This is a genomic window from Halomonas sp. AOP27-A1-41 (assembly GCF_052378605.1).
Classification (GTDB): domain Bacteria; phylum Pseudomonadota; class Gammaproteobacteria; order Pseudomonadales; family Halomonadaceae; genus Vreelandella; species Vreelandella citrativorans.
Genome location: NZ_JBQSXT010000003.1, coordinates 1 through 56,899 on the forward strand (window position 1 = coordinate 1; position 56,899 = coordinate 56,899).

Genomic DNA, 56,899 nt, shown 5'->3' on the forward strand with positions numbered 1-56,899 from the left:
TTGAATCCGCTGCGTCTACCAATTCCGCCACACCGGCAATGGATGCGCATTATACGGAGATAACCACACAGGTCAATCACATTGACTGACTTTATCTAGCGAAGGGGGTATCCTATGCCGCCTGTTTGACCACCGTTAAGAGCCAACCCATGCAGCGCGCGGACTTTTATTTCGAGCTACCCGATGAGCTGATTGCTCGCTACCCTTCTGAGCAGCGCAGCGACTGCCGTTTGCTGTGCGTGGATGGCCAGAGCGGCGCGCTTGAGCATCGCCAGTTTACGGACCTTCTTGAACGTTTAAACCCCGGTGATTTGCTGGTATTTAATGACACACGAGTGATTCCTGCCCGCCTGCACGGCCATAAAGCCAGCGGCGGCAAAGTGGAGATGCTGCTTGAGCGTCCGCTGGACAGCCACCGGGGCCTGGCACATATCCGCTCAAGCAAGTCGCCCAAGCCCGGCACCGAGCTGATCTTTGAAGGTGATATTCACGCCGTGGTGGAAGGCCGCCGCGACGCGTTGTTTGAGCTTCGCTTTTTAGGCGAGACGCCAATGATCGCGCTGCTGGAGCAGCACGGCCATATGCCACTGCCGCCTTATATCACTCGGGAAGATGAACTCAGCGACCGCGAGCGCTATCAAACCGTTTATGCCCGCCGAGATGGCGCCGTGGCCGCTCCCACGGCGGGCCTACATTTCGACCAACCGCTGCTGGATGCCCTGGCTGAAAAAGGGGTCAACAGCGCGTTTGTCACCCTGCATGTGGGCGCGGGTACTTTTCAGCCGGTGCGGGTGGACAATATTCTTGAACACCATATGCACAGCGAGTGGATCGAGGTGTCAGAAGCCACCTGCCAGCAGGTACGCAAGGCGCAAGCCGCAGGCAACCAGGTCATTGCCGTCGGCACCACCAGCGTGCGCTGTTTGGAAAGCGCCTGCCAGAAAAGCAGCGATGGGCAGATAGCGCCCTACAGCGGGGATACGGATATTTTCATCTACCCCGGCTACGAGTGGCGCTGTGTGGATGCGTTGATTACCAACTTCCACCTGCCGGAATCGACACTTTTGATGCTGGTATCGGCGTTTGCCGGTTATGACACGATGATGAACGCCTACCGTGAAGCCGTTGCCGAACGCTACGCTTTCTTTAGTTATGGCGATGCGATGCTGCTCACCCGCTAAGCGCCTTTACGCTGCCCTTAGCGTTTTACCGATGATTTTTTGACGAGTTACCACAATGCGAAACGAATGCTTTATGCGCTTTGAGCGCTTGGCCGACGACGGCCGCGCTCGTCGCGGTCGCCTCCACTTCCCCCGTGGCACGGTCGAAACCCCTGCGTTTATGCCGGTGGGCACTTACGGCACGGTAAAAGGTATGACGCCGGACTCCATCAAGGAGATCGGCGCTGAAATCATTCTGGGCAACACCTTCCACCTGTGGCTGCGCCCCGGCACCGAGGTCATTGAAGCCCACGGCGACCTGCACGACTTCGCCCAGTGGGACAAGCCGATCCTCACCGACTCCGGCGGCTTTCAGGTGTTCTCATTAGGCGAGACGCGCAAGATCACCGAGCAGGGCGTGCACTTCCGCTCGCCGGTAGATGGCAGCAAGGTCTTTATGGGGCCGGAAGAGTCCATGGCCGTGCAGCGCTCGCTGGGTTCTGATGTGGTCATGATTTTTGACGAGTGCACGCCCTACCCGGCCACTTACGAGGAAGCCGAGAAATCCATGGAGCTGTCGCTACGTTGGGCCAAACGCTCACGCGATGCCCATGGTGACTCGCCTTCAGCGCTTTTCGGCATCATCCAGGGCGGTATGCACCCGGAGCTTCGCGAGCGCTCGCTCAAAGGCCTCTTGGAGATCGGCTTTGACGGCCTGGCGATTGGCGGGCTTTCCGTTGGCGAGCCCAAAGAAGAGATGATCAAGGTGCTGGATTACCTGCCCACCTGGATGCCAGACGATAAACCACGCTACCTGATGGGCGTAGGTAAACCGGAGGATCTGGTGGAAGGCGTGCGCCGGGGCGTCGACATGTTCGACTGCGTCATGCCGACCCGCAACGCACGTAATGGCCACCTGTTTACCGCTGACGGTACAGTCAAGATTCGTAATGCCAAGCATCGCCATGACACCAGCCCCCTTGAAGAGGGTTGTGACTGCTATACCTGCAAGAATTTCTCGCGCGGCTATTTGCATCACCTGGACCGCTGCAATGAAATGCTGGGCTCGATGCTCAATACCATCCATAACTTACGCTACTACCAGCGTGTAATGGCTGATTTGCGCGCGGCAATCGAAGCGGGTACATTGACGACCTTTGTGGAAGGCTTTTATGCTCGGCGCGGCCTGCCGGTGCCTCCCCTGGCCGAATAGTCATCACCCGCTCTGGCGGGTGAATCAAGGGCCGCTTATCAACATAATTGTTAATTAGCGCCCCCTCTAACCCTTTCACCCATTAAGGGTCTTAACCCAGGAGTTCTCTGCAATGCTGGATTTCTTCATCTCATCAGCCCATGCCCAGGAAGGGGCAGCTGGCGGTGGCATCGCACAAATCGTTATGTTGGTCGGCTTTGTGCTGATTTTCTATTTCCTGCTGTGGCGCCCCCAAGCTAAACGTGCCAAGCAGCACAAACAGCTGGTCACCAGCCTGGACAAAGGCGATGAAGTCGTGATCGGCGGTGGCCTGGTTGGCCGCGTCACCAAAGTCAGTGATGAGTTCCTGACCTTGGAAGTATCTGAAGGCACCGAAGTCAACGTACAGAAAAACGCCGTTGCTGCCGTGCTGCCGAAGGGCACCATTAAGTCCATCTAACGCTTAAAACACCCCTGCCGATTCAGTGCCAGCCACCCCGGCAGGGGTGCCATGGTAGATACGATGGTAAATTTTGCTGTGCGTGGGACTCCCCGCACAGCAATTCCGTTTGTAATTGAAGGCAGGGCTTGCATGCTCAACCGTTACCCCCTGTGGAAGTATCTGCTGATACTGGTCGTCCTGGTGGTTGGCCTTATCTATTCGCTTCCCAACTTATTCCCCGAAGATCCCGCTATTCAGCTCAGTAGCGCCCAAGGCGAAACGCTGAATGAGCGCCAAATTGAACGCGTTGAGAACGCACTCGGCGAAAACGGCATCGCTGTTAAAGGCGTCGAAGAAGTTAACGGCCTGTGGCTGATTCGCCTGCGTAACGACAACGACCAGCTCAATGCTCGCGATATTGCCGCCGACCTTTTAGGCAATGACGCGACGGTCGCACTAAACCTGGCAGAAGCCACGCCGGCCTGGCTGCAAGCATTTTCCGCCTCCCCCATGACACTGGGGCTTGACCTGCGCGGTGGCGTTCACTTCCTGTTGGAAGTAGATATGGAAGCGGCACTCACCCAGCGCCTGGAAGTGAATGCCAGCGCCATGCGCGAGCTGTTGCGTAGCGAGCGTATTCGTTACCGCAATACCGATGTTGAAGGCCGCTCCCTCTCCATCGACTTTGCAAGCACTGAAGACCGCGACAATGCACGCCGTTTGATCAGCCGTGACTTCCCCAACTTTGACTATACCAATGAAGGCAGCGGCCGCTCCTCCAGGCTGGTGATGGCGCTGAGCGATCAGACCATTAACGAAATTCAGGACTACGCCATCAACCAAAACTTGACCACCCTGCGTAACCGGGTGAACGAGCTGGGTGTTGCCGAGCCGATGGTGCAGCGTCAAGGTCCTAACCAGATCGTGGTTGAACTCCCCGGCGTACAGGACACAGTGGCCGCCAAACGGATCGTGGGCGCGACCGCCAACCTTGAGTTCCGCCTGGAAGCTCGTAACGACACGCCGAGTATGGAAACGGAAACTCACGTATTCCGTAATGATGCATCACGCTCTGCTGAGCTAATGCGCGATGTGATCATTACCGGCGACAGCGTTTCCAGCGCCAGTAACAGTTTTGATGAAAACGGTCGTCCGCAGGTAAATATCAACCTGGATGGCACTGGCGGCACGCTGATGAACCGCGCCACGCGCACCAATATTGGTCGCAATATGGCGGTGCTATTTATCGAGCACAAGAGCGAAGATACGGTCGTCATTGACCCTGAGACCGGCGAAGAGACGATTGAGCGTGAGCCTTATGTAGAGCGCGGCCTGATAAGCCTCGCCACCATTCAAAGCGCGCTGGGCAACAGCTTCCGGATCACCGGGCTCGACTCTCCCACTGAAGCTGCCGAGCTGTCGCTTCTGCTGCGTTCAGGTGCGCTGGCGGCGCCGATCTACTTTGTACAGGAGCGCACTATCGGCCCAAGCCTGGGTGCGGAAAACATCCAACGCGGCCTGCTCTCTGTTCAGGTGGGTCTACTGCTGCTCGTGCTGTTTATGCTGGCGCGCTATAAAGTGTTTGGCATTTTTGCCAACATTGCGCTCGCCCTTAACCTGACAATTCTGGTCGCGGTCATGTCGATGCTGGGCGCCACGCTCACCTTGCCAGGCATTGCGGGCATCGTGCTGACGCTGGGCATGGCGGTGGATGCCAACGTACTGATCTTTGAGCGAATACGTGAAGAGTTGCGTAACGGGCTGTCGATTCAGCAGGCCATTCATGCAGGCTACGAGCGCGCCTTTACCTCGATTGTCGATGCCAATATTACCACGCTGTTAGTGGCGATCATTCTGTTCTCGATTGGCACCGGCCCGGTCAAAGGCTTTGCGGTCACACTGTCTATCGGCATCTTGACGTCCATGTTCACCGCGCTAATGGTGACACGTGCCTTGGTCAACCTGACCTATGGCAGCAGGCCCGTCAAAAAGCTATGGATCTGAACAATATGGATCTGAAGAACCTAGACTTAAAAAGCATGGATCTGAACCACGTGCTCAGCCCCGAATGCAAGAGGTGGCAATGAAACCCCTATCACAACTGCAAATCGACTTTATGGGGCGGCGCAATATTGCGTTTATCGCCTCTGCCGTGATGCTCATCGTGTCGATTGGCGCCCTGCTCTCCCAACAGCTCAACCTGGGGCTCGACTTCACTGGCGGCACACTGATCGAAGTTCGCTACGGCGCCGCACCCTCGCTGGATGCCATTCGCCTTCTGCTGGTAGAAAGCGGCTTCCAGGATGTTTCTGTACAAACGTTCGGCGCATCAACCGAGGTGCTTATTCGCCTGCAACAGGCCTTTGATCCTGACGTTGGCAGCGACGTTGTCAACCTGCTAAGTGCCAGCGGCGACAGCGTTACTCTGGTGCGCGCTGAATTTGTTGGCGCCCAGGTGGGCGATCAGCTACGCGATCAAAGTGGCCTTGGCCTACTGGTCGCGCTCGGTGTGGTCATGCTGTATGTCGCTTTCCGCTTCCAGTACAAGTTTGCCATCGGTGCGCTGTTGGCGCTGCTTCACGATGTGATTATCGTCGTGGGCGTGTTCGCACTCTTTCATCTTGAGTTCGACCTGACCGTGCTGGCGGCGATTCTGGCGGTTATCGGCTACTCATTGAACGACACGATCGTCGTCTATGACCGTATTCGTGAGAATATCCGTACGTCACGTATCGACGATATGACGCAGATCATCAACGAAGCCATCAACGCCACACTATCGCGCACGCTGGCAACCTCCGGCACGACCATGCTGGTACTGTTTGCCCTGTTAATCCTCGGTGGCGATATGATCGAGAACTTCGCTATCGCCTTGCTGATCGGTATTGGCGTCGGCACGTTCTCCTCCATCTACATCTCTGGCGCGCTGCTTCTGCCACTCAAGCTTTCGCGTGAGGACTTGATCCCCACCAAAAAAGAGCTTGATGAAGAGGAAGAAGAGCTGCCGTAACAAACCGTTCTTGTATAACGACAAAAGGCTCTGCCGGGATAACCCGGCAGAGCCTTTTTAGTGGTTGGCTGGCAACCTGGAACGTCTACCACTCAACATTCACAGCGTGCTATTAACTACCAGCCATTCATTTCCAACTATTCATTTACTACCAGCCCATCAAAAATGCGGCGCCAGTTGTTTGATCAGCGCCTTGTAAAGACGTGGACCAGCGGCCATCAGTTGGCCTTCCACCTTAACGCTCGGCTGACCATCGGGCGTGCCCATTAGCGCACCGGCTTCTTTCAAAAACAGCGTACCCACCTGCATATCCTGCTCTTCCATACCCAGCACAAAGGCGCTGTCCACTCGGCCGCTGGCCAGCTCACACATGTCCAGCAGGCCACAGCCCGTCGCGACAAGAGTTTCTACCTGAGGTGCAAGTTGTTGGGTAACGGTAAGAAATGCCGGCAAGTTGCCAGGACGCAGCCACGCTTCGGGCAGGCTCATGGCTAAACGCGTACCGGTAATCGCGGTGGGTTTGCTAACCCGCATACGCTTGCCATTGTGTTGAGCGCCACGACCACGGCTGGCGATATATTCATCATCGCCAAACGGTGAGATAACCACCGCGTGTTCCGGGCGGCCTTTAACCAGACACACCACTGAGAGAGCAAAGCCTTTACCCGCTACCGCTAAATTAGAGTAGCCATGAATGGGTTCGATCTTCCAAACGGTCTCACTACCTTCGTCTTCACCCGCTTTATGCGAGGTGTAGCGACCCACATAGCCGTGCTGGGGGTAGCCACGCTCCAACTGATGGACAATGGTCGCCTCGGCCTTGCGCGCCGTGTCTTCAAGCAGACGGTCAAGATTGGATTCTTCATGAGCGTTTTCGATACGCTCACGAACACGTTGAAACTGTTCAACTGCGCTGCGCGCTGCGCGCAACGTAAATTGGACCATCGGATTCATGATCGGGCCTTGTCACAGTGATGTTAAAGAACGTTAGGCGAAGGAATAATTGCCTATGGCGCGCAATTCTAGCAGACCCCTCTCGGGCACGCTATCGACTCGTGCTAAACTGCTCGTTTTCCGCGTTTGTTCGCTATGTTCAGTATCAAGCCCTGTTCTTCATCAAGCCCTGTTCACATTTATCGAGCCCTATCATTATGCTTGAGCGCATTCGTATCGTTTTAATCGGCACCAGCCATCCAGGCAACATCGGCGGCGTTGCTCGCGCCATGCACAATATGGGTCTGGCCGATTTGGCGCTGGTAGCTCCGCGCTGCGAGATCATTACTCAGGACAGCATTTCGCGCGCTTCCGGCGCGGATCATCTACTCCATCAGGCCAGCGTACATCCAACGCTTGAAGACGCCGTTGCCGACTGCACGCTGGCCGTTGGCGCGAGTGCGCGCTCACGCACCCTGCCCTGGCCCATGCTGTCACCGCGCGAACTGGCAGACCGCCTACCCAGCGAATGTCAGGCATCAACATCACGCGTCGCACTGGTGTTTGGCCGGGAGGATAGCGGCCTGACCAACGCCGAGCTGCAGCGTTGCCATGCCCATGTCCATATCCCCACCAATGCTGACTTTAGCTCGCTAAATTTGGCCGCCGCCGTACAGGTGCTTGCCTACGAGAGCCGCATGGCCTGGTTAAGCCAGCAGGACGCAGCGCCCACTCCTGATGCTGATGATGAGCTAGTGCCCCACGAAGAACTGGAGCGTTATTTCGAGCATCTGGAGCGCACACTGATTACCATTGAATTTCATGACCCGGCCCAACCTCGTCAGCTGATGGCGCGGCTACGCAGGCTCTATTTGCGCGCCCGCCCCGAAAAAATGGAGATGAACATTTTACGCGGCATTTTAACCGCAACGGAAAAATCAGCAGACAAACAATAACCGGCATCCGCAAACCTGGGGTGAGGCATAACTTGAAGTTACGCACCCGCGCCCCAACCTCGCTATCCTGCTAACGATGAACGATGCGTTACGTCATCCGCGATGCCTTAAATGACCGCGTGCCAGCCCTGACCAAGGATCACTCATGTTCCAACGCCTACGTGAAGACATTAACAGCGTATTTGACCGCGACCCGGCGGCCCGCAATTTTTTAGAGGTACTGACCAACTACCCCGGCCTTCACGCGCTGTTAATTCATCGTTGCGGTCACTGGCTATGGAAAAAAAACCTGAAATGGCTGGCCCGTACGCTGTCGACGTTTTCCCGCTGGCTGACCGGCATCGAAATTCATCCAGGGGCCACTATCGGCCGGCGCTTTTTTATCGACCATGGTATGGGGGTCGTTATTGGAGAAACCGCGCAGGTTGGTGACAACGTAACACTGTACCAGGGTGTAACTCTCGGCGGCACCAGTTGGAACAAGGGCAAGCGCCACCCCACCCTTGAGGATGGCGTTATTGTCGGCGCGGGGGCTAAAATTCTCGGTCCCTTTACCGTGGGTGCTGGCGCAAAGGTTGGCTCGAACGCGGTGGTCACCAAGGAAGTACCGCCTGGCGCAACGGTGGTGGGCATTCCCGGCAAGATTGTTAAACGCACCGACCCCGATGTTGAAGAAGCGCTAGAGGTAGACCCGGTTCGTCGCGAGGCCATCTGCCAAAAATTTGGTTTTGACGCCTACGGTGTCAGCCAGGACATGCCCGACCCGGTGGCGCGCTCCATGCAGGCAATGTTGGATCACATGCACGCGGTGGATGAGCGCATTGAACGAATGTGTTCAACGCTGCGTAAGCTTGATGGCAGTTACCATGAAGGAAGCCTGCCCGCGCTGCGCGATGAAGACTTCGCCGATATTCTGGATGAAAACGATACCGGTTGCGCTCCCAAAAGCTCAGATGACAATACGCCGCCTCCGGCTAAAGGTTGACCAAACTACTCAGGCTTTCCCATAATGGCAGCACATTTGCCGGGAGCACGCTGAACGTTCAGCGCCGAGGTGCCTGTCATGCGTTTAACTACCAAAGGCCGTTACGCCGTTACCGCCATGCTCGACTTGGCGCTGAACGGCGAGCTCAGCCCGACCAGTCTGGGGGATATTTCGCAGCGTCAGGAGATTTCCCTCTCCTATCTTGAGCAGCTGTTTGCGCGCCTGCGCCGCTCAGGGCTTGTCCGCAGCGTTCGCGGCCCGGGCGGCGGCTATTTGCTGGCCAAACCGGCGGCCGATATTAGCGTTTCAGCAGTCATTGATGCCGTTGATGAAACGGTAGATGCCACCCGCTGCCAAGGATTATCCGACTGTCAGCAGGGAAGCACCTGCCTGACCCACCACTTGTGGTGCGAACTATCCGGCCAGATTCGACATTTTCTTGATGACATCACCCTTGCCCAATTGATGCAGCGCCCCGATGTTCTACGTATCGCCTCGCGGCAAAAAAATCGCGTTGAAGCGGGTATTCTCGCCTCATCACCGTAATGGCCAAGGGCGTTATTACCGCTGCCCTGGCGCTATTAAATTAAGCGGGTCTTCATGACAACGACAACCACACCTTCACTGCCTATTTATCTGGATTACGCCGCCACTACGCCGGTGGATACCCGCGTGGCCGAGGTTATGCAGCGCTACCTGACCGCTGACCAGCTATTTGCCAACCCTGCCTCGCGCAGCCATATGCTGGGCTGGCAGGCTGAACAGGTGGTGGAGCAGGCGCGTCGCCAGGTAGCCGATACCATTGGCGCCGACCCGCGTGAGATTGTCTGGACCAGCGGTGCTACGGAAGCTGACAACCTGGCGCTGATTGGCTACCTGCGTGCCAACCGTGAACGCGGCATGCACCTGGTTACCTCTACCATTGAGCATAAGGCAATCATTGATACAGCGGTTGCGCTTGAGCGCGAAGGCTTTGACGTTACCTGGCTTACACCCGCGCACGACGGCACCATTTCGCCGGAGATGCTACGTGCTGCCATGCGTGATGACACCGCACTGGTTTCGTTAATGGCGGTCAACAACGAGCTAGGCAGTATTAACGATATTGCCGCGCTTGCCGAGGTCGCTCATGAATTTGGCGCGGTTTTCCATACCGATGCAGCTCAGGCCGTTGGCCGAATCCCGTTGGACGTGGTGGCGCAAAAGATCGATTTAATGTCCCTTTCCGGGCATAAAACCTATGGCCCCAAAGGCGTGGGCGCGCTGTATGTAAAACGCCACCCGGACATTCGCCTTGAGGCATTGATTCACGGTGGCGGGCATGAGCGCGGCATGCGCTCCGGCACCCTCCCAACGCATCAAATTGCCGGGATGGGTGAAGCATTTTTGTTAATACAAAAAGAGCATGCTAACGATCAGGCACATATCACGCACCTACAACAGCACTTTTTAAAGGGGCTTGAAACGCTGGATGGCGTGGTGGCCAATACTCCGCTTGACCGCGCAGTACCCAATATCTTGAACCTCGCGTTTGAAGGCATCGACGGTGAGTCGCTGTTGATGGCCCTGCGCGATGTGGCCGTTTCTACCGGCTCCGCTTGCAACTCGGCAAGCGTTGACCCCTCTTACGTCTTACTTGGGGTAGGCGTTCCGCGCACGCTAGCACTTTCATCGCTACGCTTTAGTTTTGGACGCTTCACCACGCAAGACGATATTGATCACGCGCTAACCCTCATTCGCCATGCGGTGAGCGGTTTACGAACACTGCCACGCTAAGCGGCTAGCGCTTTTACAAGGAGCACGCCTTATGTCAACACTCAACATTACCCCAGCTGCCGCACAACAGATCCGCCATGTGCTTGATGAACGTGGCCAAGGCCTGGGTCTGCGTGTGTCGGTCAAGCCCAGCGGCTGCTCGGGCTACAGCTATGTGCTGGACTTTGCCGATGAAGTCGGTAGTGACGAAGTTCTCTTTGAAGATCACGGCGCCAGCGTTTATGTGTCACCTGATGCACTTGAGATGCTGGATGGTAGCGAAGTGGACTATGTCAGCGAAGGGCTGAACCGCTTTTTCAAGTTCAACAACCCAAATGTTAAAGATGAATGCGGCTGCGGTGAAAGCTTTACTGTGTAAACCGTAGGCGCCAATGTCATCATCGGTATTCAACCCCCGCTTGAGGCGCTATAATCGCGCCCACTCGGTAATCGGTGGACACTACCGTCATTTTGCCGAAACGATTTTCCTTCGCCGCCCCGGTTTGCCGAGGCGGCAATTTCTGCTTTATCCCTTTCTCTAAAGGCCTCAAGGAGATATTTACATGGCTACTGAACGCACTCTGTCTATCATCAAGCCCGATGCCGTTGCCAAAAACGCCATTGGCGACATCATCGCTCGCTTTGAAAAAGCCGGCCTGCAGGTTGTTGCCGCTAAAATGACCCACCTTTCTGAAGAGAAAGCGGGCGGTTTCTACGCCGAGCACAAAGAGCGTCCGTTCTTTAAAGACCTGGTGGGCTTCATGACGTCCGGCCCGGTGGTTGTTCAAGTACTTGAAGGTGAAGGCGCGATTGCCAAAAACCGTGACCTGATGGGTGCTACCAACCCTAAAGAAGCGGCTCCGGGCACTATTCGTGCTGACTTCGCGGAAACAATCGACGCTAACGCTGTCCATGGTTCCGATTCTGCAGAAAGCGCTGCGCGCGAAATTAGCTACTTCTTCGGTAATGACGAAATCTGCCCGCGCTAATTTTTAGCGGCGCCGTTTCAACATTCGTTGCCGGCCATTTTCGCGGGGGCCTGGCCCCCGCCCTTTCTAGAACGCTGACCACCATGACCACCACCGTAGCCCAACATACGCCCGCTCCCCAATCTGCGCCTGACAGTGAAACGCCAGCGGCAAAAGCGCCTGAGCGCCAGAACCTGCTTGGCATGTCGCGCGAACAGATGGAAGCGTTCTTTTTGTCGATTGGCGAGAAGAAATTCCGCGCCGCTCAGTTGATGAAGTGGATCCACCAGGAAGGTAGCGATGACTTCACCGCGATGACCAACCTGTCCAAACCGTTGCGCGAAAAGCTGGCAAAAGTGGCCGAAATTCGTGGTCCCAGCGTTATTTACGAAGGCACCTCAGCCGACGGTACCCGTAAGTGGGTATTAGAAGTAGAGGATGGCAGCTACGTTGAAACCGTGCTGATTCCCGCTGAGAACGGCAAGCGGCGTACGCTGTGCGTCTCTTCTCAAGTGGGCTGCTCGCTGGACTGTAGTTTCTGCTCCACCGGCAAACAGGGCTTTCAGCGTAACCTTACCGCCGCCGAAATCATTGGCCAGGTATGGGTTGCACAGCGCAGCGTCGGGCCGCGCCGTGACACCGCTAACCGCCCGGTTACCAACGTGGTCATGATGGGCATGGGCGAACCCCTGCTCAACTTTGACAACGTAGTGCCGGCCATGAAGTTAATGCTGGATGACAACGGCTACGGGCTCTCCAAGCGCCGCGTTACGCTGTCGACCTCAGGCGTTGTGCCGATGATCGACAAACTCGGCGACGAGATGGACGTTAGCCTGGCTATTTCGCTGCATGCCTCGACAGACGAGCTGCGCAATGAACTGGTGCCGATCAACCGCAAATACAACATCCAAATGTTGCTGGATGCGTGTCATCGCTACCTGTCCAAGTGCCCGGACAATCGCCAGGTCACTATTGAATACACGCTGATCAAGGATGTTAACGACCAGCAAGAGCATGCCGAACAGCTCGCCGCGCTGCTTAAAGAGTTGCCCTGTAAGATTAATTTGATACCGTTTAACCCGTTTCCTAATTCAGGATATGAAAAACCATCACGCAACCAGGTCATGCGCTTTCAACAGTGGCTGTATGATTTGGAGTATAACGCGACGGTTCGTATGACTCGGGGTGAGGATATCGACGCAGCCTGCGGTCAGTTAGTGGGACGCGTGAAAGACCGGACGAAGCGCAGCGCTCGCTATATCCAATCGGTACAGATTGACGCTGACTAAACGGTGCTTATCTTGACTTCCGACGAGCACAGCGCTTTGATGGACACAGTTTATTCGTTGTGCTGGCGGTTAGTTAGCTATTTACACCATGAGGATCAACATGATCTGTCACTACAGGCGTTTTAACCCGTTTAGGGTGCCCATGTTCGCTGTACTGTTGAGCAGCGTATGGCTCGCCGGTTGTGCCACATCAAACACGTTACCCTCTCAGGCAAGCAATGACGCCAAGGATGCCTATACGCAGCTCGGCGTTGCCTACCTGGAGCGCAACAATCTCCCACGGGCGCGCGCCGCCCTGGGTCACGCGCTGGAGATCGACCCGCACCATGCCAAAGCATTGCAGGCCTTAGCCATGGTCTATCAACAGCAGGGCGACATCGAACTTGCCGACCAATATTTTAAACAAGCGATCGACGCCGACCCGACATTTACCCGTGCCCGCAATAATTACGCGGCATTTTTGTATCAGCAGGGGCATATTGCTGCCGCTTGCGATCAGTTGGAAAACGCATCTAACGATGCCCAGTACGCCAACCGTGCCCAGCTTTTTACCAACCTGGGCCAATGTTATTTGGCGCTGGAAGAATTTGATAAAGCGCGTGGGCGTTTAGCCCGCGCGCAGCGTATCGACCCGCGGCAGTCGCGGGGGTACTTGACGTTAGCCGAACTGGAAGTTTCACAGGGAAATTACCATGAGGCCTGGTCACCGTTGCACACCTATTTGCAGTTGGCCGGGCCAGACCGGGCAGCGCTGGAAATGGCAATTGATATCGCTCATGCCCAAGGCGACCATGCCACGGCAGCCGATTACCAGCGCCAGCTTGGCCTTATGAACTGACGCCCTGACCACTTAATTTTTAAGGATGCTCAGCCATGAGCGACACACAGTTACAAGATAGCGTTACTTCCTCCCGTACCACCTCCTCTCCCGGCGAGATGCTCTTGCGCCAACGAGAAGAGCTCGGCGTGCCCATTGGAGAGGCAGCGCGCGCGCTTAATTTACGCCCGGCCGTCGTTGATGGCCTTGAGCATGATCATTATGACGAAATTCCGGTTATTGCTTACCGTCGTGGCTACCTGCGCTCCTACGCCAAATACCTGGGTCTGAGCGAGCATATGATCCTGGACGCTTACCAGGAGCGCTATGGCGCCGCGGATGCCGAGCGAAAAGTTATTCCGGTGGCGGTTAGTCGGCCCCCCTCAAAGCTGGGCGCCTGGCTATTTAAGCTGGTGACCTTGCTGGTGATTGCTGGCCTGATCGGCGTAACCGTCATGTGGTGGCAGAGCCGTGGTGGCAGCGAGCCGCCTGGCTTTAATGAGACGTCCAGCGTTGAAGAAGGTAGCGAAGTACCGCCGGTATCGGATACCGGCGCTGAGCCCACGCCGCCTCAGCAGCCCACCATCACCTCACCCGCCCAGCCGGAAAACGATACGGCCACGGGTGATACCGCTGGTAATAGTGAAACGCTGCCTACCGATAACGCGGAGCAGACCGCGACAGTCGACGAGTCTGCCGCGCTTGATATTGCGGCAGATACGGATGCGGCCAACACTGATGCAGCAGATGCTGATGAAGGTGCCACCGAGGAAGCGGCAACGGCCCCGGCAGGCAACCCAGGCCAGATGGAGCTCACGTTTAACGAGCAGTCCTGGACTGAAATTTTCGATGCCAACAATCAACGTGTATTTGTTGGCTTACAAACGCCCGGCACCAATGTAACCGTTGAAGGTGTGCCACCGTTTCGTTTAACCGTAGGAAACGCCACTGGCGTCGTACTGCGTTACCAAGGTGAGCAGATCAACCTTGCAGAACGCGCAGGCGCCAACAATGTCGCCCGATTCACCCTGGGAGAGTGACCCGTCTTATGCACGCCCCTTCTCCGATAAAACGCCGCCAGTCCCGCCAGATTCACGTCGGCAATGTGGCGGTAGGCGGAAATGCGCCTATTTCCGTACAGAGCATGACCAACACCAACACGCTGGACGTGGCGGCTACCGTTGGGCAGATTCAGCAGTTGGAAAAAGCCGGTGCTGACATCGTACGCGTCTCCGTACCGGACATGGACGCCGCCGAAGCCTTTGGCAAAATCAAGCAGCAGGTGGGTGTGCCGTTGGTGGCCGACATTCACTTTGACTACAAGATCGCCCTGCGCGTCGCGGAGCTAGGCGTTGACTGCCTGCGCATCAACCCCGGCAATATTGGCCGTGAAGACCGCGTACGCGCGGTGGTGAGTGCCGCACGTGATAACGGCATTCCTATCCGCATTGGCGTTAACGCCGGTTCGTTGGAAAAAGACCTTCAGAAAAAGTATGGCGAGCCCACGCCTGCCGCGCTGGTGGAATCCGCCATGCGCCATATCGACCACCTGGATCGGCTCGATTTTCAAGAGTACAAGGTCAGCGTAAAAGCCTCTGATGTGTTTATGGCCGTTGCGGCTTACCGTGACCTTGCCATGCGCATTGAGCAGCCGCTGCACTTGGGTATTACCGAAGCAGGCGGGCTGCGCTCGGGCACCGTTAAGTCGTCTATTGGCCTGGGTATGCTGCTGATGGATGGTATCGGCGACACGATTCGTGTGTCACTTGCCGCCGACCCGATAGAAGAGATTAAAGTCGGCTTTGATATGCTCAAAAGCCTGCGCCTGCGCGCCAAGGGCATCAACTTTATTGCCTGCCCCAGCTGCTCACGCCAAAACTTTGACGTTATCAGCACCATGAATCAGCTTGAAGAGCGTCTGGAAGACATCATGACGCCGCTGGATGTTTCGGTGATTGGCTGCGTCGTTAACGGCCCGGGTGAAGCAAAAGAGACCGATATTGGCCTGACCGGCGGCAGCCCCGCCAACCTGGTGTATATCGACGGCAAACCGGCCAGCAAACTGCGTAACGACCACCTGGTGGATGATCTTGAGCGGATGATCCGCGAAAAAGTGCGCCAAAAACAGCAGCAAGAAGATGACATGATCGCCCGCAGCGTTTAATGCCGGGGCCATGCATCAGCCAGGATGCAGAACGAGGAGTTTTCATTGAGCAAGTCCGCTGTTAAAAAGATTCAAGCCATCCGTGGTATGAACGACCTGTTGCCCAGCGATAGTCCTCGCTGGCAATTTTTTGAGACCAAAGTACGTCAGTTAATGCATCGCTACGGCTTCGATGAAATTCGCACGCCGATTGTCGAGCAAACAGCGCTGTTCGCCCGCTCGATTGGTGAAGTGACCGATATCGTCGAAAAAGAGATGTACACTTTCGACGACCGCAACGGCGATAGCCTGACACTGCGTCCTGAAGGCACCGCCAGTTGCGTGCGTGCAGCGATGGAACACGGCTTGCTCTACAACCAGACCCAACGGCTTTGGTACCAGGGTCCGATGTTTCGTCACGAGCGCCCTCAAAAAGGCCGCTATCGTCAGTTTCATCAGGTAGGTGTTGAGACATACGGCTTTGAAGGGCCGGATATCGATGCCGAAGTGATTCTGCTCTCGGCGCGCCTGTGGAAAGAGCTAGGCCTGTTTGAGCATGTCACGCTTGAGCTTAACTCGCTGGGCTCGTCAGAGGCGCGCGCCGCCTACCGCGATAAGTTGGTGACCTACTTTGAGCAGCACCGCGAGATTCTCGACGAGGACTCCCAGCGCCGTTTGATCAGCAACCCGCTGCGCATTCTGGACTCTAAAAACCCGGCCATGGCGGACATGCTCAACGGCGCCCCGCAGCTCATGGATCATCTTGATGATGCGTCGCGCGAACACTTCGAGCAGCTGAAAGCCATGCTGGATGCGGCGGGCATCCCCTTTGTGATCAACCCTCGCCTGGTGCGCGGGCTCGACTACTACTGCCGTACGGTGTTCGAATGGACCACCAGTGCGCTGGGTAGCCAAGGCACGGTATGTGCTGGCGGTCGTTACGATGGCATGGTGGAACAGCTGGGCGGCAAACCGACCCCGGCGGTTGGGTTCGCCATGGGTATTGAGCGGTTAATCCTGTTGCTGGAGACGCTAAACCTGGTACCGGACGAAGCCCTGGGCGGCTGCGATGTCTATCTCCTGCCTATGGACGATAACGCAACGATTGCCGCGCTCACGCTTGCCGAACAGCTGCGTAGTGAGCTTCCCGACTTGCGCCTTCAACTGCACTGCGGCGGTGGTAGCTTTAAGAGCCGCATGAAAAAGGCCGATAAAAGCGCTGCGCCCATCGCCATCCTGCTGGGCGAGGACGAACTGGCCGAACACGCCGCCACGCTTAAGTTCTTGCGCGATGACCGCGAACAGCAGCGCGTGAGCCAAGCGGCACTTTCTGCCACGCTAGGCGACCTGCTGGCCCACTAAGCCAACCGAACAGGCGCTGTGCGCTTACAAATAACTAATCGCCGCTGTGCTGCGGCGATTTTATGCAATAGGAGGCCGCCCGTGGCGGATCGAAGCGAAGAAGAGCAGCTGGACATCGTTAAGCGCTGGTGGAAAGAGAATGGAACCTCTCTGATTGCAGGTGCCGCTCTTGCTGCTGCGGGCGTCTTTGGCTGGAATGCATGGCAAAACTATCAGCAAGGTCAGTCGGAAGCCGCCTCGGTGCGCTACCAGCAATTGATCAACGTTGCCATGGCCAACGAGCTGGATGAGCAGCAAACGGCCAGCGCCCGCGAGCTCATTAGCGAGCTTACCGACGATTATGGCAAAACGCTCTATGCTGAATTGGCGCTGCTTATGGACGCTCGGTTAGCCGTACAGCAGGGCGATATCGATGCGGCAAAGGTCTCTCTTGAACAGGTAGCCGATAACTCATCGCGTCGCTATGTGCAAAGCCTGGCCTGGCTGCGTCTGGCACGCATTGAGGTCGCCAACGGCAATCCTGACGCGGCACTTGCTTTACTGGATGAGCCGATCAGCGAAGCCCTGGCGGCGCAGCAAGCCAACGTCCGCGGTGACGCCTACGCAGCTCTTGGGCAAACCGACCAGGCGCGGAGCGCTTGGCAAAACGCGCAGGAACTTGCAGAGAACCTCGACCAAACGCTTTACGGCGTACCATTCAAGCTTGACGATCTTGGCGCCGAGGAGGCGACACAATAATGAATCTGCGTCTTTCCAAACAGATCATGCGCGTGACGCTAGGTGCGGTAGCCATTGCTCTGCTGGCAGGTTGCGCCAATAAAGGCGAACCCGCGTATACGCCCAAAGAGCTGCGTAGCTTTGATGAAACATCAAATCTGACCACCCAGTGGCGCCAGAATATCGGCAGCGGCTTGGGCCGTGCGCGTTACCCTATCGCCCCTTCCCGTGAAGGCAGCACGATCTTTGCCGCCGATGCACAAGGCCTGGTCATGGCGTTAAACGCTAATACCGGTAATCGTGAGTGGCGCGTAGAGCTTGATACACCGATCTCCAGCGCGCTGACCGCGATTGCAGGCCAGGTCTACCTGGGCACTCGCAACGGTGAAGTAATTGCACTGGATCAACGCGATGGCAGCGTCAGCTGGCGCTCCAGAGTATCCAGCGAAGTGCTGGCCGCGCCTCAAGCCAACCAGCAATTGCTGGTCGTGCAAAGCGTTGATGGTCAGATAACGGCGCTAGACCGCACCAACGGCCAGGAGCGCTGGGTTTATACCAGTTCTCAGCCTGCCCTTACCCTTCGCGGTACCGGGACGCCGATGGTCATTGACCCGGTCACTTTCGTCGGCCTCGCAAACGGACGCCTGGCCACGCTTGATAACCGTAGCGGCCAGCCGCTGTGGGATATGCAAATCGCCACCCCCAGTGGCCGTAGCGAAGTTGAGCGACTGGTCGATATTGCCGGCCAGCCGCTGATTACGCCTGACGGCCGCCTGTTTGTCACCAGTTACAACGGTCGCGTGGTGGCACTGGAAGCCACACGCGGCAGCGTACTCTGGGAAAGTAATCTCTCTAGCCGCCATTCACCGCTGATGGTGGGTAACTATCTTTATGTGGTTACCGACGACAGCCACCTCGTCGCGCTTGATGCCGAAAATGGCCAAGAAATATGGCGTAACAATGAACTTGAAGATCGCTGGCTTACCGCCCCAGCCTTTGCTGATGGCCGTATCGTGGCTGGCGATTTTGAAGGTTATGTCCATTTGATCGACGCGCGTGAAGGTAACATCGTGGGCCGCACCCGGGTGCATAAATCCGGCATTAGCGTGTCCCCCATTACTGATGGCAGCACCATTCATGTCCAGGCCGACAATGGTCGTCTGGAAACCCTGGAAGTCACTCCATGACACCCGTCATTGCTTTGGTCGGTCGCCCCAATGTGGGCAAATCGACACTGTTTAACCGCCTAACGCGTTCGCGTGATGCACTCGTGGCCGACTTTCCCGGCCTCACCCGCGACCGCAAGTATGGCAACGGCATGCTGGGCGGCAAAGCCTATACGGTGATTGATACCGGCGGTATCAGTGGTGATGAGGAAGGCATTGATGCGGCGATGGCAGAACAGTCGCTTGCCGCGATTGATGAAGCCGATATTGTCCTGTTCCTGGTCGATGCCCGTGCCGGGCTTAACGTAGCGGATGAAGCGATTGCCAACCACCTACGCGTTAACCAGAAAAAAACCTGGTTGGTGGTGAACAAGACCGATGGTCTGGAAGAGCACTCGGCCATGGCCGACTTCTGGAAGCTGGGCCTTGGCGACCCTTGGGCCATTGCTGCCGCGCACGGACGTAACGTTTCAACGCTGATTGATACCGTACTTGAGCCGTTTCCCGAGCGCGACCCCAGCATTCCAGCGGATATCGGCTCCAAAGGCATCCGCATTGGGGTCATTGGTCGCCCCAACGTGGGCAAATCCACGCTGGTCAACCGCCTACTGGGTGAAGATCGTGTCGTGGTGTTCGATGAAGCCGGTACCACGCGTGATGCTATCGAGATTCCTTTCGAGCGCCGCGGCAAGCCGTATGTGTTGATCGACACCGCCGGTATTCGCCGCCGCAAGAACGTTAGCGAGATTGCCGAGAAGTTTTCTATTATCAAAACCCTTGACGCGATTAAAGAGTGTCATGTGGCGGTGATGGTACTGGATGCCCGCAGCGGCCTGGTTGAGCAGGATCTTCACCTGTTGGATTACGTGCTAACAACAGGGCGTGCGCTGGTACTGGCGATCAACAAGTGGGATGGTCTGGAGAGCGAAGCAAAAGACAAGATGCGTGCCGATATCAAGCGCCGCCTGGGCTTTGCCGACTACGCTGAAATGCACTTTATTTCAGCTCTGCACGGTACCGCAGTGGGTGATTTATACCCCTCCATTGAGCGGGCATTTAATGCGGCCAACGCACACTGGTCGACCAACCGGTTGACGACCCTGTTACAGGATGCGGTCAGCCAGCACCAGCCCCCGATGGTTAACGGGCGGCGTATTAAGCTGCGTATGGCCCACCAGGGCGGCAGTAATCCGCCGATTATCGTTGTGCACGGTAATCAGACCGCGTCGGTTCCTGAAGCGTATCGCCGCTATCTGATCAATACTTTCCGTAAAGTGCTGAAGGTGCGCGGCACGCCCATGCGGTTTGAGTTCCGCTCAGGCGATAACCCGTTTGACTCTATGGCCGGGGCCAGTGATAAAGAGAAAGCTAAAAAGCGCGAGCTTACCCGCACCAAAGATGCGCGGAAAAGCCGTCGCTAACCGCGCCATACGCTATCCCACAGTAATAACGCCTGCTTGTTTAAGCAGGCGTTTTTTGTTTTAAGCTAACGTGTACAAAGCTGCTTGACAGAAACCAGCGCGGCCCCTCAAATAGCCGCGCTTCTCGCTCATGCTCCCCGGCGCTTGCCGCCACCACCCTTCTCAGGAGGGAACCTTATGTTATATGCCGTTCGTTACTGGCGCTGGCTTGTGATGCTGAGCTTGGCAAGCCTGCTTACCGGCTGCCTTGCACTCCCCCAAACGGGGCTATTTGCCTTTCGCCTGGCCATTACCTCACTCGGCGTGGAGGATGTGCGTATTGGCCCCTACTCCGTTGACGCAGGCCTGGATACCAGCGACTTGACCAGCCTGCTGGCTTCAAGCCTGGGCATGGGTAGCCTGCCGGTTCAGGCAACACTCGCAATGGGCCTTGGGCTGCCTGCGGGAATGCCGGCAGTAGCCATGTCAGGCTTTAACTGGACGCTGGACATGCCAGGTGTTGACCCCGTGGAAGGGGAGTATACCCAGGATGTTTCATTAACCTCGGGCGACGGCGCCAATCTACGCCTGCCGGTGGCATTTGACATCCTGGGCACCGATGCCCAAAAAATGGCGCCAATGCTGAACCTGGTCCAGCAGCTTGCCTCTCAAGGCTCACTACCCGCAGGCAGTGAGCTTGCGATCACGCCGGGCGATTTACGCGGCCTAGGCATGACGCTACCGGCGGGGCTACTCACACCGACCATTCGCCTTAATGTGGGTGAAGATGGTCAGCTACTCCCTCAGCGTTAAGCTGTTTCTGCCCGGCATGGCAACAGAGGCTAGCCAATGCTCCACGTGGTCAAGTCATCTGGTTAAATGTCGGCTCAGTTCAGCGTTTATCCCTAGCCTCAATCCCTGTCCTCAAGTGCATTAAGTGACAACAAGGGGATTGATTTACCCTGCACAGTGGTTATCTTGTGTGCATGGAATTCAATCATCTTTAAGGAAATCATCTCATGCGTTGGCTTCGTCCCTTTGCTGTTACTGCGCTATGCGCTTCTTTAGCGGCCTGTTCAACGTCCCCTACCGGACGCTCGCAATTATTGCTGCTTTCTGATGACCAGCTTAACGAGATGGGCCAACAGGCATTCGCCCAGTACCAGCAGGATATTCCTACCGCAGGCCAGGCAAGCCACCGCTATGTGCAGTGCATCACCAGCGCCATCGTGGATGTATTACCGGCTGAACAGCGTAACCTTGACTGGCAAATCCGGGTATTTGAAGCCGAACAGCCCAACGCCTTCGCACTGCCTGGCGGTTATATGGGGGTCAATACCGGCATGCTGAATGTTGCCACCAACCAGGATCAACTAGCCTCCGTGGTAGGCCATGAAATTGGTCACGTACTTGCCCGCCACGCCAATGAGCGGGCATCGACCGAAAACGCCACGTCGCTAGGGCTTTCGGTTATTTCCAGCGCATCGGGCATGCAAACCCCTGGCGGACAACAGCTGATGGGCGTGCTGGGCATGGGCGCGCAATACGGCATTGCCTTGCCGTTCTCACGTAGCCATGAAAGCGAAGCGGATGTGATTGGCCTGGACCTGATGGCACAGGCAGGCTTTGACCCGCGTCAAAGCGTTACGCTCTGGGAAAACATGCAGGCCGCCTCGGGCGGTGGCGCGCCACCGGCATGGATGTCGACGCACCCAAGCCAGGGACAGCGTATTGAGGGCCTACAAGCCAATATGGACACAGCGCTTGCCACCTACGAGCAGGCGCGCAACAGCGGGCACACGCCTAACTGCCAGCGCCCGTAACTCTTTGCTTTTATTTTTAACGATAAAGGGCCGAGCCATCTCGGCCCTTTTTTTGATGAATACATGCAAGCGGCTAACCCGCGTTGAGCATTCTGCGCAGCATCTGGCGTACCTGAGTCGTCTCGGGGCGTACATTTCGCCATAGATAAAATGCTTCGGCGGCCTGCTCTACCAGCATTCCCAGGCCATCCAAGCGCTGGGCACCATGCGTTCCTGCCCACTTCAAGAAGACCGTTTGCGTAGCGCCATACATCATGTCGTAGGCCCAGGCATCGTTTGCAAACAGATGACCCGGCAGAGGAGGTAAATCGCCTGTCAGACTGGCACTGGTTCCGTTGATCACGACACTAAAAGGGCCTTTAGCTGCCTTAAACCCTCCACCGTGGATCTCGCCCAAATCAGCAAAATCGTCGGCCAACTGTTGAGCTTTTTCAGCCGTTCGGTTAACGACCACCACCTCGCCAGGCTTTTCTGCGAGTAACGGCTCTAAAATTCCCCGCACGGCCCCACCAGCGCCCACCACCAGGATGCGCTTATCGGCAAGCGCTACACGGTTATATGCAAGGTCGCGTAACAAGCCAACGCCATCGGTATTATCGCCGTAAGTAAGGCCATTACCTCCGACTATCAGCGTATTCACCGCGCCAGCCCGCTGGGCACGCCTGCTCAGGGTATCGCAGAGCGCAAACGCCTCCTCCTTAAAGGGTACGGTAACGTTGGCCCCTCGCCCGCCGTTATCAACAAACGTTCGCCAGGCATCGGTAAAGCTATCCAACGGCGCCAATTGTGCTGTGTATTCAATTTTTTGCTGTGTTTGCAGGGCAAATTCGTTATGAATGAGGGGTGATTTTGAGTGCTCAATGGGATTACCCAATACGCAGTAAAGGTCACTCATCAACTCGTTCCTGTACGCTGTTTTATATTTCTGTGGATCACGATGTTTAAGCCCTATCCGACACGTTGAGCCAGTCTCTTGGCACCAGGTAATCATTTAGCGTGGCTTCAGCACTCCCAGGGGCAGGCGTATAGGCATACTCCCAACGCGCCAGTGGTGGCATCGACATTAAAATTGACTCGGTGCGCCCGCCGCTTTGTAAGCCAAACAGCGTTCCTCGGTCCCATACGAGGTTAAATTCTACATAGCGGCCGCGACGGTAAAGCTGAAACGCTCGCTCACGCTCGCCCCAATCATCCTGTTGGCGGCGCTTAACAATGGGCACGTAAGCCTCTAAAAAGCTATCGCCCACGGCGCGTTGAAAGGCGAAACACTCCTCGAAACTGCCAGCATTCAAATCATCGAAAAACAGCCCGCCCACCCCACGGGTCTCATCGCGGTGCTTTAAATAAAAGTACTCATCGCACCACGCTTTATAGCGGTCATAAACATCATCGCCAAAAGGGTCGCAGGCGGCTTTGGCCACTTGGTGCCAGTGCACCACGTCCTCAAGCACCGGGTAATAGGGCGTTAAGTCAAAGCCTCCACCAAACCACCAGACGGGCGTTTCGCCCTCTTTCTCAGCAATAAAAAAGCGTACATTGCCGTGGCTGGTAGGGACATGCGGGTTTTCAGGATGCAGCACCCAGGAAACTCCAACCGCATGAAAGCTGCGACCGGCAAGCTCCGGCCGGGCTGCCGTTGCCGAGGGCGGTAGTTGAGCACCATAAACATGGGAAAAGTTGACGCCGCCTTTTTCAAAGACACCGCCCTGCTCAATCACGCGTGAGCGTCCGCCACCACCCTCCTCACGCTGCCAGCTGTCCTCCTTAAACGCAGCTTTACCGTCAGCCGCGGCCAGCCCCTCACAAAGCCGGTCTTGAAGGCCGAGCAGGTACTGCTTAACGTCGTCTAAATGCTCGTGCGCCACGATGACTCCCGTTCAAAATTCTTACTACACAGTAATCTTCACCATAGCGCGTTTAAGCACTTGGTACTTAAGCCGTTTACTTATCTATTTAAGCGCGCATTACCTGGCCACTGGCTAAATCACGGATGGTGCTGGGTCGTGGATTCCCACCCAGCTCGCCCGCTACTATCGCGGCGACCTCCTGCCCAAAAATAGTGGCGACTTCTTCATCACTCATGGCAGGCGCCTCACCCGCACGATTGGCCGATGTCGACACCAGTGGCCCGCCAAACGCTTCGCATAACGCTTTCATTAAGGGGTGGTCGGTCACGCGTAAGGCCACGCGTTGATGAGCACCGCGAACCAGCGCATGGCTGCGACCGTTATCCGGCACCAGCCAGGTGTTAGGGCCAGGCCAACTGGCCGCAAGGGGAGCATGCAGTTCAAGCGGCAATTGGTTTAGCCAGGGCTGAAACTGCTGGATACTGGCCGCCACCAAAATAATGCCTTTGGAAGGATCGCGCTCTTTCATGCGCATTAACCGGGTAAGCGCTTCGTCATTATCAGGGTCACAGCTAAGCCCCCACACGGCTTCGGTGGGGCACGCAATAACACCGCCAGCATGCAGCGCATGAATGGCAACTTCGAGGTCGACAGCCGGTTTCATTGACTCTCCTGCTCTACAAGCAATTAGCGATAAGAGAATGCCCACATCCTATCATGGCCTGGGTAAGCGTACCCAACCACCCACCTGCTGAGCGACCCATCCATCAAGCTCCAGCATCAATAACCGCTGCTGGCAGCTGCTGACAGACTCCCCGGTATGCTGAACCAGTGAATCAAGCGGCACCGGCGTTGCCGATAAAACGTTAAGCAGCTCATCAGGCAGTGGTTCGCCTGGTGGCACCATTGATCCTGAAGAGGGAGACGAAGCCTTCACTGACACGGGTAAAAAGCTACCCGCCCACTGCTGCAACTCTTCAAGCATATCGTCGACATGGCGCACCAGCGTTGCGCCATTCCGCAACAAGTGCAGGCAGCCTTGAGCCTGAACATTGTGCAAAGACCCAGGCAGGGCAAAAAGCTCCTTGTTCTGCTCCAGGGCCAAGCGAGCACTCACCAATGAGCCGCTTTTCTCGGTGGCTTCGATCACTAACGTCCCCAATGAAAGCCCGGTCACAATCCGGTTGCGGCGCGGGAAGAACGCGGGGCGCGCCTTGGTGCCCGGCGGATGCTCTGACAACAATAACCCGCCAGGCGCGCAGCTCAGTTGCTCATGCAGGTCGCGATGTCGAGCCGGGTAAATAACGTCCACGCCACAGCCTAACACCGCAATACTGCTTCCACCGGCACTCAGCGCGGCGCGCTGAGCGATGCCATCAATGCCCAGCGCCATACCGCTGACCACGCACCAGCCTCGGCGAGCCAGTTCCCGCGCAAAGCCCTGGGCATTGACATTACCTTCCGAGGTGGGTTTGCGGGTTCCCACCATGGCAATCCTTGGCCCTTCAAGCGCCTGTAAATCCCCTTGAGCCCAAAGAATGGTGGGCGGGTCCGGTAACTCGTTGAGCAGCTCAGGCCAGGCCGGGTGGTGACGATGTAGAATATGTCGCGCTGGTCCGCTCTGCTGCCATGCCCGCGCATCGTCTACGCATCGCTGAAGCGGGCTGCGCTCAGGGTGCTCAAGCCACAGCCGTAAGGCACTGGCGGCGTTAGCGGGCAGTGTCGCCAGCCAGCCTTCCGGCCAGCGCGGCTGGCGTGCCACCATCTGGGTAATGCGCAGTGCGCCCATGCCCGGCAAGGCGTTGACCACTAACCACTCACTGGTATTCATCGACGCTCCTCAACGTGCATGCTGAATATCCCCATTGCGTTATAAATCCGGAGTCACCACACGATCACCCACTTCCAGCATGCTGGACGCTTGCATCACCAGCGCATAACTCACCTGCTGGTAAGGCTTCACTACCATTGCCCAGCCCGCGGGGCTCGGTGGCAACGGCGTTACTACCTGGCGACGCGCGTCGAAAACAGTTTCGCTCGGCGAGTTCACTTGAAGCAGATGCCCTGGCTCCAGACCGTCTTGCGTGCCTACATCCAAAGCAATGATGTGCAAGGCACCTATAAAACGTACGCCGCCGGGCACGGCGAGAATACGACCGTTTATTGCACTGCTCGGCAGGCGGGGTTGAAGCGCCGTTCGAGGCGCATCGGGTTCCAGGGCAAGAATAAGATCATTACTACGCACCTCTTGATGAGCGCTAAGCACTTCCAGCAGGGCAATATCCTCCTCACTGCGTACAAGGCGAGCTTCGCCGATGTGACTTAACGCCTGCCCCAACACCGCGCCGTCGTCAGCGGTATAGGTCTGTGTCTGACGATAAATACCGAAGGTGGCAAGGCCCGTCGTTGCTCTATTCGTTACGCTGCTCGGTACGCTTTCCAGTGCGTGGCTCGGCATAGCGCCACGGGCGTAAATCCGGTCACCTGCACCGTTGATCAATCGCTGGTGCTCGCCAGCCAACACATAGGCCATCTCAGGCTGGCGCGCTCCGGCTTCTATTACTCGGTGTTCACGCCAAAAGGCGTTAAGGCTTTCAAGCGAGAGTGTGCCGAGCTCACTTACCCTCGCGTCTAGCGCTCCATCGGGCATTGGCAAGGTGCGTATTTGGGGAGAAAGCGTCACCACCGGCAGCGTTTCAGCGCCAACGGCGTGAAGACTTATTAACAACCCAGACAGCAGGCTTACTACCCTCTTGAGCACGTCACAAAGCGCGTTTTGTCTTGCCGCGCGGCGCATAAAGTTGGCTAGCACTATCCCGTACTCCGTGAAGGATGTTTCGATCATTTTCATGGCGCTTCACCGCATGTGCTGATGCCCAGGAGCGCTGCCAGCGTGATATAGTGGCGATTAGCAAAGTACCAGGCCGCCGCTATCCGGCCTGATTATCCAAGATTTAGCTTAACGATGACGGTAATCCCCATGGCCAAACTTCCTATTCTCGAATTCCCCGATGAGCGCCTGCGCACCAAGGCGGTACCGGTGGAAACCGTTGACGACGAGGTCCGCCAGCTTGTCGACGATATGTTAGAGACCATGTACGACGCGCGTGGCATTGGCCTTGCAGCCACCCAAATTGATGTCCATCGTCGTATCGTCGTCATGGACGTAAGCGAAGATAACTCGCAGCCGCTGGTGCTGATCAACCCTCGCTATACGCCGGTCGGCGAAGACCAAGAGCCGCTTTCTGAAGGCTGCTTGTCGATTCCCGAGCACTACGCGGAAGTGCCGCGCTACCTTACGGTAAAACTCAACGCGCTTGACCGTAACGGCGAGGCGTATGAGCTTGAGGCCGACGGCCTGCTGGCGCACTGCATTCAACACGAGTACGACCACCTTGAAGGTGTACTGTTTGTTGATTATCTTTCGCCGCTAAAGCGCGACCGCATCATGAAAAAAATGCAGAAACGTCATAAGCTGATGAAAGACGACGCTTAACAGCCATCCGTTTTAGCACAGTTTACTTCGGTTTTTGTAGAAGTTTTGTAAGTGAGCGTATTTATAACGCTTAAGGCCGAGAAGCCTGGTACTCCATACAACGGTACAACAGCCGTTGTATACCCTGCTTCTCGGCCTTTATTGTTGCCCCAGGCTTTCTCATTTCTCCTGTTACCAGGTACCTGTTGTCATGTCACAGTTGCGCGTTGTTTTTGCTGGCACGCCTGATTTCGCTGCCTCAAGCCTTGCGGCCCTACTGGCTAGCAAACATAAGGTAGTGGCGGTTTATACCCAACCCGACCGCCCGGCAGGTCGTGGTCGCAAACTCACGCCAAGCCCCGTTAAAAAGCTTGCTCTTGAGCATGCGCTTCCGGTCTACCAGCCACAAACGCTAAAAGACCCGGCCGCTCAAGCGGAGCTTGCCGCTTTAAACGCCGATATTATGGTGGTCGTGGCGTACGGTTTATTGCTGCCCCAGGCAGTATTGGACACACCGCGCCTGGGGTGCATTAATGTCCACGCCTCACTGCTACCCCGCTGGCGCGGTGCCGCCCCGATTCAGCGCGCGATTGAAGCCGGTGATAACGCCTCGGGCGTTACCATCATGCAAATGGATGCAGGGCTTGATACCGGCGCCATGCTGCACGAAGTACGCACCCCGATCACCGAGCAAACCACCGGTGGCGACCTGCATGACCGCCTGGCGCTTCAAGGCGCCACTGCGCTCACCAGCGCGCTGGATAAACTGGCCAACGGTAACGCCAGTGCGACACCCCAGCCGGAAGAAGGCGTTACCTACGCCACCAAGCTCAGCAAAGCAGAGGCCGAGCTGGACTTCACTCAGCCTGCTGAACGCCTTGCGCGTAAAATCCGCGCCTTTAACCCCTGGCCGGTGGCGTGGTGTCAGATGGGTGATGACCGCTTACGCTTACTCATGGCAAGCGTTGCAACCGGTGAACAGGGCGCAACGCCGCCCGGCACGCTGCTTGAAAACGGTGAAGACCATCTGCGTATTGCCTGTGGCCCGGAAGGCCGCGAGGTTTTATGTATCAGCAGCGCCCAACTTCCTGGCGGCAAGGCCATGGCTGTGCGCGACTTACTCAATGCCCGCCATGCCCGATTGACGCCCGGTAACCGCCTTGGTCAGCCTGAATCCCAGCAAGGAGACGCTTTATGAGCCAGCAACGCTCACAACACGGTAAACGCGCATCAGGCAATAGCGGCCAGGACGTGCGCGCCGCCGCCGCCCGTGCGTTAGCGCCGGTTATTTCTCAGCAAGGCTCACTGGCCGCGTTGGATGAGAACAGCGTCGTTGCCCGTGACCGGGGCCTTTTAAAAGAGCTCTGCTTTGGCACCTGTCGCCAGCTTCCACGTTTGGAAGCGCTGGCTAACAGCCTGCTAAAGCAGCCCTTTAAAAAGCGTGACAGTGATATTCACGCGCTGCTGCTGCTGGGTATTTATCAGTTGCTGTATATGCGTATTCCCGCCCACGCGGCCGTCGGCGAAACCGCCGGTGCCGCGCGCTTGTTGGGTAAAGAGTGGGCGACCCGCGTACTGAATGGCTGCCTGCGCCGCCTACAGCGCGAGTCTGAAGAACTCCAGGCCGCCGTTGATAAGGATGAGAGTATTGCGCTGGCCCACCCCCGCTGGCTGCTGGAGGCACTACGCAACGCCTGGCCGGAGCAGTGGCGGGCAATTGTTGAGGCAAATAATCAGCCTGGCCCCATGACGCTGCGCGTCAATCAGCATCACAATGACCGCGAAGCCTATATAGAACGGCTGACCGAACAAGGCTTAAGCGGTGAACTCTGCTCCCACTCGCCAGATGGCATTACCCTTAACACGCCCTGCGATGTCACCCTGCTACCCGGATTTTCCGAGGGCCACGTTAGCGTACAGGATGAGGCAGCCCAGCTGTGTGCTGCGCTACTTGGCCCAGCCCTGGCACCTCGCCCCGGTGCGCAGGTATTGGATGCCTGTAGCGCGCCTGGCGGCAAAACGGCTCACTTGCTTGAACAGTTTGATATTGCGCTGACCGCCCTGGATAGCGATAACCAACGCCTTTCGCGAGTAGAAAGCACGCTAGAGCGATTGGGGCTATCCGCCACGCTTCAGAATGTGGATGCCACTCAGCGCGACTGGTGGAACGGCACACCGTTTGAGGCTATTCTGCTTGACGCTCCTTGCTCGGGCACCGGCGTTATACGGCGCCATCCGGATATCAAAACACTGCGACGCAAAGAGGACATCCGCAAGCTGGCCAAGCTACAGCAGCAGCTACTGGACAATTTATGGCCCATGCTACGCGAAGGCGGCACGCTGTTATACGCCACCTGCTCGGTACTGCCTGAGGAGAATGCCCAACAGATCGAGGCCTTTCTGGCACGCACACCTGATGCCAAAGTGACCACGCCCAGCGATGTGGCCTGGGGCATCCAAAGCGGTCAGGGCCGCCAGCTATTTCCAGAGCAAGGACGTCATGACGGCTTTTTTTATGCCAGGCTTGAGAAGCAGTCTGCCTAGGCGCGTTCTGGTGCCAAGGCAGTGAACTCATGACTAAGGATGGAGATACCATGACTCACCACACCTACAAGCACATAGAAATCACCGGCTCTTCCGAGAAAGGCATCGAGGAAGCCGTGCAGAATGCAATCGCCAAGGCGTCCGAGTCTATCCAGCACATGCGCTGGCTAGAAGTGACCGATACACGTGGCCATATTGAAGACGGCCGCGTGGCCCACTGGCAGGTCACCGTTAAAGTCGGTTTCACGCTGGAATAATCCTTACCTGCATTTCGACGGCGGCTGGTTTACACTGGCCGCCGTCTTTATTGCAGCGCATTACGTTAGATATACAACGCTACCTATTGCGCTGGCGCTTTCAATGGAACCGATGCTCAGTAATGAAAATCATCATTCTCGGCGCCGGCCAGGTCGGCGGCACCCTGGCGGAGCACCTCGCCCGCGAGGAAAATGACATCACCGTTGTCGATACCGACGCCAATAAGCTGCGCGAGCTGCACACCAAGCTCGATATTCGTACCGTCACCGGCGCGGGTTCCTACCCTATCGTTCTGCGGCAGGCTGGCTGCGAAGATGCTGACATGTTGATTGCGGTGACCAACAGCGACGAAGTCAACATGATCGCCTGTCAGGTCGCGCATACGCTGTTCCGCACGCCTACCAAAATAGCCCGGGTGCGCGCCACGCCCTACCTGACTCGCAAGGGGCTTTTTGCCCACGAAGCGATCCCCATTGATGTGTTGATCAGCCCCGAACAGGTGGTCACCGACCATGTCCGCCGCTTGATTGAACACCCCGGTGCATTGCAGGTGTTGGACTTTGCGGATGGCCTGGTGCAGCTAGTGGCGGTCAAAGCGGTGTATGGCGGGCCACTGGTGGGTCAGGACTTGGCCTTTTTGCGCAGTCATATGCCGAACGTGGATACTCGCGTCGCGGCTATTTATCGGCGTAACCGGCCCCTCATTCCCCGCGGCGACACGGTCATTGAAGCCGACGATGAGGTGTTTTTCCTTGCTGCCAGGAGAGACATTCGCGCGGTCATGAGCGAGCTTCGGCGAATCGAACGAGGCTTTCGCCGCGTCGTCATTGCGGGCGGCGGCAACATTGGCGAACGCTTGGCCGAACATCTGGAACACAGCCATCAGGTCAAGATTATCGAGCATAGCCTTGAGCGCTGTACCACGCTCTCCGAACGGCTTGACCGCACCGTCGTGCTTCACGGCAGCGCGACCAGCAAGCGGCTTCTGGAAGAAGAGAACATTGAAGACTGCGATATTTTCTGCGCGCTGACCAACGACGACGAAGTCAATATCATGTCGTCTCTGCTGGCCAAACGGCTGGGGGCCAAGAAGGTGCTTACGCTGATCAACAACGCCGCTTACGTAGACCTCGTTCAAGGTGGCGAGATCGATATCGCAATTTCGCCCCAGCAGGCCACCATTGGCAGCCTGTTAACCCACGTACGCCGAGGCGATATCGTCAATGTGCATTCACTACGCCGTGGAGCGGCAGAAGCCATTGAAGCCATTGCTCATGGCGACAAACACTCTTCGAAAGTTGTCGGTCGTACCGTTCGCGAGATCGGCCTGCCCGAAGGCACCACGATCGGAGCGATTGTGCGCGGCAAGGACGTCATTATCGCTCATGGGGATGTCACGGTGGAGAGCGGCGATCACGTGATTCTGTTTGTGATCGATAAGCGCCGCATCCGCGATGTCGAGCGTATGTTCCAGGTCGGTTTGACGTTCTTTTAGGAGCATGCACCTACCATGAGTCTGCGGGTCATTTTACGCATTTTAGGGCTGCTGCTGATGCTGTTCAGCCTGACGATGCTCCCCCCCATTTTGATTTCCCTGTGGTTTCGCGATGGGGTCTGGTACGCATTTATGATCGGTATCGCCATTACGGCGATCACCGGCTTAACCTTGTACCTACCCAACCGCCGTGCCCACAAAGAGCTACGCATCCGTGATGGTTTTTTAATCGCGGCGATGTTCTGGACGGTTCTGGCGCTGTTTGGTTCGCTACCGCTGATGCTGTTTGGCGATACGTCGCTGAGCATTACCGATGCGGTGTTTGAATCATTTTCAGGCCTGACCACGACAGGCGCCACGGTGATTACGGGGATCGACTTTTTGCCCAAATCGATTCTCTACTATCGCCAACAGTTGCAGTGGCTTGGCGGGATGGGGATTGTGGTGCTGGCCGTCGCGATTCTGCCTACGCTTGGGGTCGGCGGCATGGCGCTTTACCGCACCGAAATTCCAGGACCTCTGAAAGACTCCAAACTAACGCCACGAATCACCGAAACGGCCAAAGCGCTTTGGTACATCTACGCCACTCTCACCATGGCCTGCATGGTGGCCTATATGCTGGCCGGCATGGATTGGTTTGATGCCATAGGGCACAGTTTCTCTACCGTGGCGATTGGCGGTTTTTCTACTCATGATGCCAGCATCGGTTACTTCAACAGCGCAGCGATTGAGCTGATTTGCGCGGCTTTTATACTCATTTCCGCGTTCAGTTTTAGCCTGCACTTTATCGCCTGGCGTGAAAAGCGCTTGCTGCACTACTTCCAAGACCCGGAAGCACGCTTTTTAATGCTGTTTCTGGCAGGACTTGTCACGATTACCGCGATTACCCTGTGGCTGACACACACCTACGATACGCTAAGCGGCTTGCGCTACGCGCTTTTCGAGGTGGTGTCCGTCGCGACCACAGCAGGCTTTTCCGTCGCCGACTTCTCGGCCTGGCCTGGCGCTATCCCTTTTTTACTGTTTATTGCCGCTTTTGTGGGCGGCTGCTCCGGTTCAACAGCAGGGGGAATGAAGGTCATCCGGATTATCCTGATCCTCAAGCAGGGCATGCGCGAGGTTATGCGTTTGATCCATCCCAATGCGGTTATCGCGGTTAAAGTCGGCAAAGTGAGTGTACCCGACAGCATCGCCCAGGCCGTTTGGGGGTTCTTCTCCGCCTACGTCATGCTGTTCTTTTTAATGCTGATGGGCGTTATGGCAACCGGCGTGGACCAGGTCACCGCCTGGTCGACCGTGGGATCAGCGCTTAATAACCTTGGCCCGGCACTCGGAGAAGCCAGCGGCAACTACGGCGAGCTACCTGATCTTGCCAAATGGATACTGGTGCTTGCCATGCTGCTAGGCCGCCTGGAAATTTTTACCGTGTTAGTGTTATTTACGCCCGCTTTTTGGCGGCGCTAATTCGGATGATGCCGTTTACTATTTGAGTTGAGACACCTAATGACCCAAGACGACACCACCCCGCTAGCCACGGCGTCTGACGCACTACCCGCCACTAGCGGGCCGCTGAAAACGGTTACCGTGGGCGGCACTACCTACACTTTGCTGGGTACGGCGCACGTGTCGGCACAAAGTGCTGACGATGTAAAAATGCTGGCTGACAGCGGGCTTTATGACGCCGTAGCAATTGAGCTGTGCGACGCCCGCCATCACAGCATGACGAACCCGGATGCCATGGGTGAGCAGGACCTTTTTCAGGTATTCAAGCAGGGCAAAGCGGGTATGGTCGCGGCAAGCCTGGCACTGGGCGCTTTTCAACAGCGTATCGCTGAGCAGTCCGGCATTGAGCCAGGTGCCGAGATGCGCGCCGCGCTTGAAGAGTGCCGTAACCGTAACCTGCCGCTTTTACTGGTTGACCGCGATGTCGGGATAACGCTTAAGCGCATCTACCGCAACGTGCCCTGGTGGCAACGCTTTTCACTCTTTTCAGGCCTGATTGGCAGCGTACTATCGCGCCAGGACGTATCCAAGGAAGAGATCGAAAAGCTAAAAGAAGGCGATATGCTGGAAGCCACGTTTAGCGAGTTTGCCGCTGAATCGGAAGCCCTTTACACCCCGCTGATTCGCGAGCGCGACCGCTACATGGTGCTACGCCTTGCCGAACAGGCGCCGCCTGGGCGCTTCAAGAACGTGTTAGTGGTGCTGGGTGCTGGCCACCTGAAAGGCACCGCTGAGCACCTGGAAGCACCATTACCCGAGAACCCAACGGTAGAACGCGAAGCGCTGGAAGCTTCACCGCCGCCCTCCAAACTCTGGAAAGCCTTGCCTTGGCTGATTACCGCGCTGGTCATTACCGGCTTTGCCATTGGCTTCTCACGCAATACCGATTTGGGTTGGCAGTTGGTGCTGGAGTGGTTCTTGATCAACGGGATTCTGTCCGGCGGGGCGACCCTTATTGCGCTTGCTCACCCGGTCACCGTTATTACCACTTTCTTTGCCGCACCGCTTACCTCGCTTAACCCAACGATTGGGGCCGGTTTTGTCGCCGCCGGGGTGGAGCTTTACATGCGCAAACCCAAGGTGCGCGACTTCGCTTCGCTACGTCAGGATGTCACCCACCTCAAAGGGTGGTGGAAAAACCGGGTGTCGCGCACGCTGTTGGTGTTTATCCTCGCCACGCTCGGCTCAGCCGTGGGCACTTGGGTCGCAGGCTTTCGAATTGCAGGTGCCTTGTTTGGTAGCGGCGCGGCGTGAGTACGCTTAAGCGTTCGCCCTGGCAGGCGGATGCCTTGCTACTGCTGGTAACCATACTGGCGGCAGCCGGATGGATTTTCTCCAAGGAAGCGCTTGCCGGTATGCCGCCGATGCTGTTTATCGGCACTCGCTTTTTACTGGCTGGGCTCATCCTGCTGGGCTTTGCCTGGCCCGCCTTAAGCGCCATGCCAGCACGGCGTATTCGGCGCGGTATTTTTGTAGGTTTTCTGTTTAGCGGCGCCATTGGCTTCTGGATCATGGGGCTTGCGACGTCAAATCACCTGGGCGAAAGTGCGTTTATCAATAGCTTGGGAATATTACTGGTGCCTATCGTTGCCAAGCTGCTGTTTGGCGACAGACCACCACGCACCACCTGGATCGCCCTGCCCGTTGCCCTGCTGGGCTTCGCGTTGCTCTCCCTTAATGCTGGTTTCAAGGTAGAAACCAGCCAGCTTTTGATGGTCTGCGCAGCACTCTGCTTTGCGTTACTCATCAATATTAATACCCGCGTCGTGCGAAACGTAGCCGCCCTACCGCTCACCACACTTCAGCTGTTATCCGTGGGCACCGTATTAACCCTGGTGTCCTTTATGTTTGAGCGCCAGCCCGTGGCGCTTAACACGTCTATTCTGGGCTGGTTTATGGCCAGTGTTCTATTGGCAAGCGCCCTGCGGTTTTTCCTGCAAATTACTGCCCAGGGAATGACCACGCCAAGCCACGCCTCGGTGGTATTGATGCTGGAAGCGGTATGGACCGCATTATTTGCCGCCTGGTGGTTTGGCGAAGTCATGGCGCCGCTACAGCTACTCGGCTGCGGGCTAATTTTTACCGCCCTGCTGATTAACCGCTGGTACTGGGTGCGCAAGATACTCCTGCGTTGGCTACCCGGCGCTGCCCGCTAGCGACTCTCTTCCCTCTCTTCAAACCCTTCCTTGCGTGCTAACAGGCGCGTCATTGCCTCAGTGGGTTCTGCAATTTTCTTGTAGAACCGGCTGGCGGCGTAGCTATCGTTAAACACATCGAAGTAGTCATCCAGCACGGCCGCCGCGTTGTTGTCGCCCCCTTGGCGCAACAGCTCAATGGCCACCTCTGCCGTACATAAATGCGCTTTCGAGGCGGGCTTACGCAGCCGGTAGCGGGTTTCGCGTTCGGTATGTAACGGCAATACCGGCAACGCATCCAGGTACGCACTCTTGCGAAACATGCGCCGTGCCTGCCGCCATGTACCATCCAGAATGATAAACACAGGAATACGTGATTCCTGTTTGGCGCTGTGTACGGCGTCCATTCCCACCACCCGGTCTGCATAATCGGGCTGGTCATCCGGGAAGATGACAAAGGGCACGTAGCGCGGGTCTGCCAAAAGCTCGGTTAACTGCGCATCCGGCGCCGTCCGATACCAGGTAAATACCTGCGTTTGCGCCAGCACATCCCCTATCAACCGACCCGTATTGGTCGGCTTATAGTGCTCCAACGGATGCGTCAGCAGCCATACCTGGGCGTGGCTTTCGGCCTTCACCTGGTACGGGCAAAGGCAGTTTAGCGCGGGCAAATTACAGCCCTCACAGCGTATGACAAAACTGCCCCGCGCCTTGAACTCTCGACGCGGTGGGCGAGGATGACCAGTGACAGAATCACATTCAGTTGAGGCAGGCATCCGCGCTCCAAAGGTCGTCAACAGGATGAAAAAGGGCGCAGAGTATAAAGCAGTGCTTGATCGTTGACGAATCCATCACCACCGTAAACCTTTTAAATTTTCATAGTTGACATAACAAACGTTTCGTCGCTAGAGTCTCGTCAACTTTTTTATATAAAAATGGTTTACCAATGATCGCGACCGCTGCCCCACGCAATGACTGGACGCTTGAAGAAATCAACGCCCTGTTTGCCCTGCCGTTTAACGATTTGCTGTTCCAGGCTCAGCAGGTACACCGAGCGCATTTCGACCCTAACGCGGTCCAGGTATCAACCTTGCTGTCGATTAAAACCGGCGCCTGCCCCGAAGACTGTAAGTACTGCCCGCAATCGGGCCACTACACCACACAGCTTGAAAAAGAGAAGTTGTTGGAAATCGAAAAGGTGGTGGAACAGGCCCAGGCCGCTAAGCAAGCTGGCGCCAGCCGTTTCTGCATGGGCGCAGCCTGGCGCAGCCCCCGGGACAAGGACCTGCTCGTTGTCGAAGAGATGGTCCGCCAGGTAAAGGCGCTGGGGCTTGAAACCTGCATGACGTTGGGCATGGTCAACGACCAACAGGCTACCCGTTTGGCAACCGCCGGACTTGATTACTACAACCACAACCTGGACACGTCCCCCGACTACTACGGCGAAATCATCACCACGCGCACCTACAGTGACCGCTTGGAAACCCTGACGACTGTTCGTGAGGCGGGCATGAAGGTCTGCTCTGGCGGCATTTTGGGCATGGGGGAAGGTGCTCAGGATAGAAGCGCCCTGCTGCAACAACTGGCCAAACTCAGCCCGCACCCGGAATCGGTGCCGATTAACATGCTGGTCAAAGTGCCCGGCACACCACTCGAGAACGTGGAAGATCTCGACCCGCTGGAGTTTATCCGCGCCATTGCCGTCGCGCGCATCATGATGCCCCAAAGCCATGTACGGCTTTCCGCCGGGCGCGAGCAGATGAGCGAATCCACCCAAGCGCTGGCGTTTCTGGCCGGTGCCAACTCCATCTTCTACGGCGACAAGCTGCTAACGACCAGCAACCCCCAGGCCACGCGAGACAGGGCCCTGTTTGCCAAGCTAGGCCTGCATCCAGAAACGCGCGAAACCTGTGAAAGCGAGGCCGCGCAAAGTGAGCGCTTGGCTCAGCAGCAGCTTAACCAGCGCGTCGCTGAGCTTGCGGTGGATGCCAGTGTCTGAGGCGTGGCATCAACGTCTGGCCAATGCGCGAGCGGTTCGTCAGCACGCCCAGCAGTGGCGCACTCGGCGTACCCGACAGCCACACCTGGTGAACTTCGCAGACAATGACTATCTTGGCCTGGCAACCGACCCTCGCGTTCAGGCTGCCCAAGCCGAAGGCGCTCGCCGATTTGGCGCCGGGGCTGGCGCATCGCATCTGGTGAACGGCCACCACGCGATTCACGATGACCTGGAAGACGCCCTGGCAGCCTGGACAGGCCGCGAGCGAGCCGTACTGTTCTCCACCGGCTATATGGCAAACCTGGGCGTGCTACAGGCGCTTGCCGATACCCACACGGCCATTTTTCACGACCGGCTCAATCACGCCTCACTGCTGGATGGAAGTGCGCTGAGCGGCGCCCGCTCGCGGCGCTACCACCATAACGATAGTGACGACTTGAGCCGCCTGCTGGCGCGCAGCCGCTGTACCCACAAACTGGTAGTGAGCGACGGTGTCTTTAGCATGGATGGCGATGTGGCCGATATTGAAGCGCTGGTGCGGGTAAGCCAACAGCATGATGCCTGGCTAATGATTGATGATGCCCACGGTCTTGGCGTTATAGGCAATAACGGCAGCGGCTGTGTGGGCACACGCTGGGGAAGTAACCAGGTGCCGATTCTGATCGGTACACTGGGCAAAGCGCTGGGCACGGCCGGTGCGTTTGTTGCAGGCGATGCACAGTTGATCGACCATCTGACCCAGTTCGCCAGCAGCTATATCTATACCACCGCACAACCGCCCGGCGTTAGCGCCGCGACGCTGGAAGCGCTTGCGATTGTCCAGCGCGAGCCCGAGCACCGCCTGCGCCTTGCGCGTCATATAGACTACTTTCGTGAAGAGGCTCTACGGCTGAACCTGCCGCTGGGTGAATCGCGCACGCCCATTCAACCGCTGTATCTGGGAGGCGAGTCGCGCGTGCTGCTGTGGGCCGAAAAGCTGTATCAAGCGGGAATTGACGTTGGCGCTATTCGTCCACCCACCGTGCCCAGGGATGAGTCTCGCCTGCGCATTACGCTCAGCGCTCGCCATTCGCGTAGTGATATCGACCGGCTTCTCGAAACGCTGGCGGCCTGCCACTTGGAGGCATTATGACGCGCCTGGTACTGCTTTCAGGCTGGGGAATTGACCGGCGCATCTGGCGGCCGCTGCACCCTTGCTGGCCCGCCAACATCGAGGTCGCCGCCGTTGATTGGCCTGGTTACGGCGAGGTTCCTGCACTGCCTGCCAACGCTTCCCTGAGTGAGCTTGCCACGGCCATGGCAAGCCGTCTGCCCAACGATGCGGTTTGGGTCGGATGGTCGCTGGGCGGCCTGCTGGCGACGGCGCTGCTTGATTATCTTCCTGCGCCCCAGGGGCTACTACTGCTGGGAGCAGGTGCCAGGTTCTGCACGCCGGATAGCGCGACGTCAGCAGCGCTTGCCGACTTCCAAGCCATCTTTGCCCACCGTGGCGATGCCGCGTGGCGTCACTTTCTGCGCTGGCAGGCTCAAGGAGAGCCCGCTCCGTATCAGGTTCACGCACAGCTGCGTGCCCTGCTTGGCAGTACGCCCCCGGCAGACCGCACCACGCTTTCTGCAGGCCTTCACTGGCTGGCCACACTGGATAATCGTCGACGCCTAAACACATCGCCATGCCCAGTGGTTCATCTCGTGGGCGAGCATGACCCGCTGATCAGCGCTATTGAGTGCCAGCGGACGCTAACACTTGAACGCGGCGGCCACTGCCCAATGCTCTCGCAACCAGCGCGTTTGGCGTCACTGCTCGCCGCTCAAGCCACTGCGCTATCTGCCAGGGAAATGGCATGAGTTCGATCCCCCCTCAGTTACGGCGGCCCAGCGCCGACTGGCAGGCCCGAGTGGCGCACGCTTTCTCCCGGGCAGCACCGCAATACGATGCACTGGCCAGCGCCCAACGCCATATCGGTGAAACGCTATGGAACGACTTGCCATCTGAGGCTAGCCATATACTCGACCTGGGCTGCGGTACTGGCTATTGGTCGCAGCGACTAGCCGAACGCTACCCCCATGGACACGTCACGGGGCTGGACATTGCGCCGGGCATGCTGGAGCACGCTCGCTCGCGCCACGGCGACCACATTGCCTGGCAGCCAGGCAGTGCCGAGTCGTTGCCCATCCCTTGCTACCTATTCGACCTGGTGTTTTCCAACCTGGCCATTCAGTGGTGTCGCGACACTCTGGCCGTTATGCAGTCGCTGTATCGAGTGCTGGCGCCAGGCGGCCTGGCGTACATCAGTACGCTATTACCCGGCACGTTGGCCGAAGTGGCTTTCGCCTGGCAGCGCTCAAGCGCGCTGTTAACGACGCCCTCCTACCGCCTGGTTAACGGTGCTATTCACAAAAGCGGCCTGCGCTGCACTCACCAAGCGACCCGCGTGGAAACCTTCTTTTATCCTGACATCAAGGCCGTTATGGCTTCCATCAAGGGGGTTGGCGCACAAGTGGCCAGGCCCAACGCCATGCTCACCCGGGCGGACCTGGCAGCGGCTGCCACGCGCTTTGAGCAGCTTCGTAAGCGCCAAGGGCTTCCGATCAGCTATCACTGCCTGAACCTGCAGCTGGAGAAACCCCGATGAAGCGCTTTTTTGTTACCGGCACCGACACCGATGCGGGAAAAACGCTGGTCGGAAGCGCGCTTCTTTATGCCGCCCGATGCCAGCAGTTGAGCACCTTAGGGCTTAAACCCATCGCCTCTGGCAGTTCACTAACGACGAAAGGGCTGCGCAATGGCGATGCGCTGGCACTGCAGCAGCAGTGTGAACCGCCGGTTGACTACGCCACGGTTAACCCAATGGCCTTTGAGCCTGCGATAGCACCTCACCTGGCCGCACAGGAGGCAGGCCAGATGCTAAGCGTGTCTGAGGTTGCCCACTGCCTGCGCGACACCCTTGGCCAGATGCCGAGGGCGTTCGCTCTGATTGAGGGTGCGGGCGGCTGGCGCGTGCCGATCAACGAACAGGAGGATTTTGCCGACATCGCCATCGCGCTGAGGCTGCCGGTGATCCTGGTGGTTGGTTTAAAGCTCGGCTGCCTGAACCATGCCCGCTTAGCGGCCGATGCCATTCGCGCCGACGGTCTGACGCTTGCAGGCTGGGCAGGCAGCGTGATTGACCCCGCCTTTGCGGCGGATACTACCCGTTTCACGGCCAACATGGCCCACCTTAACGCCAGGCTGGCAGCGCCCTGCCTGGGCATTGTGCCGCATTTGACAACGCCCGATGCGGCCACCGCCCACCGCTATCTCTCGTTGGAGGCATTATGAACTCGCCAGTCTGGCACCCCTACGCACACCTTAAAACCCAACCGCCCGCCCCCAGGGTGGTCGGCGGTAGCGGCGCCTATTTTGAGTTGGAAAGCGGCGAGCGCCTGCTGGATGCTACCTGCTCCTGGTGGTGCATGATTCACGGTTACGGCCATCCGCGCCTGGTGGCGGCTATTCGCGAGCAGGCGGAAACACTCTGCCATGTGATGCTCGGCGGGCTCACCCATGACCCCGCCGACCAGTTGGCGCGTGAGCTGGTGCGCGTCACGCCCGACGGGCTTAATCACGTCTTCTACTCTGACAGCGGCTCGGTAGGCATGGAGGTGGCGATGAAAATGGCGCTGCAGTACCACGTGCTTACCGGGCAACCGAAAAAGCGCAAAATGCTCTCGCTAATGAAGGCCTATCACGGAGATACCACAGGCTGCATGGCCGTGTGCGACCCAGAAGAAGGCATGCACAGCTTGTTTTCAAGCCTGCTGCCCCAGCACCATTTTGCGCCTGCGCCAACCGCTCCTTTTAACGCAACGCAAGCGCAGGTCGCCGCCGATTTAGATGCGCTAGGCGAGGTGCTTGAGCGTCACCATCAGGACATTGCTGCGCTGCTGATGGAGCCGCTGCTGCAGGCTGCGGGTGGGCTGAACATGACCTCCCCGAATTATTTGCGCGGCGCCCGGGCCCTGTGTGACGCATTTAACGTGGTGCTGATCTTTGATGAGGTTGCCACGGGGTTTGGCCGCACCGGCAAATTATTTGCCGCCGATCACGCCAACGTTACCCCGGATATCATGGTGCTTTCCAAAGGGCTAACTGGCGGCTATTTGGGCCACGCCGCCACGCTTGCGACCGACCGCATTCACGACGCTTTTATCGGTGACAGCGCACACCACGCTTTTATGCACGGCCCAACGTTTATGGGCAACCCCTTGGCGTGCCGGGTAGCGCTGGAAAGTCTGGCGGTATTTGAAGAGGAAAACTATCCTGGAAAAATAGCGCTCTTAAACCGGTTACTGTGCCGCGCCTTACTCGAGGATCAAGCGCTCATGGCGCACCCAGAGGTTGCCGATGTACGCGTACTGGGTGCCACGGCCGTTATTGAAGCGCACTCGGAAGCAGCGTTAACAGGCGTTGCCACATTTGCTCGCGAGCAGGGTGTTTGGCTGCGCCCGATTGGGCGCTGGCTCTATACCATGCCCGCCTATATTACCTCTGAGCAGCAGCTAACCCACATTACCGATGTCATGAAGGCCTGGTTTCTGAAATCGTCACCCCGCTTGTCAGGCTAAAGCGTTAAGGCAGTGTTAGCGCGCCTTCTCTTTTCCAGCGCTCTACCAGCGCGGGCACACCTTCCCCGGCAGTGGCATTAATCGCCAGTACACCGGGTGGGCTTAAGGCATCGGCATCCGGGTCAACCAGTGCGCAGGGCGTGTCGTAGTCGATATACGAGAGCAGTGAGGCGGCGGGCATCACCGCAAGCGAGGTTCCGACGACCAGCAAAAAATCCGCTTGGCTGGCTAGTTCGCTGGCCTCTTCAAACAGCGGCACGGCCTCGCCAAACCAGACCACGTCAGGGCGCAGCTGGCTGCCCTTATCGCACAGATCACCCAGCGCAATACCGCCTTTAACGAGCGGATAGCGCATGCGCTCATCCGCGCTGGAGCGGGCATTTAAAATTTCGCCATGCAGGTGGATCACATCGCTGGAACCTGCCCGCTCATGTAGATCATCAATATTTTGAGTGATAACGGTGACCTTGAACCCCGCCTGCTCCAGGCTTGCCAGCGCCCTGTGCGCGGCATTGGGTTGGGCACTGCGGATCTGCTCTCGGCGCTGATCATAAAACGTCAGTACGCGTTGGGGGTCGCGCTGCCAGCCTTGCGGCGTTGCCACCTCTTCAACCGGGTGGTCTTCCCATAATCCATCGCTTGCGCGGAATGTCTTGATACCACTTTCGGCGCTGATCCCCGAGCCGGTAAATACCACCAGATGGCGCGCTGTCGTCATGATTACCTCGCTGCTTTACCGCGGTTACTGTTCAGCGTCTACAAAGCGCTGCTCGTTCCCATAAGGGTACACGTCAATAATACGGCCATCGACAATAGCCTGCTGCAGGCCCTGCCAGTAGCTAACCTCAAACAGCTCCGGGTGAAGCTGTTTAAACACCCGCAGCCGCTCCGGGTTGGCAAACATGAACGGGCCAAACTCCTCGGGAAAGATATCGTTCGGGCCAATGGAGAAGCTTTCATTTCCACCGCTCAGGTAATCGTCACCACTCGAGGCCGGGATAGCGCGAAAGTGGCACTCAGTTAGGTAACACACCTCATCGTAGTCGTAAAAAATCACCCGCCCCTGGCGCGTAACGCCAAAGTTTTTGAGCAACATATCGCTTGGGAAAATATTGGCGGCGGCCATCTGCTTTATGGCATCGCCATAGTCCTTGAGCACCGCTAACTGCGCCTCATCGTCACACTGCTCCAGATAGATATTCAACGGCGTCATCATGCGCTCGGTATAACAGTGTTTGATGACGACTTTCTCGCCTTTCAGCGACACGGTAGAGGGGGCAACTTCCAACAGGTGAGCCAAGCACTCCGGGGCGAAATGGTCGTTATGCACGGTGAAGTTAGAAAATTCCTGAGTATCGGCCATGCGGCCTACCCGGTCGTGGCGCTTCACCAAATGATACTTTTCGCGCACGATATCAGGTGTCACGTCCTTGGCAGGGTCAAAGGTGTCTTTGATGATCTTGAATACCGTACGCGCACTTGGCAGTACAAACACAGCCATCACCATCCCGCGCACGCCGGGGGCGATAATAAACACATCCTCGCGCTTGGCGACCTGCTGATTAAGCGCGCGAAAGAACTCGGTTTTGCCATGTTTAAAAAAGCCAATGGCCGCGTAAAGCTCACCGGCTGGCTTATGGGGCATTAAGCGCTGCAGGTAACCCACACACTCATTCGGCACCGCGACATCCACCTGAAAATACGCCCGGCTGAACGAGAAGATAATGGCTACATCGTCAGGCGTAATCAGTACGGTATCCAGATGAAGCCGGGGGACGCCCTCAGTGTTCTGCTCGGCATGCTCCTGGTGGCGTACTGGCAAGACCAGTGGCACTTGTTCCCCGCCGCCGGTGATTCGCCCCACCAGGTATGCCCCTTTATTGCGGTAAAAAACGCTGTGGAGCAGCTCTATAGCGGCGTCCCTGGCCTGCCATATAGTGTATGGCAACGTTTTGTTTAATAGTGCGGCACCCAAGCGAGTATCTCGTGCCATATCGGCAAACGGGTTGTGCAAGGCAGCGCCTTCCAGTGCCCAGCGCAGGGCCGCCTGCCAATCCCCATCAATGGAACGGCGTCGGCACAATTCAATGCCTGAACGCTGCGCGGCCTTCTTTCGTGAGCTGATCACAAACATCCACTCATTGCGAATATGGCGATGCTTGAAAATGGCGCAAAAGAGCGAGTTAAAAAAAGTTTCAGCCAGTTCAACGTCCAGCCGCGGACGAATTAGCTCGGCATAGTGGCTACGCGCTTCACGCCAGACCTCGCAATGGGTTAATAACTCATTTGAAAATGTACGCTTGAGACGTTCAACCGCGTCATCCACCTGTTGCTGATAGAGATTAATCCGCGCAATGGACGCTTGCTGGCTCTCCCGCCAGGCACCTTCTTGAAAGCGGCGCTGAGCGTCCAGGGTAATGGCTTTAAAGCGGGTTCGGTACGCTTCAAAGCCATGCAAAATGGTCGCGGCCAAGCGATAGGCAGGCGTGGTGTTCACAAGCGGGACTCTTGTCGCTTTTTGATCAGCCTATAGGATGAAACGCCATGAAGCCATTCAGCAAAGACGCTTTATTGAGTGAGTGGGCAGCCTCTTCACGTCGTGCGGCATAAGCGCTAATCAGCGACCAAAAAGTTTTTCGTTGCGCCCGGAGCGGCTGCGTCGCCTTCAAGTACGCCGTCTTCACTGCGATCTTTTAATTTAACGCCCGATATTTTCAGCTCACGAGCTTCCTTCAGCAGTAAAAAGAGCCGCCGGGCTGCCTCCTGCATGTTCAAGCCCGCTGGGCGCACGTTGGAAATGCAGTTGCGCCGGTCATCCTTAAGCCCCGGCTCGGGCGCCCAGGTCATGTAAAGCCCGAGGCTATCCGGCGAGCTAAGCCCGGGCCGCTCACCGATCATCACCAGCACTGCGTCAGCATTGAGCAGCGCGCCAATTTCATCACCAATCGCCACCCGGCCTTGCTCGACGATAGCGAGCGGCGCTAACTGCCACGCAGCGTTGTCCTGCTCAAACTGCTGATACAGCGCTTTTAAAAATGGCTGGCTGTTCTGCTGGACCGCCAGAGCAGAAAGTCCATCGACGATCACCACAGCCAGATCCACGCGTGATGGCGACGTTTGGGCATTGTGTAAGCGCTCCCGCGAATCATCATTCAACCGGCGGCCAACATCGGGGCGCTGGAGATACATGGCGCGGTCCTCTACTTGGCTGTGCAAGCGCAGCGGCTCATGTTCAAGCGCAAAGGCTTCTTGCAACTGCTGAGCCAGCGCTTCGACATCCAGCGGGGCATGCACCGCATCCTGCGCCTGAGCGTGGGCCAATTGAAACTCCAGCAGCTTACCGGTAGGCAGGCTGATGCCCGCCCGGCCCAAGCCAATACGCGCATCGGTAAATGCACGCAGCCGTTCCCAAGGGTTCTCTACAACAATAGGCGTTGGGTTAGACATCATGGCGCGGCTCCCTGGGCAGGTGGCGCAGGCTGTTGGCGAACGCGGCAGGCACTTGGTCGTTTAGCGTGTGTGTTTTCACATCGTTGAAAATCTGCATCTCATCAAGCCAGCGCTCAAACTCCGGCGCGGCTTTTAGCCCAAGCACGCGGCGGGCGTAGAGCGCGTCGTGAAACGAGGTGGTCTGATAATTGAGCATAATGTCGTCAGACCCCGGAATGCCCATCACGAAATTGCAGCCCGCTACGCCCAACAGGGTCAGCAGGTTGTCCATATCGTTCTGGTCGGCTTCAGCATGGTTGGTGTAGCAAACATCACAGCCCATGGGCACGCCCAAAAGCTTGCCGCAGAAATGGTCCTCAAGCCCGGCCCGGGTGATCTCTTTACCATCGAACAAGTACTCGGGGCCGATAAATCCCACCACCGTATTGACCAACAACGGGCTGAATTTGCGCGCCACTGCATAGGCACGCGCCTCGCAGGTTTGCTGGTCAAGCCCATGATGAGCATCCGCGGAGAGCGAACTGCCCTGGCCAGTTTCAAAGTACATGACGTTGCGCCCCACCGTGCCCCGATTAAGCGACTGGGCAGCCGCTTCGGCTTCAGCAAGCGTGCTTAAATCAAACCCGAAGCTGCGGTTGGTGGCTTCAGTGCCGCCTATCGACTGAAACACCAGGTCTACCGGGGCGCCCTGCTCAATGGCTTCCAACGTATTGGTGACGTGGGTCAGTACACAAGACTGGGTGGGAATCTGGTACTTCTGAATCACGTCATCCATTAAGCGCATCAGCTTAACGCTTTGAGCCACATTATCGGTGGCTGGATTAATCCCGATTACCGCGTCGCCGCTACCATAGAGCAGGCCATCCAGAATACTCGCCGCAATGCCGGTGACATCGTCCGTCGGGTGGTTGGGCTGTAGCCGGGTAGAAAGCCGCCCGGGCAGGCCGATGGTATTACGAAAAGCCGTGGTAACTCGGCACTTTCTGCCCACCAGAATCAGATCCTGATTGCGCATTAGTTTACTGACCGCCGCGGCCATTTCCGGCGTAATACCTGGGCGAACGGCGGTGAGCACTTCTGAAGTTGCTTGATCCGAGAGTAGCCAGTTACGAAAATCCCCTACCGTTAAATGCCGAAGGGGCGCAAAGGCCTCGGCGTCATGCTCATCGATAATCAGCCGGGTGATTTCATCGTCTTCGTAGGGGATCAGAGCGTCGTTCAAGAAGGTGGTCAACGGCAGTTCCGCCAACACCATCTGTGCCACCACGCGCTCCTCCGCACTGTCGGCGATCACACCCGCTAAACGATCGCCCGAGCGCGCTGGGGTCGCTTTGGCCATCAGTTCGGCTAGGCTTTTAAAGCGGTAGTGGTGGCTACCTACCGTCGTTTGAAAGGTCTGGGCCATGGGGTTTACCTGCCGCGCGTTGAATGTCCTGAATTCACCATAGCGCTTTTGAGATCGCTACGCCCAATGCATTTCCCTCCACTTTCTTCCGCCTTCAACGTAATAACTAGCTGCTCCAAACAGCGTGCCTTAAACGCCAAATGTGCTTCGCAGCTACTGGCCTACTCAATACAAGCGCTGAGATTTTTCCTGGCTGAATCAACGCGCGCTTTCTAACCGCCTCCTAATTGTTATATTATCACATAACATAAATCATTTAGAGGCGTGCTAGTAATGACTGCGTTTTCTCCCCTGCCCGTTACCGTGCTGTCGGGCTTTCTGGGTGCTGGTAAAACCACCGTGCTCAATCATATCCTCGCCAACCGTGAAGGCCTTCGTGTGGCGGTGATTGTGAACGATATGAGTGAGGTGAACATCGACGCCGCGCTGGTGCGCGGTGGCCCAGGCGAGCCAACGCTTGAGAGCGAAGTAGCGCTTAATCGCTCAGAAGAACGCCTTGTCGAGATGAGCAATGGGTGCATTTGCTGCACGCTGCGCGAAGACCTGCTTATCGAAGTCAACCAGTTGGCAAAGGAAGGAAAATTCGATTATCTGGTGATTGAGTCGACCGGCATCTCCGAACCCTTGCCAGTGGCTGAAACGTTTACCTTTGAGGATGAGGACGGTCAAAGCCTTTCCCATATCGCCCGGTTGGATACGCTGGTAACGGTCGTCGATAGTGCCAACTTTCTTGCCCAATACCGTGAAGCACAAAGCCTGGCGGAAGCAGGAGAAAGTCTCGGCGAAGAGGATGAACGTAACGTTGCCGACCTGCTGGTGGATCAGATCGAGTTCTGCGATGTATTGCTGATTAGTAAAACGGATTTAATTAGCGAAAAAGAACTGGAGGCACTAAAAGCCATTTTGCACTCCCTCAACCCCGATGCCGAGCTGGTGCCTATTCGCCAAGGCGGCGTGCCGCTTAATAAAGTGCTAAATACTGGCAGGTTTGACTTTGAGCGCGCTCAGCAGGCGCCGGGCTGGTTAAAAGAGATGCGTGGCGAGCACGTACCCGAAACTGAAGAGTACGGCATCGGAAGCTTTGCTTATCACGCCCGCCGCCCTTTTCACCCGGCCAAATTTCACGACCTGCTGCATTCCGAGTGGTTTGGCGAGGGTTTATTGCGCTCGAAAGGTTTTTTCTGGCTGGCCACCCGCCCCCAGTGGGCCGGGCAGTGGAGCCAGGCAGGCGGCATCGCCCATCACGGCATGGCCGGTATGTTCTGGAAGTCGGTTCCTGAAGAGCGCTGGCCAACTGACCCGGAGTACCGCCAGTTCATCACCGAGAAGTGGGAAGAGCCGTTTGGGGATATGCGCCAGGAACTGGTGTTTATCGGCCAAGGGCTGGATAAAGCCCGCATGCGTGAAGCGCTGGATGCCTGCTTGCTCAGCGAAGGCGAGCTACTGGAAGGCATGGAGATGTGGAAAACGTTGCCTGACCCCTTCCCCGCGTGGGAATAAATCTGCTTGCAAGCGCCAAGGCCTCAGGTATCGACCTGAGGCCTTTTCTATTGCGCTTATTATCAGCGTTTTTACACGCTTCGGGGCTTTCTGGAAGCCGCCCAGCGCAGCGCATCAATAATCGCAATAATGATCAAGCTGCCGCTCAATACCGGTAAGGCGAACCCTAAAAGCGTTAGGATGGCGAGCAGGCCCAACTGAGCGGGCAAGCCCAGCATGATAAACAGCGCGGTCATGGTTTGTGCCTTATTCACCGTGGCGTTTTTAACGCGCTGCCACCACATCCGATAACCCCACACAATAAGAAACACCAGGGCCGCTGCAAATAGCGCCAGCACCAGCTGGTTAAGCAGGCCAAACAGTACGCCCATATGTAAATCAATACCCCAGCGCGTTAGCTTTGCCGCCAAGGGAAACGTTGAAAAATCCGTTTGCTCAAGAATACGCATATCGCTTGGGTTCAGTGCGATCTGGTCTACCTGAGTAGGCCAGCGGCGGTCAATTTCAGTTACACGCCACGCTCGGCCTTCGCTGGCAGGCGGCTCTAGCTGGATTCTACCTGCCAGTAATCCTGCGCTCCTGGCTGCCGCAAGCGCCTGGTCGAATCCTTCCGGGCTTACAAAATCTCCGGCTTCGGGGGCGCTGCTCACACCATGGTCGGCATGCATGTCGTGATGGGCATGGGGATCATGGCTCACTGCATCCCCTGGCGCGGGAAGCACGGTCGATACGCTCGGCGTACCCCAGCCCCACGCCTGTCTTAATTCGCCAATATTGCCACCGGCCCATTGCGACCAGGTAAGCCCCGTGGCTGAGAAAAACAGCAGCCCGACGAGCGCAAAAACACCGACGGTTGCGTGCAAGCGTCGTGCCGCCATACGCGGGCTTGGGCTTTTAAGCGCTTTACGTCGCGCTAACCAAAGCACCAGGCCCAGCAGCGCAATGATCCATAACCATGACGCCGCTAGTTCGCTGTACAAACGCCCTACATCGTCTAACAGCAAACTACGGTGAAACTGATCAAGCGCCGTGCGAAACGGCAATATGCCGCTGGTGCCATACACCGTCATGTCGCCTTTTACGTCAAGCGTTGCCGGGTCTATAAAAATAGCCCGATGCTCGGAAGGCCCAAGCGCTGGGTCAACAAACATAACACGCGTGGTACTGTGCGCATCCGGTGCGGGGCGAACCGCGGCGGGTAGCGTGTCCTGGCCTATCACCCACTGCGCCGTTTCAATTTGCCGCGCCAGCGGCTGCGGTGCATCCTGGGTACTTGCCGTTAAAGCATCACGGTAAAGCCACGACTCCACCGAAGGTGTTAAAACGTAGACAATACCGCTTAAGGCGGCCACCAGGATAAAGGGACCTACCAAAAGCCCCACATAAAAGTGCATTCGCATTAATAGCGCAAAGAGAATTTTTCCATTTCGCCGGGGCAGCGTTGGATCGGTTTTTTTTGAGGACATGCTTATCATTTCCCAAGAGATATTAAACAACGTGTTTTATCGGCATGACGCATATGCAAAGGATTATTGATCTTTAAAAAAGCTAACGATTAAAATGCTACAAACATCTTCTAAAATCATTCATATAAAGTGTGCGGCTATAGGTCGCATAAGGCTCAGCGATTTAAGGAATCTACCGTTAACGGATAATTTTATGGTTACACAGTACCGGGCTGGTACAATCACGCTTCTTGTTAACTCCGTGAGGGCTGAATTTGATGCCACTGTCTTGCTCAGCACGCTTACCCTACTATCGCGTTACGTTAGCGATGGCGTGGGTAGCCATGTGTCTGTTATTTGCAGGGCCGCTCATTTCTCAGTTCCAGGCCACTCATCACGACCATGGCCAGCATACTCACAGTCAACACCATAACCACAATGCGGATGCTGAACATCATCATGCTACGGGTGAACACGCCGAGCACACTGCCGCACACTCCCCGACACCCAACACGGCCATTGGCCGCGCGCTTTCCAGCACGTTGTCAGACTGGCACAACCAGTGTGGCTACTGTGAGCTGTGGCAACACAGCCCGTCGCTCTCTATTGCATTACCCGCCCTTGCCCACGAAGCCTTCGTTGCGCTGGGCGGCGCATTTCTAACGCTCCAGAGCGGTGCGTTTTTTCAGTATAACTATCCGCATGCGTTAACTCGCGGGCCACCTTCTTTTATCTTCGAGCATTTAAAAACATCGACGCGAACAATGTTAATAGTAACGCGTAAAAGTAAAAAAGAAACAGGGTTGTTAGGCTTTTTAAAAGCATAACAAGGCCCGGACTTAGTGCGCTTTACTGTTTTAAAGTAATACGACGATATCTTTTAAGCCCATCCCTTAATAATGTCTCATACTTGTTAAGTTTTGTTTTTCTACAACGACTTTAATCGCCTCTTTGATACAGAGATCGACCGGATAGTGCATCTTTCCACGGGCCTGTCGGTGATCCGGAAACACTTGGCGGCGAGGGTTCACCTCGTCGATGCATGTAGCTCAAGAAGGGCCTGACACTCACTGCCTGTCTCGTTACTGTCGTGTCCAGGCATCATCAGAGGCATCGACACTTACAAGGCTCTGCACATGGCCTCTGTCGTGGATACTTATGCCCGCGTGTTTGGTACCGCCAGTTTCCGATCACCCGGCATGGCTACAAGACCATGCTAGCCGTTACCTGGAGCAGCATGACGAGGTGGCCGATCTCGATATCATGATCAAAGCCATCGCCGATGAGCTGGTACCAGAGCTGGTGTCACGAACGGCGGTGGGCTATGAATCGGCAGCTCAGTTGCTGATCACGGCGGGGACAATCGGGGCGGCGGCCAAGCCGCCATGGAGAGCTTTTTCGGCGCCCTAATAGCAGAGCACTTCCACATGAACCGGTTCAACACGATGGGGGGGAGCTAACGCGAAGTACTGTCGACTATATCCACTACTACCATCATCAGCGGATCAAGCAGAAACCAAAAGGCCTGAGCCCCGTACAATACTGGACTCAGGCCATGACCGCTGGTTAAAGAAACCAACCGTCCAACTATTGAGGGTCAGTTCAGAAACCTGCTGGCGGTCGCTGGCGTTAGCGCAGGCCGAGCAGAGAAAGGATAAACAGTACAACGACGATTAGGCCTACGATATAGATAATATTACGCATGTTGGCACTCCTTGCTGGTTTGCGTTTTGGTTGAAATCAAAGGGTTGCTTACGCCCAGTAATGATTAAAGCCTAGCAGGCTTTTCAACTTTTTGCGTACTCACCACTATTTTCGTTTTAAAACAACACTTTACTCCACTTCAGACACACATTATGTCTTGTTCTTAAACGCTCGCTATCCTAAATAACAAGGTGACAAAGTCATCAACCAGGAAGGCGCGTTATGAAAAGGCTTATGCGAAGGTTTATCCAGGGAATGGGCTGCGCAATAGCGATAGGCGTCAGCCAAAGCATTGGCGCCAGCCCACCCGCGCCTGCTGCGTTTGCAGCGATGGATGATGAAGCTGGCAAGCTGTCACGCCTTCACAGCGTTGTGGTCGCTTACGACGGCGAGATTATCCACGAGCTTCACCAGGGTGGCCCCGGCGTTGCGCAGCCTGCCAATATCAAATCACTTTCCAAAACGGTGCTGGCGGCGATAACAGGCGCAGCTATTGAAGAGGGCATTATTGAATCCACCGAGCAGCGATTGGTAACGCTCTTGGATGAGCCATTGCCCGCCGGGCTGGACCCGCGCGTGGAAGACATTACCGTAGGGCATTTGTTGGCTCAGCAGGCGGGGCTTGAGCGTACATCCGGCGCTAACTACAGTGCTTGGGTGGCAAGCTCAAACTGGGTTAACGATGCCCTTACTCGCCCATTTGTCGATGAACCCGGCGGGCGGATGCTGTACTCCACCGGCACTAGCCACCTGCTTTCCGCAGCGCTTACCCAGGCAAGCGGTGAAACCACGCATGTGCTCGCACAACGCCTGCTGGGGGAGCCGCTTACTATTTCGATTCCCGCGTGGCCGCGTGACCCGCAAGGCATTTATTTTGGCGGCAACAACATGCAACTTTCGCCACGCGCGTTGATTGAGGTGGGTGAGCTTTATCGTAACGACGGCGTGATGGAGGGCGTGCGGCTATTGCCAGAGGGTTGGGTAGAGGCTTCATGGACACCCCGTGGCATCTCTGCCTGGACGGGTGATGGCTATGGGTATGGCTGGTTTATTACCGAACTCGCGGGGGAAGCGGTGTACTACGGGCGTGGCTATGGCGGGCAAGCGCTGTACGTGGTCCCTGAGCGCGATATGACCATCGTGATCACCGCAGACCCCACGCCGCCCTCCCCAGGCGGCCAATTTCAGCAACAGCTGCATCGCCTGGTCGAGGGCCTGCTCAGCGCACCTGAAGAACAGTAACGCAGGAAACTAATATGTTAGTGAGATACGCCGCCTCGTTCAGGCCCTTCTTGCGCTGTTCGGCGCTCTTCAACCTGTACTTCAACCTGTAGCTTGGTGCGAATAAAATCACTGTGGCTAACATGCAGTAAATCGGCCAGCCGCCGAATACGGTGCTCTTCAAGCGGGTCAACGCTGCCGTCGGCCCACGCCAGTTGCCACATCAGCGCCACCAGCTCGCAGCGCTGGTCGTAGTTATAGTGCTCTTTGATTAGGCTCACAAACTGGTAATGATCGACGGCCTCATCCACTTCTGCTTGTGCCAACGTCATCAGCTCTTCTACATCGCTTGTGCTGAGCTGGTAGCGCTCGGTAAGCATAAGACGCAGCGCGGCAAGCTCTTCATTGGTGGTGTCGTAATCGGCGCGGACGATTTCACACAGCAGTGCTGCGGTGGCCAGTTCCAGGGTGAGCGTTTGATTTTCGCGCTGCTCGGGCTGCGCAAGCGTGCGCTGGAAGAAATCACTAATAGCGTTCAGCATAAGGGGCTCCTGGGTTGCTACAGCATCGTCCTTACCTCAATCTTTCTTGGTAAGCTGCTCTCTTAACTGCTTGGGCACTTGCTTGATAATCAGGCGATCTTGAGTGGCGTCGTACTCGATGCTTGAGCCCAGCAGGTGGGAGTCAAAACTAATCGAGACACCGCCCGCTCGGCCGGTAAAGCGGCGGAACTGGCTTAAGGTGCGCTTATCGGGGGGAATCTCCGGCGAAAGCCCGTAATCGGCGTTGCGAATATGGTCGTAAAAGGCTTTCGGCTGCTGTTCGTCCACCAGCCCAGAAAGCTCTTCCAAGGTCATTGGCTCGCCACGGCGAAGCTGTTCATTAGCGTAGTCCACCAGCGTGTCGGTTTTTTCTCGACTCGCCTCGTCGTCGAAATCCTCTTTTTCCACATAGTCGCTGAAGGCCTTGAGCAGCGTGCGGGTTTCAGCGGGCGCATCAATTCCTTCTTCCATGCCCAACAGGGCTACCATGCCTTCGGCAAGCTTTTTACCGCCACGATCTTTCAAGAAAGAGACGTACTGCGCACCAGGCGACTCGCTCTGCCACTGGGTTAAATTGACCCGGGCCGCCAGGGTAAGCTGGCTGGTATTCAACTGCGCGGCAGGCACGGCCTGGTGAGTTTTGTTAATACCAATACCTTCACGCTGATGTACCAACGCGATAAACAGCGTTTCGGTGTCCCCCTGGCGCATGTGCGCAAGTAGCAAATAGCCACTGACGGATAGCTGCTCTTGTAGCTCACGCGCCAGGCGCTCAGCAATTGCGGTCGAAAGCTGGGTAAAGTCCTGGGCACCCGCACTATAATCGCGCAGCCAGGCAACTAGTGGGCCAGCCTGCTCGCCCTCTTCAGCAAAGCGCCCCCAACCTTTAGCCTTGGTGTTATACGTGTCGTTCAGCGTATTCACCAGGCTTGCCATGGCCGGGTCATCACTTTCGGCAAGCGATGGCGCAGCGGTTAGCGTTAAGCGTTCACCGTCAAGCGAAGGGTCCAGGCGGTGAACAATGCTTTGCAGTAATGGCATAAGGGCCTTGGCTCCTGGCGTCAATAAAAAGAAGTGCTATACAAAAAAATACTGCGCGTTAGGGTTTCAGGCGATAGCCGGTACGAAATATCCACGCAATAGTGGCCAGGCTCGCCAGTAAAAACAGGCTGATCATGGCCACACTGGCCACCACACTGACATCGCTAATCCCGTAGAAGCTCCACCGAAAGCCGCTGACCAGATACACCACGGGGTTAGCGAGCGTGACGGTCTGCCAGAAAGGGGGCAGCATATCTATCGAGTAGAAACTGCCGCCCAGAAAGGTCAGCGGCGTAATGATCAGCAAGGGCACAAGCTGCAGCTTGTCGAAGCCATCCGCCCAAATGCCGATAATGAACCCCAGCAAACTAAACGTGACGGCGGTGAGCACTAGAAACGTCAGCATCCAGAAGGGGTGCGCAATTTCCAGCGGCACAAAAAAACTCGATGTCCCAAGAATGATCAGCCCCAATAGAATCGACTTCGAGGCGGCCGCCCCTACATAGCCAATCACTATTTCAAGATAGGAGATGGGCGCCGATAAAATTTCATAGATACTGCCCGAAAACTTTGGAAAGAAGATCCCGAAAGAGGCGTTGGACACGCTTTGGGTCAACAGCATGAGCATAATCAGCCCAGGCACGATAAAGGCGCCGTAGCTGACCCCACCAATCTCACTGATACGCGAACCGATAGCCGCACCGAATACCACAAAGTAGAGCGAGGTTGAAATAACCGGCGACACAATGCTTTGCAATAACGTGCGCCGCGTACGCGCCATTTCTGCCATATAAATGGCGCGAACAGGATACAGGTTCATGCACGCTCCTTAACCAGGTCGACGAAAATATCCTCAAGCGAACTCTGCCGTGTATGCAGGTCTCTAAAGGCGATGCCTTCACGCTCAAGGTTCGCTAACAGCGCTGATATCTTGTGGCCCTCTTCATCCTGACGGCCATCATAGCTGTACACCAACTCATGCCCATCGGCGGCCAGACTTAACCCCGTTTGCTGAAAAGCGGCAGGTAGCGCCTTTAACGGCGTTTGCAGCTGAAGAATTAACTGCTTGCTGCCCAGCTTTTGCATCAAGGCCGCTTTCTCTTCCACCAGCACGATTTCACCTCGGTTAATCACCCCGATGCGGTCGGCCATCTCTTCGGCTTCTTCAATATAGTGGGTGGTGAGAATAATCGTGACGCCACTTTCGCGCAGCCCGCGAACCACTTCCCACATATCCCGGCGCAGCTCAACATCGACCCCCGCCGTTGGCTCATCCAAAAACAGAATGCGCGGCTCGTGAGAAAGCGCTTTGGCAATCAGCACACGGCGCTTCATTCCGCCGGAAAGGGTCATTAAGCGGTTATGACGTTTATCCCATAACGCCAGTGACTTAAGCACTTTTTCAATGTGCGCAGGGGCAGGCGCTTTACCAAACAGGCCACGGCTAAAACTGACCGTATTCCACACCGTTTCAAAGGCTTCGTTGGTCAATTCCTGAGGCACCAGGCCGATACGCTCACGCGCCTGGCGGTACTGGCTAACGCTATTAAAGCCGTCAATCACCACCTCGCCCTGGGTCGGGTTTACCAGCCCACATACCACGCTGATGAGGGTGGTTTTACCTGCCCCATTGGGGCCAAGCAGCGCAAAAATCTCACCACGCTGAATGGTGAGGTCCACCCGCGAGAGCGCTTGAAAGCCGCCTTCGTAGGTTTTATTCAGGCCGTTAATCGAAATAATAGGGTCGTTCATGGCTTTCTCCTCACACCGCAACGTAAACGCCACGACGCTGGAGGCGATTTAACGCGAGATTAAACATGCGATTCTGTCTGAAAAGTGACCGAGCATAAGCGCTTTTCAGGCAGGACCGAATGCCAAAGCGACAATAGCCGTGCAGACGTCTTATCGTATTGCACGGCTATAGAGACGCAACGTTTAGGTGCGGTCAGTGATTTCGAGCAGGTGATAACCAAACTGCGTTTTCACCGGGCCGTGTACCTGACCCAACTCACCGCTGAACACCACCTTGTCGAACTCAGGCACCATTTGGCCGGGGCCGAAGCTACCCAAGTCGCCGCCCTGGCGGCCAGAAGGGCAGCTAGAGTGCTGCTTGGCGACATCGGCAAAGTCACGGCCGTTTTCGATTTCCTGTTTAAGCGCTAAACACTGCTCTTCACTGCTAACCAAAATATGACGGGCGCTGGCGTTTGCCATAACAACCTCCTGCCTGTATCAATGAAATGAAGCCGCTAGTTTATCACGCTCGCTTGGCGGCGGGTGTACCTGCGACACAGCATGCTCAAGGTTTCCCAAGCGCACCGCTATAGCGTAACGCATCGCCTACTCGCGCCAACGCACGTTCATGGTCATTCACTGCTACCGGCCCCCGGCTGCAAGCAACGATCACCCAGGGGCCATTAGCCTCTTCGTGCGAAGCAATGCCCGCATCGCAACTACGCCGATGCTGGGTACCGGTTTTATGCGCAAAACGGATGGTGTCGCCCAACCCGGCCGTTAGTCGATTACTGCCCGATGTTGTTCGCTGCATTATCTCCAGAAGTGCCTGGCTCGGCTGGGCACCTAAACCACCACTCGCTGCCTCTTTATACACA

The 56,899-nt window shown here is 56.6% G+C and carries 56 protein-coding genes and 2 pseudogenes (1 of these 58 cut by a window edge); 40 read left to right on the top strand and 18 right to left on the bottom strand.

Annotated elements, in window-relative coordinates; translation table 11 throughout:
* The first annotated feature begins 149 nt into the window (after positions 1-149).
* From queA to secF, 5 genes are all read left to right on the top strand, one after another.
* Positions 150-1,181 (top strand): tRNA preQ1(34) S-adenosylmethionine ribosyltransferase-isomerase QueA, encoded by a 1,032-nt coding sequence (gene queA / locus ACT3TC_RS03180; RefSeq protein ID WP_444639090.1) that lies wholly within the window; start codon positions 150-152, stop codon positions 1,179-1,181.
* Positions 1,182-1,254: 73 nt separating this feature from the next.
* Complete coding sequence (gene tgt, locus ACT3TC_RS03185; protein ID WP_087106573.1) at positions 1,255-2,373, top strand: tRNA guanosine(34) transglycosylase Tgt; 1,119 nt, start codon at positions 1,255-1,257, stop codon at positions 2,371-2,373.
* A 112-nt stretch (positions 2,374-2,485) separates the two neighbouring features.
* Positions 2,486-2,812 (top strand): preprotein translocase subunit YajC, encoded by a 327-nt coding sequence (gene yajC, locus ACT3TC_RS03190; protein ID WP_193055290.1) that lies wholly within the window; start codon positions 2,486-2,488, stop codon positions 2,810-2,812.
* 132 nt (positions 2,813-2,944) lie between these two features.
* Positions 2,945-4,798 carry a protein translocase subunit SecD gene (gene secD / locus ACT3TC_RS03195; protein WP_087106568.1) on the top strand — a complete coding sequence of 618 codons (1,854 nt, stop codon included), beginning with the start codon at positions 2,945-2,947 and terminating at the stop codon, positions 4,796-4,798.
* A 79-nt stretch (positions 4,799-4,877) separates the two neighbouring features.
* Positions 4,878-5,804, top strand: coding sequence for a protein translocase subunit SecF (secF, locus tag ACT3TC_RS03200; RefSeq protein WP_172118622.1), 927 nt, complete (start codon positions 4,878-4,880; stop codon positions 5,802-5,804).
* A gap of 159 nt (positions 5,805-5,963) precedes the next feature.
* On the opposite strand, the gene ACT3TC_RS03205 is transcribed toward secF, so the two are convergent.
* Positions 5,964-6,758: an inositol monophosphatase family protein gene (locus ACT3TC_RS03205; RefSeq protein ID WP_444630159.1), complete on the bottom strand. Its 795-nt coding sequence runs from the start codon at positions 6,756-6,758 to the stop codon at positions 5,964-5,966.
* 197 nt (positions 6,759-6,955) lie between these two features.
* Between ACT3TC_RS03205 and trmJ the strand changes: the two genes are divergently transcribed.
* The 16 genes from trmJ to ACT3TC_RS03285 all read left to right on the top strand — a co-directional run bounded on the left by trmJ (position 6,956) and on the right by ACT3TC_RS03285 (position 22,118).
* A complete protein-coding gene (gene trmJ / locus ACT3TC_RS03210) occupies positions 6,956-7,693 on the top strand; it encodes a tRNA (cytosine(32)/uridine(32)-2'-O)-methyltransferase TrmJ (protein ID WP_444630160.1) in 738 nt (245 codons plus the stop codon).
* 145 nt (positions 7,694-7,838) lie between these two features.
* Entirely contained in the window at positions 7,839-8,678 is an 840-nt protein-coding gene (cysE, locus tag ACT3TC_RS03215) for a serine O-acetyltransferase (protein ID WP_087106562.1), read from the top strand.
* Positions 8,679-8,756: 78 nt separating this feature from the next.
* On the top strand, positions 8,757-9,224 hold the full coding sequence (locus ACT3TC_RS03220) for a Fe-S cluster assembly transcription factor (protein WP_444639091.1): 468 nt from the start codon (positions 8,757-8,759) through the stop codon (positions 9,222-9,224).
* A 54-nt stretch (positions 9,225-9,278) separates the two neighbouring features.
* Complete coding sequence (locus ACT3TC_RS03225; RefSeq protein ID WP_444639092.1) at positions 9,279-10,454, top strand: aminotransferase class V-fold PLP-dependent enzyme; 1,176 nt, start codon at positions 9,279-9,281, stop codon at positions 10,452-10,454.
* 31 nt (positions 10,455-10,485) lie between these two features.
* The gene (locus ACT3TC_RS03230; RefSeq protein WP_444639093.1) at positions 10,486-10,812 is read left to right on the top strand and encodes a HesB/IscA family protein; all 327 of its coding nucleotides are present in this window, start codon (positions 10,486-10,488) and stop codon (positions 10,810-10,812) included.
* A gap of 184 nt (positions 10,813-10,996) precedes the next feature.
* Positions 10,997-11,422 (top strand): nucleoside-diphosphate kinase, encoded by a 426-nt coding sequence (ndk, locus tag ACT3TC_RS03235; protein WP_087106555.1) that lies wholly within the window; start codon positions 10,997-10,999, stop codon positions 11,420-11,422.
* 83 nt (positions 11,423-11,505) lie between these two features.
* Positions 11,506-12,690, top strand: coding sequence for a 23S rRNA (adenine(2503)-C(2))-methyltransferase RlmN (rlmN, locus tag ACT3TC_RS03240; RefSeq protein ID WP_193055282.1), 1,185 nt, complete (start codon positions 11,506-11,508; stop codon positions 12,688-12,690).
* Positions 12,691-12,790: 100 nt separating this feature from the next.
* On the top strand, positions 12,791-13,528 hold the full coding sequence (gene pilW, locus ACT3TC_RS03245; protein ID WP_172118617.1) for a type IV pilus biogenesis/stability protein PilW: 738 nt from the start codon (positions 12,791-12,793) through the stop codon (positions 13,526-13,528).
* A gap of 35 nt (positions 13,529-13,563) precedes the next feature.
* Complete coding sequence (locus tag ACT3TC_RS03250) at positions 13,564-14,547, top strand: RodZ domain-containing protein (protein WP_444639094.1); 984 nt, start codon at positions 13,564-13,566, stop codon at positions 14,545-14,547.
* An 8-nt stretch (positions 14,548-14,555) separates the two neighbouring features.
* The gene (gene ispG / locus ACT3TC_RS03255; protein ID WP_444639095.1) at positions 14,556-15,671 is read left to right on the top strand and encodes a flavodoxin-dependent (E)-4-hydroxy-3-methylbut-2-enyl-diphosphate synthase; all 1,116 of its coding nucleotides are present in this window, start codon (positions 14,556-14,558) and stop codon (positions 15,669-15,671) included.
* Between the two features lie 45 nt (positions 15,672-15,716).
* The gene (gene hisS / locus ACT3TC_RS03260) at positions 15,717-17,012 is read left to right on the top strand and encodes a histidine--tRNA ligase (protein ID WP_444639096.1); all 1,296 of its coding nucleotides are present in this window, start codon (positions 15,717-15,719) and stop codon (positions 17,010-17,012) included.
* Between the two features lie 81 nt (positions 17,013-17,093).
* Complete coding sequence (locus ACT3TC_RS03265; RefSeq protein WP_444639097.1) at positions 17,094-17,750, top strand: YfgM family protein; 657 nt, start codon at positions 17,094-17,096, stop codon at positions 17,748-17,750.
* On the top strand, positions 17,750-18,916 hold the full coding sequence (bamB, locus tag ACT3TC_RS03270) for an outer membrane protein assembly factor BamB (protein WP_444639099.1): 1,167 nt from the start codon (positions 17,750-17,752) through the stop codon (positions 18,914-18,916). The genes ACT3TC_RS03265 and bamB overlap by 1 nt, the downstream gene beginning before the upstream one ends.
* Positions 18,913-20,316 (top strand): ribosome biogenesis GTPase Der, encoded by a 1,404-nt coding sequence (gene der, locus ACT3TC_RS03275; RefSeq protein WP_172118611.1) that lies wholly within the window; start codon positions 18,913-18,915, stop codon positions 20,314-20,316. The genes bamB and der overlap by 4 nt, the downstream gene beginning before the upstream one ends.
* Before the next feature lie 177 nt (positions 20,317-20,493).
* A complete protein-coding gene (locus tag ACT3TC_RS03280) occupies positions 20,494-21,108 on the top strand; it encodes a hypothetical protein (RefSeq protein ID WP_444639100.1) in 615 nt (204 codons plus the stop codon).
* Positions 21,109-21,314: 206 nt separating this feature from the next.
* Entirely contained in the window at positions 21,315-22,118 is an 804-nt protein-coding gene (locus ACT3TC_RS03285; RefSeq protein ID WP_444628059.1) for a M48 family metallopeptidase, read from the top strand.
* A gap of 73 nt (positions 22,119-22,191) precedes the next feature.
* On the opposite strand, the gene aroE is transcribed toward ACT3TC_RS03285, so the two are convergent.
* The 5 genes from aroE to ACT3TC_RS03310 all read right to left on the bottom strand — a co-directional run bounded on the left by aroE (position 22,192) and on the right by ACT3TC_RS03310 (position 26,816).
* Positions 22,192-23,013, bottom strand: coding sequence for a shikimate dehydrogenase (gene aroE / locus ACT3TC_RS03290; RefSeq protein WP_444639102.1), 822 nt, complete (start codon positions 23,011-23,013; stop codon positions 22,192-22,194).
* Between the two features lie 46 nt (positions 23,014-23,059).
* The gene (gene hemF / locus ACT3TC_RS03295) at positions 23,060-23,983 is read right to left on the bottom strand and encodes an oxygen-dependent coproporphyrinogen oxidase (protein ID WP_444622306.1); all 924 of its coding nucleotides are present in this window, start codon (positions 23,981-23,983) and stop codon (positions 23,060-23,062) included.
* An 88-nt stretch (positions 23,984-24,071) separates the two neighbouring features.
* Complete coding sequence (locus tag ACT3TC_RS03300; protein WP_172118606.1) at positions 24,072-24,629, bottom strand: L-threonylcarbamoyladenylate synthase; 558 nt, start codon at positions 24,627-24,629, stop codon at positions 24,072-24,074.
* Positions 24,630-24,680: 51 nt separating this feature from the next.
* A complete protein-coding gene (gene dprA, locus ACT3TC_RS03305) occupies positions 24,681-25,796 on the bottom strand; it encodes a DNA-processing protein DprA (protein ID WP_444639103.1) in 1,116 nt (371 codons plus the stop codon).
* Positions 25,797-25,835: 39 nt separating this feature from the next.
* Positions 25,836-26,816 carry a peptidoglycan-binding protein gene (locus ACT3TC_RS03310; RefSeq protein WP_444639105.1) on the bottom strand — a complete coding sequence of 327 codons (981 nt, stop codon included), beginning with the start codon at positions 26,814-26,816 and terminating at the stop codon, positions 25,836-25,838.
* Between the two features lie 129 nt (positions 26,817-26,945).
* Here ACT3TC_RS03310 and def point away from each other — a divergent pair, with 129 nt between their 5' ends.
* From def to ACT3TC_RS03350, 8 genes are all read left to right on the top strand, one after another.
* Entirely contained in the window at positions 26,946-27,461 is a 516-nt protein-coding gene (gene def / locus ACT3TC_RS03315) for a peptide deformylase (protein ID WP_172118603.1), read from the top strand.
* 190 nt (positions 27,462-27,651) lie between these two features.
* Positions 27,652-28,638, top strand: coding sequence for a methionyl-tRNA formyltransferase (gene fmt / locus ACT3TC_RS03320; RefSeq protein ID WP_444639106.1), 987 nt, complete (start codon positions 27,652-27,654; stop codon positions 28,636-28,638).
* Positions 28,635-29,984: a 16S rRNA (cytosine(967)-C(5))-methyltransferase RsmB gene (gene rsmB / locus ACT3TC_RS03325; protein WP_444639107.1), complete on the top strand. Its 1,350-nt coding sequence runs from the start codon at positions 28,635-28,637 to the stop codon at positions 29,982-29,984. The genes fmt and rsmB overlap by 4 nt, the downstream gene beginning before the upstream one ends.
* 50 nt (positions 29,985-30,034) lie before the next feature.
* A complete protein-coding gene (locus tag ACT3TC_RS03330) occupies positions 30,035-30,241 on the top strand; it encodes a dodecin (RefSeq protein ID WP_172118637.1) in 207 nt (68 codons plus the stop codon).
* A 122-nt stretch (positions 30,242-30,363) separates the two neighbouring features.
* Complete coding sequence (gene trkA, locus ACT3TC_RS03335) at positions 30,364-31,737, top strand: Trk system potassium transporter TrkA (RefSeq protein ID WP_172118600.1); 1,374 nt, start codon at positions 30,364-30,366, stop codon at positions 31,735-31,737.
* A gap of 15 nt (positions 31,738-31,752) precedes the next feature.
* The gene (locus ACT3TC_RS03340) at positions 31,753-33,201 is read left to right on the top strand and encodes a TrkH family potassium uptake protein (protein WP_172118599.1); all 1,449 of its coding nucleotides are present in this window, start codon (positions 31,753-31,755) and stop codon (positions 33,199-33,201) included.
* A 39-nt stretch (positions 33,202-33,240) separates the two neighbouring features.
* Positions 33,241-34,494 carry a TraB/GumN family protein gene (locus ACT3TC_RS03345; RefSeq protein ID WP_444639108.1) on the top strand — a complete coding sequence of 418 codons (1,254 nt, stop codon included), beginning with the start codon at positions 33,241-33,243 and terminating at the stop codon, positions 34,492-34,494.
* On the top strand, positions 34,491-35,396 hold the full coding sequence (locus ACT3TC_RS03350) for a DMT family transporter (RefSeq protein WP_193055264.1): 906 nt from the start codon (positions 34,491-34,493) through the stop codon (positions 35,394-35,396). The genes ACT3TC_RS03345 and ACT3TC_RS03350 overlap by 4 nt, the downstream gene beginning before the upstream one ends.
* Here the strand turns inward: ACT3TC_RS03350 and ACT3TC_RS03355 are convergent.
* The gene (locus ACT3TC_RS03355; protein ID WP_444639109.1) at positions 35,393-36,151 is read right to left on the bottom strand and encodes a tRNA-uridine aminocarboxypropyltransferase; all 759 of its coding nucleotides are present in this window, start codon (positions 36,149-36,151) and stop codon (positions 35,393-35,395) included. The two genes, ACT3TC_RS03350 and ACT3TC_RS03355, sit on opposite strands and share 4 nt — an antisense overlap.
* 170 nt (positions 36,152-36,321) lie before the next feature.
* Between ACT3TC_RS03355 and bioB the strand changes: the two genes are divergently transcribed.
* From bioB to bioA, 6 genes are read left to right on the top strand one after another with little or no spacing between them, the layout of a single operon-like run.
* Entirely contained in the window at positions 36,322-37,374 is a 1,053-nt protein-coding gene (gene bioB, locus ACT3TC_RS03360; protein ID WP_444639110.1) for a biotin synthase BioB, read from the top strand.
* A complete protein-coding gene (gene bioF, locus ACT3TC_RS03365) occupies positions 37,361-38,506 on the top strand; it encodes an 8-amino-7-oxononanoate synthase (RefSeq protein WP_444639111.1) in 1,146 nt (381 codons plus the stop codon). The genes bioB and bioF overlap by 14 nt, the downstream gene beginning before the upstream one ends.
* Complete coding sequence (locus ACT3TC_RS03370) at positions 38,503-39,219, top strand: alpha/beta fold hydrolase (protein WP_444639112.1); 717 nt, start codon at positions 38,503-38,505, stop codon at positions 39,217-39,219. The genes bioF and ACT3TC_RS03370 overlap by 4 nt, the downstream gene beginning before the upstream one ends.
* Entirely contained in the window at positions 39,216-40,007 is a 792-nt protein-coding gene (locus tag ACT3TC_RS03375; protein ID WP_172118593.1) for a methyltransferase domain-containing protein, read from the top strand. The genes ACT3TC_RS03370 and ACT3TC_RS03375 overlap by 4 nt, the downstream gene beginning before the upstream one ends.
* Positions 40,004-40,693 (top strand): dethiobiotin synthase, encoded by a 690-nt coding sequence (gene bioD / locus ACT3TC_RS03380; protein WP_172118592.1) that lies wholly within the window; start codon positions 40,004-40,006, stop codon positions 40,691-40,693. The genes ACT3TC_RS03375 and bioD overlap by 4 nt, the downstream gene beginning before the upstream one ends.
* Positions 40,690-41,979: an adenosylmethionine--8-amino-7-oxononanoate transaminase gene (bioA, locus tag ACT3TC_RS03385; RefSeq protein ID WP_444639113.1), complete on the top strand. Its 1,290-nt coding sequence runs from the start codon at positions 40,690-40,692 to the stop codon at positions 41,977-41,979. The genes bioD and bioA overlap by 4 nt, the downstream gene beginning before the upstream one ends.
* 4 nt (positions 41,980-41,983) lie before the next feature.
* On the opposite strand, the gene ACT3TC_RS03390 is transcribed toward bioA, so the two are convergent.
* From ACT3TC_RS03390 to ACT3TC_RS03405, 4 genes are all read right to left on the bottom strand, one after another.
* Complete coding sequence (locus ACT3TC_RS03390; RefSeq protein WP_444639115.1) at positions 41,984-42,697, bottom strand: SIR2 family NAD-dependent protein deacylase; 714 nt, start codon at positions 42,695-42,697, stop codon at positions 41,984-41,986.
* 24 nt (positions 42,698-42,721) lie between these two features.
* On the bottom strand, positions 42,722-44,476 hold the full coding sequence (gene aceK, locus ACT3TC_RS03395) for a bifunctional isocitrate dehydrogenase kinase/phosphatase (RefSeq protein ID WP_444639116.1): 1,755 nt from the start codon (positions 44,474-44,476) through the stop codon (positions 42,722-42,724).
* Between the two features lie 116 nt (positions 44,477-44,592).
* Positions 44,593-45,426, bottom strand: a complete 834-nt coding sequence (eutC, locus tag ACT3TC_RS03400) for an ethanolamine ammonia-lyase subunit EutC (protein ID WP_444639235.1) — start codon at positions 45,424-45,426, stop codon at positions 44,593-44,595.
* Positions 45,419-46,834, bottom strand: coding sequence for an ethanolamine ammonia-lyase subunit EutB (locus tag ACT3TC_RS03405; RefSeq protein ID WP_444639118.1), 1,416 nt, complete (start codon positions 46,832-46,834; stop codon positions 45,419-45,421). Before ACT3TC_RS03405 ends, eutC begins: the two co-directional genes overlap by 8 nt.
* Before the next feature lie 273 nt (positions 46,835-47,107).
* Here ACT3TC_RS03405 and zigA point away from each other — a divergent pair, with 273 nt between their 5' ends.
* Positions 47,108-48,334 carry a zinc metallochaperone GTPase ZigA gene (zigA, locus tag ACT3TC_RS03410; RefSeq protein WP_444639119.1) on the top strand — a complete coding sequence of 409 codons (1,227 nt, stop codon included), beginning with the start codon at positions 47,108-47,110 and terminating at the stop codon, positions 48,332-48,334.
* 71 nt (positions 48,335-48,405) lie between these two features.
* Here the strand turns inward: zigA and ACT3TC_RS03415 are convergent, their stop codons facing one another.
* Positions 48,406-49,800 carry a PepSY-associated TM helix domain-containing protein gene (locus tag ACT3TC_RS03415; RefSeq protein ID WP_444639120.1) on the bottom strand — a complete coding sequence of 465 codons (1,395 nt, stop codon included), beginning with the start codon at positions 49,798-49,800 and terminating at the stop codon, positions 48,406-48,408.
* Positions 49,801-50,057: 257 nt separating this feature from the next.
* Here ACT3TC_RS03415 and ACT3TC_RS03420 point away from each other — a divergent pair, with 257 nt between their 5' ends.
* The 4 genes and pseudogenes from ACT3TC_RS03420 to ACT3TC_RS03435 all read left to right on the top strand — a co-directional run bounded on the left by ACT3TC_RS03420 (position 50,058) and on the right by ACT3TC_RS03435 (position 52,725).
* Positions 50,058-50,606 carry a DUF2946 domain-containing protein gene (locus ACT3TC_RS03420; RefSeq protein ID WP_444639121.1) on the top strand — a complete coding sequence of 183 codons (549 nt, stop codon included), beginning with the start codon at positions 50,058-50,060 and terminating at the stop codon, positions 50,604-50,606.
* Positions 50,607-50,982: 376 nt separating this feature from the next.
* Positions 50,983-51,138, top strand: a pseudogene (locus ACT3TC_RS03425) (IS110 family transposase); the annotation flags it as partial.
* A gap of 106 nt (positions 51,139-51,244) precedes the next feature.
* Positions 51,245-51,349 (top strand): annotated as a pseudogene (locus ACT3TC_RS03430) (IS3 family transposase); the annotation flags it as partial.
* Between the two features lie 356 nt (positions 51,350-51,705).
* Positions 51,706-52,725, top strand: a complete 1,020-nt coding sequence (locus ACT3TC_RS03435; protein ID WP_444639122.1) for a serine hydrolase domain-containing protein — start codon at positions 51,706-51,708, stop codon at positions 52,723-52,725.
* Between the two features lie 17 nt (positions 52,726-52,742).
* Here the strand turns inward: ACT3TC_RS03435 and ACT3TC_RS03440 are convergent, their stop codons facing one another.
* The 6 genes from ACT3TC_RS03440 to ACT3TC_RS03465 form a co-directional block, all read right to left on the bottom strand.
* Complete coding sequence (locus ACT3TC_RS03440; protein ID WP_193054291.1) at positions 52,743-53,246, bottom strand: tellurite resistance TerB family protein; 504 nt, start codon at positions 53,244-53,246, stop codon at positions 52,743-52,745.
* A 36-nt stretch (positions 53,247-53,282) separates the two neighbouring features.
* Positions 53,283-54,287 (bottom strand): nucleoid-associated protein YejK, encoded by a 1,005-nt coding sequence (yejK, locus tag ACT3TC_RS03445; protein ID WP_444639123.1) that lies wholly within the window; start codon positions 54,285-54,287, stop codon positions 53,283-53,285.
* A gap of 58 nt (positions 54,288-54,345) precedes the next feature.
* Entirely contained in the window at positions 54,346-55,107 is a 762-nt protein-coding gene (locus ACT3TC_RS03450) for an ABC transporter permease (RefSeq protein ID WP_172119068.1), read from the bottom strand.
* Complete coding sequence (locus ACT3TC_RS03455) at positions 55,104-56,039, bottom strand: ABC transporter ATP-binding protein (RefSeq protein WP_193056716.1); 936 nt, start codon at positions 56,037-56,039, stop codon at positions 55,104-55,106. The genes ACT3TC_RS03450 and ACT3TC_RS03455 overlap by 4 nt, the downstream gene beginning before the upstream one ends.
* 183 nt (positions 56,040-56,222) lie before the next feature.
* Complete coding sequence (locus ACT3TC_RS03460) at positions 56,223-56,501, bottom strand: peptidylprolyl isomerase (RefSeq protein WP_087111190.1); 279 nt, start codon at positions 56,499-56,501, stop codon at positions 56,223-56,225.
* 85 nt (positions 56,502-56,586) lie between these two features.
* On the bottom strand, positions 56,587-56,899 hold the 3' end of the coding sequence (locus ACT3TC_RS03465; protein ID WP_444639124.1) for a serine hydrolase. The gene runs 830 nt beyond the window's last position; only the last 313 of its 1,143 coding nucleotides appear in the window; the start codon falls outside the window, past its right edge; its stop codon occupies positions 56,587-56,589.

Bases quoted from the DNA above. Each gene is read 5' to 3' on its own strand.
- dprA (WP_444639103.1), bottom strand. From the start codon at position 25,796: ATGAATACCAGTGAGTGGTTAGTGGTCAACGCCTTGCCGGGCATGGGC.
- ispG (WP_444639095.1), top strand. From the start codon at position 14,556: ATGCACGCCCCTTCTCCGATAAAACGCCGCCAGTCCCGCCAGATTCAC.
- tgt (WP_087106573.1), top strand. From the start codon at position 1,255: ATGCGCTTTGAGCGCTTGGCCGACGACGGCCGCGCTCGTCGCGGTCGC.
- bioD (WP_172118592.1), top strand. From the start codon at position 40,004: ATGAAGCGCTTTTTTGTTACCGGCACCGACACCGATGCGGGAAAAACG.
- ACT3TC_RS03375 (WP_172118593.1), top strand. From the start codon at position 39,216: ATGAGTTCGATCCCCCCTCAGTTACGGCGGCCCAGCGCCGACTGGCAG.
- pilW (WP_172118617.1), top strand. From the start codon at position 12,791: ATGATCTGTCACTACAGGCGTTTTAACCCGTTTAGGGTGCCCATGTTC.
- fmt (WP_444639106.1), top strand. From the start codon at position 27,652: ATGTCACAGTTGCGCGTTGTTTTTGCTGGCACGCCTGATTTCGCTGCC.
- queA (WP_444639090.1), top strand. From the start codon at position 150: ATGCAGCGCGCGGACTTTTATTTCGAGCTACCCGATGAGCTGATTGCT.
- ACT3TC_RS03460 (WP_087111190.1), bottom strand. From the start codon at position 56,501: ATGGCAAACGCCAGCGCCCGTCATATTTTGGTTAGCAGTGAAGAGCAG.
- ACT3TC_RS03435 (WP_444639122.1), top strand. From the start codon at position 51,706: ATGAAAAGGCTTATGCGAAGGTTTATCCAGGGAATGGGCTGCGCAATA.
- secD (WP_087106568.1), top strand. From the start codon at position 2,945: ATGCTCAACCGTTACCCCCTGTGGAAGTATCTGCTGATACTGGTCGTC.
- ACT3TC_RS03355 (WP_444639109.1), bottom strand. From the start codon at position 36,151: ATGCCTGCCTCAACTGAATGTGATTCTGTCACTGGTCATCCTCGCCCA.
- ACT3TC_RS03330 (WP_172118637.1), top strand. From the start codon at position 30,035: ATGACTCACCACACCTACAAGCACATAGAAATCACCGGCTCTTCCGAG.
- rlmN (WP_193055282.1), top strand. From the start codon at position 11,506: ATGACCACCACCGTAGCCCAACATACGCCCGCTCCCCAATCTGCGCCT.
- ACT3TC_RS03310 (WP_444639105.1), bottom strand. From the start codon at position 26,816: ATGAAAATGATCGAAACATCCTTCACGGAGTACGGGATAGTGCTAGCC.
- rsmB (WP_444639107.1), top strand. From the start codon at position 28,635: ATGAGCCAGCAACGCTCACAACACGGTAAACGCGCATCAGGCAATAGC.
- yejK (WP_444639123.1), bottom strand. From the start codon at position 54,287: ATGCCATTACTGCAAAGCATTGTTCACCGCCTGGACCCTTCGCTTGAC.
- ACT3TC_RS03390 (WP_444639115.1), bottom strand. From the start codon at position 42,697: ATGACGACAGCGCGCCATCTGGTGGTATTTACCGGCTCGGGGATCAGC.
- ACT3TC_RS03250 (WP_444639094.1), top strand. From the start codon at position 13,564: ATGAGCGACACACAGTTACAAGATAGCGTTACTTCCTCCCGTACCACC.
- ACT3TC_RS03230 (WP_444639093.1), top strand. From the start codon at position 10,486: ATGTCAACACTCAACATTACCCCAGCTGCCGCACAACAGATCCGCCAT.
- ACT3TC_RS03405 (WP_444639118.1), bottom strand. From the start codon at position 46,834: ATGGCCCAGACCTTTCAAACGACGGTAGGTAGCCACCACTACCGCTTT.
- trmJ (WP_444630160.1), top strand. From the start codon at position 6,956: ATGCTTGAGCGCATTCGTATCGTTTTAATCGGCACCAGCCATCCAGGC.
- def (WP_172118603.1), top strand. From the start codon at position 26,946: ATGGCCAAACTTCCTATTCTCGAATTCCCCGATGAGCGCCTGCGCACC.
- ACT3TC_RS03340 (WP_172118599.1), top strand. From the start codon at position 31,753: ATGAGTCTGCGGGTCATTTTACGCATTTTAGGGCTGCTGCTGATGCTG.
- bioF (WP_444639111.1), top strand. From the start codon at position 37,361: ATGCCAGTGTCTGAGGCGTGGCATCAACGTCTGGCCAATGCGCGAGCG.
- ACT3TC_RS03225 (WP_444639092.1), top strand. From the start codon at position 9,279: ATGACAACGACAACCACACCTTCACTGCCTATTTATCTGGATTACGCC.
- yajC (WP_193055290.1), top strand. From the start codon at position 2,486: ATGCTGGATTTCTTCATCTCATCAGCCCATGCCCAGGAAGGGGCAGCT.
- bioA (WP_444639113.1), top strand. From the start codon at position 40,690: ATGAACTCGCCAGTCTGGCACCCCTACGCACACCTTAAAACCCAACCG.
- ACT3TC_RS03285 (WP_444628059.1), top strand. From the start codon at position 21,315: ATGCGTTGGCTTCGTCCCTTTGCTGTTACTGCGCTATGCGCTTCTTTA.
- der (WP_172118611.1), top strand. From the start codon at position 18,913: ATGACACCCGTCATTGCTTTGGTCGGTCGCCCCAATGTGGGCAAATCG.
- ACT3TC_RS03345 (WP_444639108.1), top strand. From the start codon at position 33,241: ATGACCCAAGACGACACCACCCCGCTAGCCACGGCGTCTGACGCACTA.
- ACT3TC_RS03205 (WP_444630159.1), bottom strand. From the start codon at position 6,758: ATGAATCCGATGGTCCAATTTACGTTGCGCGCAGCGCGCAGCGCAGTT.
- aroE (WP_444639102.1), bottom strand. From the start codon at position 23,013: ATGAGTGACCTTTACTGCGTATTGGGTAATCCCATTGAGCACTCAAAA.
- ACT3TC_RS03415 (WP_444639120.1), bottom strand. From the start codon at position 49,800: ATGTCCTCAAAAAAAACCGATCCAACGCTGCCCCGGCGAAATGGAAAA.
- ACT3TC_RS03220 (WP_444639091.1), top strand. From the start codon at position 8,757: ATGCGTTTAACTACCAAAGGCCGTTACGCCGTTACCGCCATGCTCGAC.
- ACT3TC_RS03370 (WP_444639112.1), top strand. From the start codon at position 38,503: ATGACGCGCCTGGTACTGCTTTCAGGCTGGGGAATTGACCGGCGCATC.
- ACT3TC_RS03440 (WP_193054291.1), bottom strand. From the start codon at position 53,246: ATGCTGAACGCTATTAGTGATTTCTTCCAGCGCACGCTTGCGCAGCCC.
- bioB (WP_444639110.1), top strand. From the start codon at position 36,322: ATGATCGCGACCGCTGCCCCACGCAATGACTGGACGCTTGAAGAAATC.
- eutC (WP_444639235.1), bottom strand. From the start codon at position 45,426: ATGTCTAACCCAACGCCTATTGTTGTAGAGAACCCTTGGGAACGGCTG.
- ACT3TC_RS03420 (WP_444639121.1), top strand. From the start codon at position 50,058: ATGCCACTGTCTTGCTCAGCACGCTTACCCTACTATCGCGTTACGTTA.
- cysE (WP_087106562.1), top strand. From the start codon at position 7,839: ATGTTCCAACGCCTACGTGAAGACATTAACAGCGTATTTGACCGCGAC.
- ACT3TC_RS03455 (WP_193056716.1), bottom strand. From the start codon at position 56,039: ATGAACGACCCTATTATTTCGATTAACGGCCTGAATAAAACCTACGAA.
- trkA (WP_172118600.1), top strand. From the start codon at position 30,364: ATGAAAATCATCATTCTCGGCGCCGGCCAGGTCGGCGGCACCCTGGCG.
- secF (WP_172118622.1), top strand. From the start codon at position 4,878: ATGAAACCCCTATCACAACTGCAAATCGACTTTATGGGGCGGCGCAAT.
- zigA (WP_444639119.1), top strand. From the start codon at position 47,108: ATGACTGCGTTTTCTCCCCTGCCCGTTACCGTGCTGTCGGGCTTTCTG.
- ndk (WP_087106555.1), top strand. From the start codon at position 10,997: ATGGCTACTGAACGCACTCTGTCTATCATCAAGCCCGATGCCGTTGCC.
- ACT3TC_RS03300 (WP_172118606.1), bottom strand. From the start codon at position 24,629: ATGAAACCGGCTGTCGACCTCGAAGTTGCCATTCATGCGCTGCATGCT.
- ACT3TC_RS03280 (WP_444639100.1), top strand. From the start codon at position 20,494: ATGTTATATGCCGTTCGTTACTGGCGCTGGCTTGTGATGCTGAGCTTG.
- bamB (WP_444639099.1), top strand. From the start codon at position 17,750: ATGAATCTGCGTCTTTCCAAACAGATCATGCGCGTGACGCTAGGTGCG.
- ACT3TC_RS03450 (WP_172119068.1), bottom strand. From the start codon at position 55,107: ATGAACCTGTATCCTGTTCGCGCCATTTATATGGCAGAAATGGCGCGT.